Below are 56737 nucleotides of genomic sequence, written 5' to 3' on the forward strand. Positions count from 1 at the left end.
GGAAGCACGGTAACGTGTGGAGGTGACCGGTACTAATAGGCCGAGGGCTTGTCCTCAGTTGCTCGCGTCCACTGTGTTAGTTCTGAGGCAACGACCGTTGCCGGCTTAGAGCAGAACGCATAACAGAAAAGTGTGCTTGTTCGCTCGAAACCATTAGGGTTTCGGTGGTCATAGCGTGAGGGAAACGCCCGGTTACATTTCGAACCCGGAAGCTAAGCCTTACAGCGCCGATGGTACTGCAGGGGGGACCCTGTGGGAGAGTAGGACACCGCCGAACAATCTTTGGAAGGACCCCTGGTCCCAGCGTTCAGCTGGGACCAGGGGTCCTTTCGTTTTTACAATGCTTGTGTACCGAAGACAGGAGTCACCGATGTCCACCAACTCTCCCGACGACCGACCGGAGCGCGACCAGCGGCGACGGGACAGTGGGGACCGCGGCGATCGCGGCGGATACCGCGGGGACCGCGATCGCGGAGACCGGCCGGCGTTCCGTCGCGATGACAACCGTGGTGGCGGTGGCGGTGGTTACGGCCGCCGTGACGACCGTCGGGACGACCGGCGAGGCGATGACCGTGGCGGGTTCCGTCGTGACGACAACCGTGGTGGGCACGGTCGGCGCGACGACCGTGGTGAGGGCGATCGTGGTCCCCGTCCTGCCTTCCAGCGTGACGACCGCCCGCGTGACGACCGCGGGCCGCGTCGGGACGACCGGGACCGTGGGGACCGCGGCGGCTTCCGCCGGGACGACCGCGGAGACCGGCCGGCGTTCCGCCGCGATGACAACCGTGGTGGCGGTGGCGGTGGTTACGGCCGGCGCGATGACCGTCGGGACGACCGACGTGACGATCGTGACCGCGGTGACCGCGGTGGATTCCGGCGTGACGACCGGCGGGACGACCGGGGCGACCGCCCGGCCTTCCGGCGGGATGACAACCGCGGCGGGTTCCGCCGTGACGACCGGCGTGACGACCGGCGAGGCGACGACCGTGGTGGATACCGCGGCGACGACCGCGGGTTCCGGCGGGACGATCGGCGTGACGACCGCGGCGACCAACGACCTCCCTTCCGTCGCGACGACCGCCGTGACGACCGCCGTGACGACCGCGGTGACCACCGGCCTCCCTTCCGTCGCGACGACCGTCGGGACGACCGGCCTCCCTTCCGTCGGGACGACCGGCCGGGCGATGACCGTGGCGGGTTCCGTCGTGACGACAACCGTGGTGGGCACGGTCGGCGCGACGACCGTCGTGAGGGCGATCGTGGTCCCCGTCCTGCCTTCCAGCGTGACGACCGCGGGCCGCGTCGGGACGACCGGGACCGTGGGGACCGCGGCGGCTTCCGCCGGGACGACCGCGGAGACCGGCCGGCGTTCCGCCGCGACGACCGACGGGACGACCGTGGTGGTCGGGGCGGGTTCCGTCGTGACGACCGGGGCGGGCGGCCCGGTGGGTTCCGCGGGGACGACCGGCGTGACGACCGGCGTGACGACCGTGGCGGGTACCGCGGCGACGACCGGCGCGGTGGTGGCCGGTTCCGTGACGAGCGGGACCGGGACCGGGAGCCGATCAAGCGGCTGCCGATCCCGGAGGACGTCACCGGCGAGGAGATCGACAAGGACGTACGGCAGGAGCTGCAGAGCCTGCCCAAGACGCTCGCCGAAGACGTCGCGAAGAACCTGGTGATGGTCGCGCGGCTGATCGACGAGGACCCCGAGGGTGCCTACGGATACAGCAGGGTGGCGCTGCGGCTGGCATCGCGGGTCGCTGCCGTACGCGAGGCCGCCGGGTTCGCCGCCTACGCGACCCAGAAGTACTCCGAGGCGCTGGCCGAGTTCCGGGCGGCGCGGCGGATGACCGGCTCGGTGGAGCTGTGGCCCGTCATGGCCGACTGCGAGCGTGGGCTCGGGCGGCCGGAGAAGGCGCTGGACATGGCCGGTGCTCCCGAGGTGCACAAGCTCGACAAGGCCGGCCAGGTGGAGATGCGGCTCGTCGCCGCGGGAGCCCGGCGTGACATGGACCAGCTGGACGCGGCCATCGTGACGCTGCAGAGCCCCGAGCTGGCCTCCAACTCCGTACAGCCGTGGACCGCGCGGCTGCGGTACGCCTACGCCGACGCGCTGCTGGCCGCCGGGCGTGAGGGCGAGGCGCGGGAGTGGTTCGCGAAGGCCGTCGAGGCCGACCGGGACGGCAGCACGGACGCCTCCGACCGGCTCGCCGAACTGGAGGGGGTGGAGTTCGTCGACGCGCTGGACGAGACCGACGCCGAGTCGGCGAACGACGACCAGGACGACCAGGGCGACGACCAGGGCGACCAGGGCGACCAGGAGGACGACGACAAGGACGACGTCGAGGACTGACGTCGGCAGCAGACAAGGGGCGGGTCCGGGCGGAAGCCGGGGCCCGCCCCTTCTTGCGTTCTCAGGTTCCCGCGTTCAGAGGTCGAGGGCGCGCAGGACCAGGCCGGAGGCCGGTTTGGGACCGAAGGACGTGGACTTGCGGGGCATCGTGACGCCCTGGCGGGCGAGGTCGCGGACGACCTCCTCGCGGACGGGATGCAGGAGGACCGCCGTGGCGCCGCTGCGTTCGGCCTTACGCACGGTGGCGGCCGTGTCGTGGATGTAGGCGATGCGGGTGGGGTCGTCCTCGGGGATGTGCCACACATGGCCGAGGAGCGTGGCGTGCAGGACCGTGGCGTCCAGGGTGCGCCAGGCCGGCGGACGGTCCGTGGGGACCGTACGGTCGAGGAGCGCCTGGTCCGGGCGGTCGAGGAGGTGGAAGGCGCCGTCGCCGGCCAGCAGGAACGCGTTGCCGTCGCAGGCCGCGTCCGCCAGAGCCTCCAGGGCCTCGGGGAGGGGGACCGACAGGTGCCGGACGCGGAAGGCGCCGTCGACCGCGGCGAGGGCCTCTGCCACCGGCAGGCCGTGCAGGAGACGGTGGATGGCGCGGACCCGCAGGGGGTAACGGGCCGTGTCGACCAGGAGGACCAGACCGTGGTCCCAGGGGCTGGGGGAGGGGTGTTCGGCGCGGAGCCGGAGGTAGGTGGCCCAGCGGTGGTGGCCGTCGGCGATCAGGGCCTGGTGGTGGGCCAGGTCCGCCTGGACGCGGGTCAGGTCGGCGGGGTCGGTGATCGCCCAGAGGCGGTGGCCGTAGCCGTCCTCGGTGGTGGTGGCGAGGAGCGGGGTGCCCTCGGCGGTGCGGTCCACGATCTCCGCCGCGGTGCCGTTGCCCCGGTAGGTGAGGAGGAGCGGTTCGAGGTTGGCGTATGTGGCGCGCATGAGGGCCGCGCGTTCCGCCACCACGGGCGGTATGACGTCCTCGTGGGGGAGGACGACTCCCTCCGACGGCTCGGAGACGCGCAGGGCGCCGATCAGGCCGCGCTGGAGCATGCCGTCCGCGTGCCGCTGTTCGTAGACGTACAGGGCGGGTTCGGGGTCGACCGTGAGGACGCCCTCGGCGAGCCAGCGGCGCAGGGCGTCGGCGGCCTGTTCCGTGCGGGCGCTGGGGGTGGTGGCCTGAGGGAGGATCAGCCGGACGATGTTGTGCGGGTCCGAGTCCTGGAGCTGGTGCAGGCCGTCGGGGCGGACGACGACGTCGTACGGCGGGGAGGTGACGGCGGCGAGGCTGCCGACCCGGTCGGGGTCGTAGCGCAGGCCTCGGAACGGGGTGAGTTCCAGGCCTCGGGGCGCCGTTGCCTCAGAGTGACCTGCAGTGTTCATCCCGGCATCGTACGGGGCGCAGGTGTGGACGTCCCGGTGTCAGTGGCATGCGCGATGATCGGGGGAAAGCGGATCGAGCGAGGAGCGATGCGGAATGAGCCGGAGCTTCAGGACGAGGCCCGAGGGCAGTGGGCAGGCCCTGAGCGACGCGTACGACACGGCGCTGCTCGACCTGGACGGCGTGGTGTACGCGGGCGGGAACGCGATCGTGCACGCCGTCGAGTCGCTGGGCACGGCCCGTGCGGGCGGGATGCACCTCGCGTACGTGACCAACAACGCGCTGCGGACGCCGGACACCGTGGCCGGGCACCTGACGGAGCTGGGGATCCCCACGAGCGCGGATGACGTCATCACCTCGGCCCAGGCGGTCGCGCGGCTGATCAGCGAGCAGGTTCCGGCGGGCGCGCGGGTGCTGGTGATCGGCGGGGAGGGGCTGCGGGTCGCGCTGCGGGAGCGGGGTCTCACACCGGTGGAGTCCGCGGACGACGACCCGGCGGCCGTGGTGCAGGGGTTCGGCGGGCCCGACCTGCCGTGGGGGAGGTTCGCCGAGGCTTCGTACGCCGTCGCGCGTGGAGTGCCGTGGTTCGCGTCCAACACCGACCTGACGATTCCGAGCGGCCGGGGGATCGCGCCGGGCAACGGCGCGGCGGTGGAAGTGGTGCGGATAGCCACGGGGGCCGAGCCGCAGGTGGCGGGCAAGCCGCTGCCGCCGATGCACCGGGAGACGATCCTGCGGACGGGCGCGGAGCGGCCGTTGGTGGTCGGCGACCGGCTGGACACCGACATCGAGGGGGCGTTCAACGGGGAGGTGGACTCACTGCTCGTCCTCACCGGTGTCACCGACGGCGCGCAGCTGCTCGCCGCGCCGCCGCAGCACCGGCCGACGTATGTGGACGCCGATCTGCGCGGGCTGCTCACCGGACAGCCGGAGGTGAGCGAGGCCGGGGAGGGGTTCCGGTGCGGTGGCTGGACCGCGACCGCCGGTGAGGAGCGGCTGGAGCTGGCGGGCGACGGTGAGGCGCTGGACGGGCTGCGGGCGCTGTGTGCGGCGGCCTGGACGGCGGCCGGGGAGGGGAGTTGCGAGCTGGACGGGGGGAAGGCGCTGGCACGGCTGGGGCTGTGAGGCCCTGACCAGGGATCAAAGTTCCAGAGAGGGTAGGCTAACCTAACTGGGTGTTGGTCGACAGTGTTCCCGGACAGCGCGCGGAGAGCGCCTCCGCGCCCCCAGCCCGCCGGGCGATCCGTTCGCTCGGACTGTTCGTCGCCGTGGCGGTGCTCGCGCTGGTGGCGGTGGCGAGCATCGCCGTCGGGGCGAAGGAACTGTCCGTCGCCCAGGTGTGGCACGGGCTGTTCGCGGATTCGGGGACGTATGCGGACGTCGTCGTCGACGAGCGGCTGTCGCGGACCGTGCTCGGCCTGCTCGTCGGTGCCGCGCTGGGGTTGTCCGGAGCCGTGCTCCAGGCGCTGACGCGCAACCCGCTCGCAGATCCGGGGCTGCTCGGCATCAACGCCGGTGCCTCGGCCGCCGTCGTCACCGCGATCACGTTCCTCGGGGTGACGAGCCTGAGCGGGTATGTGTGGTTCGCGTTCCTGGGGGCGGCCGCGGTCGGCGCGCTGGTCTGGTTCCTGGGCGGCAGCCGGGCGGCCACACCCGTACGGCTCGCGCTCGCCGGCACCGCGATCAGTGCCGCGCTCTACGGCTACCTCCAGGCCGTGATGATCTTGGATGACGCGGCGCTCGCCAGGATGCGGTTCTGGACGGTCGGTTCGTTGTCCTCGGCGACCGACGAGACGATCTGGCAGGTGCTGCCGTTCCTCGTCGCGGGCACGCTCCTCGCCCTCGCTCTGGCCCGGCCGCTGAACGCCGTGGAGATGGGCGACGACACGGCCAGGGCGCTGGGCGCGAACCTCAACCGGACCCGGGCGCTGGCCATGCTCGCCGCCACCGTGCTGTGCGGGTCCGCGACCGCCGCCTGTGGGCCGATCGTGTTCGTCGGGCTGATGGTCCCGCACATCGTGCGCTCCTTCACCGGCCCCGACCTGCGCTGGATCATGCCGTACGCGGCGGTCCTGTCGCCGGTGCTGCTGCTCGGCTCCGATGTGATCGGCCGGGTCGTCGCCCGGCCGTCGGAGGTCCAGGTCGGCATCATCACCGCGATCATCGGCGGCCCGGTCTTCATCTTTCTCGTACGACGCCGGAGGACGGCCCAGCTGTGAGGACCACCAAGGGTGTGAGGACCACCAAGGCTGTGAGGATCGCAAAGGCCGGCGGGCTGTCGGTCCGGCTGGACGTACGGGCGCTGGTCGTCGTCGTGACGCTGCTGGGCGCCGCGTTCGCCGCGAGCGTCGTGCTGATCGGCACCGGCGACTTCCCGATCTCGGCGGGGGACGTACTGAAGACGCTGTTCGGCGAGGGCAACCCCGGTCAGGAGCTCGTCGTCAACGACCTGCGGCTGCCGCGGGTCCTCGTCGGGCTGCTGGTCGGTGCCTCGCTCGGCCTGGGCGGCGCGTTGTTCCAGGCCGTCTCGCGCAACCCGCTGGGCAGCCCGGACGTGCTCGGCCTCGGGCAGGGGGCGACGGCCGGGGCGCTCGTGATGATCGTGCTGTTCTCCGGGAGCACCACCCAGGTCACCGTCGGGGCCCTGGTGGGCGGGCTGGTGACCGGGGCCGCGATCCATCTGCTGGCGTGGAAGCAGGGTGTGCACGGTTATCGGCTGGTGCTGGTCGGCATCGGTCTGTCGGCCGTCGCGACGGCGGTCAACGGCTATCTGATCACCAAGGCCGACTTCGTGGACACGGCCCGGGCCGTCGTCTGGATGACCGGGACCCTCGACGGGCGGGACTGGAAGCAGGTCTGGCCGCTGCTCGTCCTGGTCTGCGTGCTCGTACCGCTGGTCCTCGGCAACGCGCGCGGGCTGCGGATGATGGAGATGGGCGACGACGTCTCCCAGGCGCTCGGGGTGCGGGTGGAGCGCGTACGGCTGGTGCTGATGGTGTCGGCCGTCCTGCTCACCGCGGCCGCCACCGCCGCCGCGGGCCCCGTCAGTTTCGTGGCGCTCACCGCGCCGCAGCTCGCCCGGCGGCTCACCCGGTCGCCCGGGCCGAACCTCGTGCCGTCCCTGTGCATGGGCGCGGCCCTGCTGGTCACCGCCGACTGGGCCTCGCAGCGGCTCTTCGGCGACGGACAGCTGCCCGTGGGCGTGGTGACCGGCGTGCTGGGCGGGGTCTACCTGCTGTGGCTCCTCGTCACCGAGCGCAAGGCGGGCCGGATATGAGCGGCTCGGCCGACCAGAACAACCGAAGGAGCACCGTGAACCGCCTGTCCGCCGAGAACGTGACCCTCGCCTACGACCAGCGGGTCATCACCGAACAGTTGTCGGTGGAGATCCCCGACAACTCCTTCACGGTGATCGTCGGCCCCAACGCGTGCGGCAAGTCGACGCTGCTGCGGGCGCTGTCGCGGATGCTGAAGCCGTCCCGGGGGCGGGTGCTTCTCGACGGTCAGGTCATCCAGTCGATGCCCGCCAAGAAGGTCGCGCGCACGCTCGGTCTGCTGCCGCAGTCGTCGATCGCGCCGGACGGGATCACCGTCGCCGACCTGGTGGGCCGCGGCCGTTACCCGCACCAGGGGATCCTGCGGCAGTGGTCGGCAGAGGACGAGCGGGTCGTGCAGGAGGCGATGAGCCGGACGGGGGTCGCCGAGCTGGCCGAGCGCTACGTCGACGAGCTGTCCGGCGGCCAGCGGCAGCGTGTGTGGATCGCGATGGCCCTCGCCCAGCAGACCCCGCTGCTGCTGCTCGACGAGCCGACGACCTACCTCGACATCCAGCACCAGATCGACGTCCTCGACCTGTGTGCCGAACTGCACGAGGAGCAGGGCCGCACCCTTGTCGCCGTGCTGCACGACCTCAACCACGCGGCCCGGTACGCCAGCCATCTCATCGCGCTGAAGGGCGGCGAGATCGTCGCGCAGGGCGCGCCGGCCGACGTCGTCACGGCCGAACTGGTCGAGGAGGTCTTCGGACTGCGCTGCCAGATCATCGACGATCCGGAGACGGGGACACCGCTGGTGGTGCCGGCGGCCCGCCAGGCACGGGCGCGGGGCAGGCGGGCGGTCGCTACAGAAGCTTCCTGAGCTGGAACAGGTCCCTGAGGCCCGCCTCCAGTTTCACCCGGCCCGAACCCCACGCCTTCGCGAAGTTCAGCTCGCCGGCGACCAGCGCGACCAGGTCGTCGCCGGTCATGGTCAGCCTGATCTGGGCCTTCTCCCGGGGAGGGCCCTGCAGGGTGTCGTGCACCACGATCCGCCCGCCCGTCATACGGCCGGTGAACGTGATGTCCAGGTCGGTGATCCGGCAGCTCACCGAGCGGTCCAGGGACGTGGCGGTGCGGACGTCCCCTTCGGCGCGCTGCATGTTGTCCGAGAGCTTCTCGAGTGCCGCACGGCACTCCTCGATCGTGGCCATCGTGATCGACGGTACCCCAGGGGTTCGGGGTAGCGTCTGCCCATGAGCGACACAGTGCCGGAGCCGGAGAGCCCGGCGGAGGAACCGGAGTACGATCCCGCCGCCCCCGCGCCGCTCGCGGTCCCCCGCACACCCACCGGTGACGCCGGGGTCGACGCCCAGCTGGACCGGCTGGCCGACGCCGACCACCTCGCCACCGACGGGCACCTCGAGGTGTACGAGGATGTGCACCGGGGGCTGCGCGACGCGCTCACCGCGCTCGACGCCCGCCCGGGACCTCCGGCGCCCCCCTCGCCGTACAGCAGTAGGAGCTGAACCGAACGTGGCAGGAGTCGCACGTCGCCGTCTGGACGCGGAGCTGGTCCGCCGTAAGCTCGCGCGCTCGCGTGAGCATGCCGGGCAGCTGATCGCCGCGGGCCGGGTCACCGTGGGCAAGGCCGTGGCGACCAAGCCCGCCACCCAGGTGGAGACGGCCGCCGCGATCGTCGTCGCCGTCGACGACAACGACCCCGACTACGTGTCCCGGGGCGGCCACAAGCTCGCCGGGGCGCTCGAGGTCTTCGGGCCGTCGGGGCTCGTGGTGGCGGGGCGTCGGGCGCTGGACGCCGGGGCGTCGACCGGCGGTTTCACGGACGTGCTGCTGCGGGCGGGAGCCGCGCACGTCGTGGCCGTGGACGTCGGATACGGACAACTCGCCTGGTCTCTGCAGAGCGATGAACGCGTCACCGTCAAGGACCGTACGAACGTACGCGAGTTGACGCTTGAAGCGATCGATGGGGAGCCTGTGGATCTTGTCGTGGGGGACTTGTCCTTCATTCCGCTCGGGCTGGTGCTGCCGGCTCTGGCGCGGTGCACCAAGCCGGACGCGGATCTGGTGATGATGGTCAAGCCGCAGTTCGAGGTGGGGAAGGAACGGCTCGGCAGCGGGGGCGTCGTGCGCAGTCCCGAGCTGCGGGCCGAGGCGGTGCGCGGCGTCGCCGGGAAGGCGTGGGAGCTGGGGCTCGGGGTGCAGGGTGTCACCGCCAGTCCGCTGCCCGGGCCCTCGGGCAATGTCGAGTACTTTCTGTGGCTCCGGGCCGGGGCGCCTGCCCTGGACCCGGCCGACGTCGATCGTGCAGTTGCGGAGGGGCCGCGTTGACACCGAACCGAGCTCGTACTGTTTTCCTGCTCGCCCACACGGGCCGGCCCGCCGCGATCCGCAGTGCGGAACTGGTGGTGAAGGGCCTGCTGCGCGAGGGCATCGGGGTGCGTGTCCTGGAGTACGAGGCGTCCGACCTGCATGTGCCGGACGAGGTGGAGCTCGTCGCCGAGGCCACCCCGGACTGCCTGGAGGGGTGCGAGCTGCTCATCGTCCTCGGCGGTGACGGGACGCTGCTGCGCGGCGCGGAGTTCGCCCGCGCGTCCGGGGTGCCGATGCTCGGCGTCAACCTCGGGAGCGTCGGCTTCCTCGCCGAGGCCGAGCGCGACGACCTCGACAAGGTCGTCGACCGGGTCGTGTCGAAGTCGTACGAGGTCGAGGAGCGGATGACCGTCGATGTCGTCGTGCACCGCAACGGGGACATCGTGCACACGGACTGGGCGCTGAACGAGGCGGCGGTGCAGAAGGCCGGTGCCGAGAAACTGCTCGAAGTGGTGCTGGAGATCGACGGGCGGCCGGTGACCGGGTTCGGATGCGACGGGATCGTCCTGTCCACGCCCACCGGGTCCACCGCGTACGCGTTCTCCGCCGGCGGGCCGGTGGTGTGGCCCGAGGTCGAGGCGCTGTTGATGGTGCCGATCAGTGCGCACGCGCTGTTCGCGAAGCCGCTGGTGACCTCGCCGAACTCGGTGCTCGCCGTGGAGCTGCTGCCGCACATTCCGCCCGGGGTGCTGTGGTGCGACGGGCGGCGGACCTTCGATCTGCCCGCGGGGGCCCGGGTGGAGGTGCGGCGGGGGGCCGTTCCGGTACGGCTGGCCCGACTGCATCATGCTTCGTTCACCGACCGGCTGGTGGCGAAGTTCGCGCTGCCCGTTTCCGGGTGGCGGGGGGCTCGTCACTAGGGACGTCCACTCGCCCGGGTGACAGGGTGCCTCGCACTCGCCGCCCCGGACCTCGTAAGGTCTTGTCCGTGTTGGAGGAGATGCGGATACGGTCGCTCGGAGTCATCGACGACGCGGTGGTCGAGCTGTCGCCCGGCTTCACCGCCGTCACGGGTGAGACGGGCGCGGGCAAGACCATGGTCGTGACCAGCCTCGGGCTGCTGCTCGGCGGGCGGGCCGACCCCGCGCTCGTGCGGATCGGTGCCGAGCGGGCGGTCGTGGAGGGGCGGATCGCCCTGCCCTCGGGCGGCTCGGCTGCGGTACGGGCCGAGGAGGCCGGGGCGGAGCTCGACGACGGGGCGCTGCTCATCAGCCGTACCGTTTCCGCCGAGGGGCGGTCGCGGGCGCACGTCGGCGGGCGGAGCGTGCCCGTGGGCGTGCTGGCCGAGCTCGCCGACGAACTGGTCGCCGTGCACGGGCAGACCGACCAGCAGGGGCTGCTGAAGCTGTCCCGGCAGCGGCAGGCGCTCGACCGGTACGCCGGGGACGCCGTCGCCGTGCCGCTCGCCAAGTACGCGGAGGCGTACCGGCGGCTGCGGGCCGTGGCCGCGGAGCTGGACGACATCGTCACGCGCGCGCGTGAGCGGGCCCAGGAGGCCGACATGCTGCGCTACGGCCTCGACGAGGTGGCCGGCGTCGAGCCGCGCGCCGGGGAGGACGTGGAGCTGGCGGAGGAGGCGGAGCGGCTCGGGCACGCGGAGGCGCTGTCGTCGGCCGCCACGGCCGCGCACGCCGCGATGGCGGGCAATCCGGAGGATCCCGAGGGCATCGACGCCGCGACCCTGGTGGCGGGCGCCCAGCGGGCCCTGGAGGCCGTCCGGTCCTACGATCCCGCGCTGGCCGCGCTGGCCGACCGGATCGGGGAGATCGGGATCCTGCTCGGCGATGTGGCGGGCGAGCTCGCCGGATACGCCGACGACCTCGACGCCGATCCGCTGCGGCTGGCGGCGGTGGAGGAGCGGCGGGCCGCGCTGACCGCGCTCACCCGGAAGTACGGCCCTGACGTGAACGCCGTTCTGGCGTGGGCCGAGCAGAGCGCGGCCCGGCTGACCGAGCTGGACGGCGACGACGAGCGGCTCGACGAGCTGACCGCCGAGCGGGACGCGCTGCGTACCGAACTGGGCGGGCTCGCACAGGCCCTGACGGACGCGCGCACGGAGGCCGCCGAGCGGTTCGCCGCCGCGGTGACCGCCGAGCTGGCGTCGCTGGCGATGCCCCACGCGCGCGTGTCGTTCGCGATCCGGCAGACCGAGGACCCGGAGGGCGTGGAGGTCGGCGGACGCACCGTCGCCTACGGGCCGTCCGGTGCCGACGAGGTGGAGCTGCTGCTCGCGCCGCATCCGGGCGCGCCGCCCCGGCCCATCGCCAAGGGCGCGTCCGGTGGTGAGCTGTCGCGCGTGATGCTCGCCGTGGAGGTCGTGTTCGCGGGGACGGATCCGGTGCCGACGTACCTCTTCGACGAGGTCGACGCGGGTGTCGGCGGCAAGGCTGCGGTGGAGATCGGGCGGCGGCTCGCGAAGCTGGCGAAGTCCGCTCAGGTCGTGGTGGTCACCCATCTTCCGCAGGTCGCGGCCTTCGCCGACCGGCAGCTGCTGGTGGAGAAGACCGACGACGGGTCGGTGACCCGGTCCGGGGTGAAGGTGCTGGAGGGTGAGGAACGGATCCGGGAGCTGTCCCGGATGCTCGCCGGCCAGGAGGACTCCGAGACGGCCCGGGCGCACGCGGAGGAACTGCTGGCGACGGCCCGGGCGGACGGGTAGCGGCGGGCCGCTCCCTCGGGCCTCGACACTGCCGGGGTTCGGCTGGTTCGTGGCCACGGCGGCGGAGACCCCGGTCTGCGGCGAGGTCGCGAGGCCAGGACTCCGCCAATCGAACGGAACCCCGACTTCCTTCACCCGTGTGGGTGACGCATAGCGCCCTGCAGCCGGGTACCCGGGGACTCGGCGGCACGGAACACCCGTACGTGCTGGCATCCTTGGGTGCAGTACGTGAGGAACCCGGTGGTACACCCATCCATCCGGTCCTTCGGTACGTTTCCCCGTGACCGTCCGATGCCGAACCAGGAGCCCCGGCCACGTGAGCAGCCACTCACCGCACGGCCAGACGCCGCTGCGCACCGTGCAGGTGCTGGGCGGCGGCGACGCCGGCAGCAGCGCGCATGTGCGTTCGCTGGCCGCCGGGCTCGTCGCCCGGGGCGTGCGGGTGACGGTGTGCGCCCCTGGCGAGGCCGAGCGCCGCTACGACTTCGCGGGCGCCGGCGCCGAACACGTGCACGTGCCCCGCAGCAGCGACCCGGGCTCGGTGGCGGCCCTGCGCGCGGCCTGCACGGACGCCGACCTGGTCCACGCGCACGGCCTGCACGCCTCCTTCCGGGCCGTGCTCGCGCTCGGCGGACGCGATACCCCGCTGGTCGTCACCTGGCACAACCGTGCCCGCGCCGAAGGGGCCCGGGCCCATCTGCTGCGGCTGCTGGAGCGGCGGGTGGCGAAGGCTTCCGCCGTGGTGCTCGGGACCACCTCCGGCCTCGTCGACCGGGCGCGCCGGACGGGAGCCCGCGACGCCCGCCTCGCAGCCGTCGCGCTGCCCGCGCGCCGGCCCACGGACGATCCCGAGGACGCCGAGCCGCCGCACTCCAAGCTGCGGGCCGAACTCGGCGCGGTCGGCCGCCCGTTGCTCATGGCCGTCGGGTCACTGGACCGCCACCGGGGCTACGACCTGCTGCTGGACGCCGCGCATGTCTGGTGCCGTCTGGACCCCGTCCCGCTGGTCGTCGTCGCCGGGGAGGGGCCGCACCGGGCGGCACTCCAGCGCCGTATCGAGGACGAGGAACTGCCGGTACGGCTCCTGGGGCTCAGGGACGACGTCCCCGCCCTGCTCGCCGCCGCGGACCTCGCACTGCTGCCGGGCGGCGAGGAGTCCCGCTCGGTCCTGGCGCAGGAGGCCCTCCACGCGCGCGTCCCGCTCGTCGCCGTCCGCGCAGGCGGCGTCCGGGAACTCGTCGGGGACGCCGCCGAACTCGTCCCGCCCGACGATCCGCAGGCCTTCGCCGCCGCCGTCGTCCGCCTGCTCGACGACCAGGACCGGTGCGAGCGGCTGCGGGACGCGGGCACCCGGCAGACGTCCACCTGGCCCACCGAGGACGAGACGGTCGCCCAGGTCCTCAGCGTCTACGACGAGCTGACCCAGCCCCGGCCGATGATCTGAGCCGCCCTCACGGCACGTGCCGGCGGGCCCGCAGCGCCAGGCTCAGGGCCAGGACCGTCTGCGGGTCGTCCAGATCCGTGCCCAGCAACTCGCCGATGCGGGCGAGGCGGTTGTAGAGGGTCTGGCGGTTGAGGTGCAGCTCGCGGGCCGTCTCCGCCTTGCGGCCGGCGTGCGCCAGGTAGGACTCCAGGGTGGGCAGCAGGGGCGGTTTGTGGCGCTGGTCGTGGTCGCGGACGGGACCGATCGCGCGGTCCACGAAGGCCGCCAGGTCCGGGTGGTCGCGCAGCCGCCACAGCAGGAGGTCGATGTCGAGCCGGCGCGCGTCGTACCAGGGGCGGTCGGTCAGGCCCTGGGCGGCGGTCGCCGTCTCCGCCGCGTGCCTGAGGCCCGCCGAGGCCGCCGCCCAGCCGCCCGCCACCCCGACCACCACCACCGGCGGCGGGGCCCCCGGCCGCCGCATCCCGGCCCGCTCCACCCCTGCCCGCAGCGCCGCCGCGACCCGGTCCGCCACCGCCGCGCGCTCCGACCCCGACCGCAGACCGAGGAGCAGGGGGACCCGACCCTCCACGGGCCGGACACCCAGCAGCACCGGCACACCCACCGAGGCCAGCTCCTCCGCGACCGCCCGCGCCAGCACCGCCCAGCCCCCGCCGGGGACGAGGGCGTCGCCCAGCCGCATCACGACCGGCAGGAGCGGGCTCTCCCCGGGCTTGAAGCCGAGCACCCGCGCCTGCGCCGGGGCGTCCTCGGCGGCGACACGGCCCTCGGCGAGGTCGGTCAGGAAGTCGCCCCGGCCGCGCGCCGCCAACTCCTCCTCCTGGCGGGCCTGCATCAGCACCACGGCCAGGATCCCGGCCGCCCGCTCGGCGGCGATCCGGTGCACCGGGGAGAGCGGGGCGCGCACGGGCAGCAGCGCGAGCCGGGCGCGCACCGAACCCGTCCCCGGCCCGCCCCCGGGCACGTCCACCAGCACCGAACCGGCCGGCGGCGGCGCGTCCTTGTGCGGGCCGCGCAGCCCCTCCCACACCTGGAGCGGATCCGCGCCCTGAGGTCCTTCCCCGGCCGCGTACAGCAGCAGCCCGTCCGTCGTCTCCAGGAACACCGGATTGCCGCCGAAGTCCGCCAGGATGCCGAGGACCTGCGGGATCCCGCCGCCGCCGAGGACAGCCTCCGTGCAGCGGCGGTGCACCTCCTCCGCGCGCTGGAGCAGCGCGTAGTGGCCGTTGACGATCTCGGTGTGGATCTCCTCAGTGACCGTCACGAACGGCACCTCGCGGTGCAGTTGGACCAGCGGCAGACCGGTCGCCCTGGCGGTGTCCACCAGGGCCGCGGGGAGCCGGGCGAAGCGCGGTCCCAGCTCGATCACCAGGGCCGCGATGCCCCGCTCGGCCAGGGTGCGCACGAACGCCCGCTGCTCGGCCGGACGGGTGCCGAGGCCGTAGCCCGTGGTCAGCAGCAGCTCGCCGCCCTTGAGCAGGGAGGCGATGTGCGGGACCTCACCGGCGTGCACCCAGCGCACCGTCCGCCCCAGCCGCTCGGCGCCCGCGAGGACCTCCGGCAGCCCGCTGCGCAGGCCGGGCAGCTCCAGCGCGCGCTGGACGGTGATGCCGGCGCCCCTGCTGTCGAAACGGCGGTCCGTACTGCTGTCCATGCACCGGACGCTACCTGCGCGGACGGGCCGGCAACATCTCCTCCGGCGTGCGCGGGCGCCGGACGGGTAGCCGCCGGCCATGGACTTCAGTGTGGTCGCCGTTGCCCGTGAGGACGACAGTCCGGTCGAGGAGCCGCTCAGGGTGGCGGCGCTCGCCGACCGGCTCGGATACCGGGAGGTGTGGGCGGGGGAGGGGCCGACCTGGGACTCGTTCGTGCTGGCAGCCGCCCTCGGGCGGGTCACCGAACGCGCCGCGCTCACCGCCGGGCCCGTCCCGGTGTCGGTGCGCGACCCCCTGACCATCGCGCGGGGCGCCGCCTCGGTGGCCGCCGTCACCGGCAGGACGGTCGGCGTCGCGCTGGGCACCTCCAGCCGGCGGGTGGTGGAGGGAGTGCACGGGCGGGAGAGAGTGCGCCCCGCCGCCGTGCTCGCCGAGACCGCCGCGGCCGTACGAATCCTGCTGCGCGGCGCGCCGGGGGAGCCGGTCGTCCGCGGGAGCACCTTCCGGCGCCGCCTCCCGCCGCCCGGCGGGCCGCTCACCGTCGCCGCGTTCGGGGACCGTGCGGTCGCCGCGGCCGCCGCGCACGCGGACCGGATGCTGCTCGACGTGGTCTCGCCCGAACAGGTGCGCGTGCTGCGCGGCAGGCTGGGCACGGCGGCCGAGCGGGCGGGGCGCAGGCCGCCCGTCCTCGCCGCCTGGCTGCCTGCCGCCGTCGACCCGGCGCCGGAGTCGCTCACCCAGGTGCTGGGGAGCATCGCCGGGTATCTGACCGTGCCCGGGTACCGCGAGGTGTTCGCCGAAGCGGGGTTCGGGAAGGCCGTCGAGCTCGCCGCCACCGGTGCCGGCCGGGAGGCCCTGGTCCGTGCCCTGCCGCCGGAGGCAGCCGCCGTCGTGGGACTGGTGGGCGACCGGGCCACCGTACGACGACGGATCGACGCCTACGCCGAGGCCGGGCTCGACGAGATCGCCCTCGTCCCGGCCACGGACGGCGATCCGGCGGGGGAGCGGACGCTGACGGCGCTCAGGCCGGCCTGATGTTGTGGTTGAAGCGGAACACGTTGTCGGGGTCGTAGCGGCGCTTCACCTCGCCGAGACGGCGGGTGTTCTCGGTGCCCAGGCCCGCCACGACCCGGTCGGCGCCCTCGTCGCCGATGAAGTTCAGGTACACCGCGCCGGTGCTCCACGGCCGGGCGCCGGCGCGGACGTCCCGCACCCACCGGATGCAGCGCTCGTCGTCGGCCGGGTCCTCCCAGAGACCGAAGGGGTGCACGGCCCAGGGCGCGTCCCGGTAGGGCACGGGGTACTCGTGCGGGCCGGTGCCGATCGCGCCTCCTTGCGGGAACAGCGCGTGCAGGGTGCCGGTCGGCACGGGCAGGTTCTCCCCGCGGGAGCAGTAGACGTCCAGGAAGTCGTCGGGGGCGCCCGTCAGGTACTCCGCGGACCAGTAGTTCCGCATCCCCGGCGGATCGTCCAGCATGCACTGCACGTCGGCGTACGGCATGGCGCCCATGATCTCCGCCTCGTGCGGCAGCGCGAGCAGCGGCTCGGCCAGCTTGCGCAGGTCCTCCTCCGGGCCGGCGTACGTCAGCAGCGCCCCGCACAGCAGTGAGCCGACCAGGTGCGGCGGGATGAACTCCTCGGGCGGGCCGGTGAGATAGATGACCGCGCCGCTCGCCTCGTCCGGGCCCGCCGTGATCACGTCGCGGTAGGTGCGGGCGACCTCGCGGCCGAACTCCGGCTGGTACAGCAGCAGCGCGATGGAGAACCGGGGCAGCTCGTACAGCTTCAGCGTGAGCGAGGTGGCGATGCCGAAGTTGCCGCCGCCGCCGTGCAGCGCCCAGAACAGGTCGGGGTGTTCGTCGGCGCTCGCGTGGACCCGCTCGCCGTCGGCGGTGACCAGCTCCGCGCCGAGCAGGTTGTCGACGGCGAGGCCGAAGCAGCGGTCCAGCCAGCCGGTGCCGCCGCCCAGGACGAAGCCGCCGACGCCCGTCGTGGAGGCCCGGCCGCCGGTCGTGGCGAGGCCGTGCGGCTCGCAGGCACGGTCCAGGTCGCTCATCGTGGCGCCGCCCGCGATCCGTACGGCCTGGGCCGCCGGATCGACGGCGACCGCACGCATGTGCCGCAGATCGGCCACCACGGCCCCGTCGCCCAGCGCGCTGCCCGCCACGCTGTGCCCGCCGCCGCGCACCGCGACCGGCAGGTCCAGGTCACGGGCGAAGCGCACGGTCGTCACGACGTCGTCCGCGTCCACGCACTGGGCGATCACCGCCGGACGCCGGTCGATCATCGCGTTGAACACGGTCCGGGCCTCGTCGTAGCCCGCGTCCCCCGGGGCGAACACGTCGCCGACCAGACTTTCGCGCAGCGCGGAGAGGGCCGCGCCCGCTTTCGATGGGGAGGCCATGAGGCGCCCCCTTCCTGCAGGGGCTTGGACCTTCCCAGCCTAGGCGGGCCCGGCCGGGCCTTCCTGTTCAGCCTTCCCGTCAGCCGCCGTATGCTCCGGACGCCGTCAGGCGCAGGGCCGTGTCGATCAGCGGGACGTGGCTGAAGGCCTGCGGGAAGTTGCCGACCTGGCGCTTGAGGCGCGGGTCCCACTCCTCGGCGAGCAGACCGAGGTCGTTGCGCAGGGACAGCAGCTTCTCGAACAGCTTGCGGGCCTCGTCCACGCGGCCGATCATCGCGAGGTCGTCCGCCATCCAGAACGAGCAGGCCAGGAAGGCGCCCTCGTCACCGGGGAGGCCGTCCACGCCCTCGTCGCCGCCCGAGGTCGGGTAGCGCAGGATGAAGCCGTCCGGGGTGGACAGCTCGCGCTGGATCGCCTCGATGGTGCCGATCACCCGCTTGTCGTCCGGAGGCAGGAAGCCCATCTGCGGGATCAGCAGCAGCGACGCGTCCAGTTCCTTCGAGCCGTACGACTGCGTGAAGGTGTTGCGTTCCTTGTCGTAGCCCTTCTCGCACACGTCCCGGTGGATGTCGTCGCGCAGCTCGCGCCACCGCTCCAGCGGGCCGTCGGCGTCGCCGGACTCGATGAGCTTGATCGTGCGGTCGACGGCGACCCAGGCCATGACCTTGGAGTGCACGAAGTGGCGGCGCGGACCGCGCACCTCCCAGATGCCCTCGTCCGGCTCGTCCCAGTGCCGCTCCAGGTAGCGGATCAGCTTCAGCTGGAGGAGGGAGGCGTAGTCGTTGCGGGCCAGGCCCGTCATGTGGCCGAGGTGCAGGGCCTCGGTGACCTCGCCGTAGACGTCCAGCTGGAGCTGGTGCGCCGCGCCGTTGCCGACCCGGACCGGGGCGGAGTTCTCGTAGCCCGGCAGCCAGTCCAGCTCGGCCTCGCCGAGCTCGCGCTCGCCCGCGATGCCGTACATGATCTGCAGGTTCTCCGGGTCGCCGGCGACCGCCCGCAGCAGCCACTCGCGCCAGGCGCGGGCCTCCTCGCGGTAGCCGGTGCGCAGCAGCGAGGACAGGGTGATCGCCGCGTCACGCAGCCAGGTGTAGCGGTAGTCCCAGTTGCGGACGCCGCCGATGTCCTCGGGCAGCGAGGTGGTGGGGGCGGCGACGATGCCGCCGGTCGGGGCGTAGGTGAGGGCCTTGAGGGTGATCAGGGAGCGGATCACCGCCTCGCGGTAGGGGCCGTGGTACGTGCAGTGCTCGACCCACTCCCGCCAGAACTCCTCCGTCGCCTCCAGCGAGGCCTCCGGCTCCGGCAGCGGCGGCGGCTGCTTGTGCGAGGGCTCCCAGGAGACCGTGAACGCGATGCGGTCCCCGGGGGCGACCGTGAAGTCCGCGTACGTCGTCAGTGACTTCCCGTAGGTCTCGGCGGTCGTGTCGAACCACACCGAGTCCGGGCCCGCGACGGCGACCGTGCGCCCCTCGTGCTTGTGCACCCAGGGGACCACCCGGCCGTAGGAGAAGCGCATCCGCAGGGCGGAGCGCATCGGGACACGGCCCGAGACGCCCTCGACGATGCGGATCAGCTGCGGCGCGCCGTCGCGCGGGGGCATGAAGTCGGTCACCCGGACCGTGCCGCGCGGGGTGTCCCACTCGGACTCCAGGATCAGCGAGTCGCCGCGGTAGGTGCGCCGGGCCGCGGTCGGCGGCGGGGCGTCGGAGGCGTGCGCGGGGCCGAGGCGCCAGAACCCGTGTTCCTCTGTGCCGAGCAGGCCTGCGAAGATCGCGTGCGAGTCGAAGCGGGGCAGGCACAGCCAGTCCACTGTCCCGTCACGGCAGACCAGGGCAGCGGTCTGCATGTCTCCGATGAGTGCGTAGTCTTCGATGCGCCCGGCCACGTGCAACTCCAGTCGAACGGCCACGTCACCCCCACGCGAACGGGGGGCTGTCGCTAGTGCGGTCAAGGGGTCTTTGTCATGCGTCGTTGAGCGATAAAGCAAAGCAGTCGCTCCGCCGGATGGGCAAAACGCCAATTGTTGCTCAACGAACTGACGAGCTCTCGTTGTTCCGGTGGGATACGGGCTGGGGTGTGCCGTCTTGCCGGCCGGGCTCGGCAGCGAGTGTCCGAGCAGGATACGACGCACGTAGATGATCTGTGTGTCGCTCCGGGCAACGCGGGTACGCCGAACGGGTGAGCCACTGGTGAGAAGCCCGTAAGAGCAGTCTGCCCGGTGCGCGCGGATGGTGCGCGCCGGTGTCGGTGTGTGCGCGGAGCGTGGCCGGGAGCCATCCCCGTGAGGCGCTGATACCCTGGTAGCCCGTGGACCGGTGGGCTCGAAACCCCCGAACCGCAGCGACGGCACCTCCGGGAGATCCGGACCGGCGGCCGCACCGCACCCCAGACCGCGACCACGGGAGCCCCCTCTTGGCCATGCCGCCCGCTGCTTTCCGAAACAGCAAAGCCACGACGACCAAGCACATCTTCGTCACCGGGGGTGTCGCCTCCTCGCTCGGCAAGGGCCTGACGGCCTCCAGCCTCGGCATGCTGCTCAAGGCCCGGGGCCTGCGCGTCGTGATGCAGAAGCTCGACCCGTACCTGAACGTCGACCCGGGCACGATGAACCCCTTCCAGCACGGTGAGGTGTTCGTCACCAACGACGGTGCCGAGACCGACCTCGACATCGGACACTACGAGCGCTTCCTCGACCGTGACTTGGACGGCAGCGCCAACGTCACCACGGGCCAGATCTACTCGACGGTGATCGCCAAGGAGCGGCGCGGCGAGTACCTGGGCGACACCGTGCAGGTCATCCCGCACATCACCAACGAGATCAAGCACCGCATCCGCCGGATGGCGACCGACGAGGTCGACGTGGTGATCACCGAGGTCGGCGGCACGGTCGGCGACATCGAGTCGCTGCCCTTCCTGGAGACCGTCCGCCAGGTCCGGCACGAGGTCGGCCGGGACAACGTCTTCGTGGTGCACATCTCGCTCCTGCCCTACATCGGCCCCTCCGGCGAGCTGAAGACCAAGCCCACCCAGCACTCCGTGGCCGCCCTGCGGAACATCGGTATCCAGCCGGACGCGATCGTGCTGCGCTGCGACCGCGAGGTGCCGACCGCGATCAAGCGCAAGATCTCGCTGATGTGCGACGTCGACGAGGCCGCCGTGGTGGCCTGCCCGGACGCGCGCTCCATCTACGACATCCCGAAGACCGTGCACGGCGAGGGCCTGGACGCCTACGTGGTCCGCAAGCTGGACCTGCCCTTCCGCGATGTGGACTGGACCACCTGGGACGACCTGCTCGACCGGGTCCACAACCCCGACCACGAGATCACCCTCGCCCTGGTCGGCAAGTACATCGACCTGCCCGACGCCTACCTCTCGGTCACCGAGGCGCTGCGCGCCGGCGGCTTCGCCAACAAGGCCCGCGTGAAGATCAAGTGGGTCACCTCCGACGACTGCAAGACCCCGGCGGGCGCCAGGGCGCAGCTCGAGGACGTGGACGGCATCTGCATCCCGGGCGGCTTCGGCGACCGCGGGGTGCTCGGCAAGGTCGGCGCGATCCGCTACGCCCGTGAGAACAGGATCCCGCTCCTCGGTCTCTGCCTGGGGCTGCAGTGCATCGTGATCGAGGCGGCCCGCAACCTCGCCGACATCGGCGACGCGAACTCCACCGAGTTCGACCCGGCCACCGGCCACCCCGTGATCTCCACCATGGCCGAGCAGCTCGACATCGTGGCGGGCGAGGGCGACATGGGAGGAACGATGCGCCTGGGCATGTATCCGGCCAAGCTGGCGGAGGGCTCCATCGTCCGCGAGGTGTACGACGGCAAGGAATACGTCGAGGAGCGGCACCGTCACCGGTACGAGGTGAACAACGCCTACCGCGCCGAGCTGGAGAAGAAGGCGGGCATCCTGTTCTCCGGCACCTCGCCGGACGGCAAGCTCGTCGAGTACGTCGAGTACCCGCGTGACGTCCACCCCTACCTGGTCGCCACGCAGGCCCACCCGGAGCTGCGCTCGCGGCCGACGCGTCCGCACCCGCTGTTCGCGGGCCTGGTGGAGGCCTCCGTCGAGCGTCAGCGGGCGGCGGACGCGCAGAAGAATTCCGAGTGACACACCCGTTGTTACGGTGGCCGGGGTGCAAACCTTCAACGGAGCGCACCCCGGCTTTCGTACGTGTGGAAGGACAGGGCATGACGATCAAGGACACCCCCGAGGCGTGGGAGATCCGGTCCACGGAGACCCCGTTCGTGGGCAACAAGACCTCCGTCCGCACGGATGAGGTGGTCATGCCCGACGGGAGCGTCGTCCGCCGCGACTACCAGGTCCACCCCGGATCGGTCGCCGTCCTCGCCCTCGACGACGAGGACCGGGTCCTGCTCATCAAGCAGTACCGCCACCCCGTGCGGCACAAGCTGTGGGAGATCCCGGCCGGTCTGCTCGACGTGCCCGGCGAGAACCCGCTGCACGCCGCGCAGCGCGAGCTGTACGAGGAGGCGCACGTCAAGGCCGAGGACTGGCGGGTGCTGACCGACGTGTACACGACCCCCGGCGGCTGCGACGAGGCCGTACGGGTCTTCCTCGCGCGGGGGCTGTCCGAGGCGGACGGGCAGCGCTTCGAGGTGGAGGACGAGGAGGCGGACATGGAGCACACGCGCGTGCCCGTCGACGAACTCGTCCGGGCCGTCCTGGGCGGCGCGGTGCACAACACCTGCCTCGTCGTGGGCGTGCTGTCGCTGGTCGCCGCGCGCGCCGGGGACGGCGTCGACGCGCTGCGTCCGGCTCAGGCGCCGTGGCCGGCGCGACCGTTCGAGATCTGAGCCCACTCGGGGACGTCTGCGGTGTGACGATCGCCTGATCCGATCGGGGGACGTCCCGGCCATGCCCGCCGTGCTCCGCCCGGAACGTCGCAGAGCGTGAACTAGGCTCTGGAATCGCCCGATCCGGAGTCCCGGCGGGCCGGCGTGTGCGTGGGACGGGAGTGTGGCCCGTGGCGGATCAGGCAGTGGACACAGGCGGCGTGCAGGTGTCGTCGGACGCTGCGACACCGGGCCGTTTCCTGGGCCGTACCCGGGAGTTGAAGGAACTGCGCGCCGACATCGAACGCACCGGCCTCGACACCCTGACCGGGAAGAAGGCCCCCCGCGCGCGCGTGCTGCTGATCGCCGGCCGGCCCGGCTCCGGGCGTACGGCGCTCGCCGAGGAGCTCGTACGGCAGGTCGCCGGCCGCTACCGCGACGGTGTGCTGCGCGCCCGCCTCGGCGAGAGCGACGGCACCCCCGTCCCCGTCGAGCACGCCGCCCGCGAACTGCTCACCGCCCTGGACGTACCGGCCCCGGCCGGCGCCGGCGAGGACGACCTCTCGGCCACCCTGCGCGAGGCGCTCGCCGGCCGGCGAGCGCTGATCCTGCTGGACGACGCGGCCAGCGCCGAGCAGGTCGACGCGCTGCTGCCGGACACCCCCGAGTGCCTGCTCGTCGCCGTCTCCGCGGGCCCCCTCACCGGCATCTCGGACGTCCGCCCCTGCACCCTGGGCGGACTGGACACCAAGTCCGCCCTCGAACTGCTGACCCGCTACACCGGCTCGGTCCGCATCACCGTCGACCCGCGCGCCGCGGAGGGCCTCGTCGAGGCCTGCCAGGGCCAGCCTGCCGCGCTGGTGCTGGCGGGCGGCTGGCTCGCCGCCCGCCCGCAGGCGGCCGTCTCCGACCTCGCCAAACAGCTCCACACGGAGAGCGTCGAGGACACCGCGGGAACCCCGCTCGGCCGCGTCTTCCGGCTCGCCCACGCCGCGCTGCCCGCCCCCGCCGCCCGCACCCTGCGCCTGCTCTCCCTCGCCCCCGCCGGACTGGTCGACCCGCACACCGCGTCCGCCCTGGCGGGCTGCTCGCTCGGCGCCGCCCGCACCGCCCTGGACGACCTCACCGCCCTCGGCCTGCTGCGGGCGTCGGACTCCCCGCTGCCCCAGTACGAGGTCCCCGGCTGCCTCCACCCCCTGCTGCGCGCCGCCGCAGAGGCCCATGAGCGCCCCGCCGAACTGCAACTGGCCCGCGCACGCATGCTGGAGCGGACGGTACGGCTGCTGCAGTCCTGCCGGGCCGTCGCCGAACGGGACAACCCCCAGGCCCGCGAGAAGCTCCAGAGCACCCCCCGCGCCCTGCGCTTCGCCGACGAGCGCGCCGCCGCCGACTGGCTGCGCGCCCGCCGCCCCGCCCTGCTCGCCGCCGCCCGGGCGGCCGTCGCCGACGGCGAGCTGGACACGCTGGCCCGTCGGCTGATGTCCCAGCTGGTGCGGGCGATGGTCGCGCACTTCGGCACCCAGGAGGCCGCCCCCGACCTGTACGGCGTCCATCAGCTGGTCCTCGACGTCGCCGAACGCCGGGACCTGCCCCGGGAGAGGGCCGCCGCGCTGCTGAACCTGGCCGACGTCGACGCCAGGACCGGGCGCACCGCCGAGGCTCTGGTGCGCTACCGGGCCGCGCTGGACGCCGGACGCGAGGCGAACGACCCGTACGCCACCGGCCGCGCGATGGAATCCGTAGGCGGTGCGCACCTGGAGCTCGGGGACTACGACCGGGCGGCCGACTGGTTCGGCCGGGCCCTCGCCCAGCGCCTGGCACGCGACGAGCGCGCGGACGCCGCCCGGCTGTACGGCCGTATCGCCGGCGCGCACACCTACGCGGGCCGCTACGGCGAGGCGCAGCGGGCCTGGCGGGCGGCGGCCGCGGGGCATCGCAAGAACGGTGATGTGGCCGCCCACGCACGGGCGTTGAGCGAGCTGGCACGGGTCCAGGAGTACGCGGGCCGGCCCGAGGAGTCGCTGCGGACCTGCGAGGAGGCGATGGAGTGGGCGCGGCGCGCCGGGGACGTCCGGCTGCAGGCCGCGGTCCGGCTGCGGCTGGCCGACACGCTGGACCGCCTCGGTGACCCGGTGGCCGCCCAACTGCACCGAGGCGAGGCCGAACGCCTCCTGGCGGAGAGCCCGGCGGACGGGGACCGGGAGCGGGATCCGGACCGGGAAACGACTGGAACACAGACCTAACACCTGCGAAATCCGCAGTGCATCCGCTGAAGATTGATGCATTGAAAGGCTAGACAGCGGGAACACCTTCATTAGACTGGCTCTGCCGCACCTTCTCCCGCGGTGTATCCCGGTGTACCCCTTGTATCCGGGTATGTATTGCTGTGCCCACACCCTCTGAGCCAAGGACCGTGATCGACGTGAAGGTCGGCATCCCCCGCGAGGTCAAGAACAACGAGTTCCGGGTGGCCATCACCCCCGCCGGCGTGCACGAGTTGGTGCGCCATGGCCACCAGGTCGTCGTCGAACGAAACGCCGGTGTCGGCTCGTCCATCACGGACGCCGAGTACGTGGCCGCGGGGGCGCGCATCCTGGACACGGCCGACGAGGTGTGGGCCACCGCCGACCTGCTGCTGAAGGTCAAGGAGCCCATCGCCGAGGAGTACCACCGCCTCCGCAAGGACCAGACGCTCTTCACCTACCTGCACCTGGCCGCGTCCAAGGAGTGCACGGACGCCCTCCTGGAGTCCGGCACCACGGCGATCGCATACGAGACCGTCGAGCTCCCGAGCCGCGCGCTGCCGCTGCTCGCGCCCATGTCCGAGGTCGCGGGCCGGCTCGCCCCGCAGGTCGGCGCCTACCACCTGATGCGGGCGGGCGGCGGCCGCGGAGTGCTGCCCGGCGGTGTCCCGGGCGTACCGGCCGGGAAGGCGGTCGTCATCGGCGGCGGCGTCTCCGGCTGGAACGCGGCGCAGATCGCCATCGGCATGGGCTTCCACGTGACCCTGCTCGACAAGGACATCAACAAGCTCAAGGAAGCCGACAAGATCTTCGGTACGAAGATCCAGACCGTCGTCTCCAACGCCTTCGAGCTGGAGAAGGCCTGCCTCGAGGCCGATCTCGTCATCGGCGCCGTCCTCATCCCCGGCGCCAAGGCGCCGAAGCTGGTCACCAATGAGCTGGTGTCCCGCATGAAGCCCGGAAGTGTCCTTGTCGACATCGCGATCGACCAGGGCGGCTGCTTCGAGGACTCCCGCCCGACCACCCACGCCGAACCGACCTTCCCGGTCCACGGCTCGGTCTTCTACTGCGTCGCCAACATGCCCGGCGCGGTCCCCAACACCTCCACGTACGCGCTCACCAACGCCACGCTGCCCTACATCGTCGAACTCGCCGACCGGGGCTGGGTGGAGGCGCTGCGCCGGGACGCCGCGCTCGCGCAGGGGCTCAACACCCATGACGGCAAGGTGGTTTACCGCGAGGTGGCGGAGGCACACGGCCTGGAGCACGTGGAGCTCGCCACACTCCTCGACTGAGCCTCCCGGACGACACGCGGTCGCCTCCCCGCTAAGTCACCTTTTCGTAAAGGCGATACGTCAACTTGGCGCGTCAATGGCGCGCGACCGGCCGGATCTTGCCCCACAAGGTCCGGCCGGATGTGTGTATGGTCACTTTGCGCCTCTCGGTCAACTCGCCTCGAACGTAACCCTTCGACCGATTCGCACACCGGTTGAACCTGCCGTGCGACGCCCGTACGCCCTTGACAGCGACATGTTTCATTGCCGACACATCGGGCCGGGTCCGGCGGATTGTGTTGCTGCGGACGCCCGACACGCCATAGAGTCGCCAACCGTCGGCATGGTGCCACGCTGACCTTGTCTAGAAGTTTCCTGGTCACCAAGGAGGTAAGACGACTTGTGAATGAGTCGACATTTGCTCCCGGGGGTGGTCAACCAGGAACGGCAACGCGGGGCCCGGGCTCCGCGGGGCTCGAGGCTGTCGGCTCCGTCGCTGTCCGAACCTTCGCAGCCCACCAGAGCCAGACCAGCCCCCGCACGGCTCTGTCAGCACACCAGAGCATGGACGGTCATCACGTGAACGCCATGGCCGGCGACGGGAGTGGCGCGCCCCACAACCACTTCGCCGACTACGACGAACTGCCCGACGGGCACTTCTACGACCCCGACGCCGAATACGAGCCCGACCCCGAGTACGCGGCCACCCTCGCGCCCGACGCTGCCCGCCAGCGCCGGGAGCGTGTCGGCCCGACCGGACGCCCGCTGCCGTACTTCCCGATCCCGGGACCGCTGACCAACCACGGTCCCGCGACGATCATCGCGATGTGCAACCAGAAGGGCGGCGTCGGCAAGACCACGTCGACCATCAACCTGGGTGCCGCGCTCGCGGAGTACGGACGCCGGGTGCTGCTCGTGGACTTCGACCCGCAGGGCGCGCTGTCGGTCGGTCTCGGTGTCAACCCGATGGAGCTCGACCTCACGGTCTACAACCTGCTCATGGAGCGGGGCATGTCGGCCGACGAGGTGCTCCTGAAGACCGCGGTCCCCAACATGGACCTGCTGCCGAGCAACATCGACCTGTCGGCCGCCGAGGTCCAGCTGGTCTCCGAGGTCGCGCGCGAGTCGACGCTCCAGCGGGCGCTGAAGCCGCTGATGGACGACTACGACTACATCGTCATCGACTGTCAGCCCTCGCTCGGCCTGCTCACGGTCAACGCCCTGACCGCCGCGCACAAGGTGATCGTGCCGCTGGAGTGCGAGTTCTTCGCCCTGCGCGGTGTGGCCCTGCTGACCGAGACCATCGAGAAGGTCCAGGAGCGGCTCAACCCGGACCTGGAGCTCGACGGGATCCTCGCGACCATGTACGACTCGCGCACCGTGCACAGCCGCGAGGTGCTCGCGCGCGTCGTCGAGGCCTTCGACGACCACGTCTACCACACGGTCATCGGGCGCACGGTCCGCTTCCCGGAGACCACCGTCGCCGGTGAGCCGATCACCACCTACGCCTCCAACTCCGTCGGCGCCGCCGCCTACCGCCAGCTCGCCAGGGAGGTGCTCGCCCGGTGTCACGCCGAGTGAGTCTGCCGGGGGCCGACGAACTCTTCCGTACGACAGGGGGAATGGCGCTTCAGCCGTCCGCACCCCGGCGCCAGGCCAACGGCGAACCCCGGGTGCCCGCACCCGCCGGGGAGAGCGACCAGGCGGCGGCCGGCGCGGGCGAGGACGCGCCGCAGGCCGTGCCCGTCCAGGGCGGGGACGGCGAGGGCGCCGAGCATGTGGCGGCCGACGCCGAGCAGACCGACACGGGCGAGTCCCGCAGTCGGGCCGCCGCCGCGGAGCGTTCCGCGCGGCAGCAGGGGGCACCGCCGCAGGAAGGTTCTGCCACCGCCCCCGGCTCCGGCGAGGCGGCCTCGCGCAAGCGCGGGCGGGCCGCGTCCCGCCGGCCCAGCGGGCGCGAGCGGCACGACGAGAAGATCACCGTGTACGTCTCCGCCGAGGAGTTGATGGACCTGGAGCACGCCCGTCTGGTGCTCCGGGGCGAGCACGGGCTGGCCGTGGACCGGGGGCGGATCGTCCGGGAGGCCGTGGCCGTGGTCCTGGCCGACCTGGAGAGCCGTGGGGACGCGAGCATCCTCGTACGACGGTTGCGCGGGCGGTAGCGGTAGCCTGCGGGGGCTATGACCTCGAACGACGTTCCCGTCCCCGGTGCACCTGGCGGTCGTCGGCGTGCCCTGGGACGGGGGCCGGGCGCTCCGGGGACACAGCCGGGGACGTCTGTGGAGGCGCCGGTCTCCCAAGAGGCACCGGTTCCCCGAGACGTGCCGATCCTCGATGAGGTGCCCGTTGCCGAAGAGGTGCCGGTTGCCGAAGAGGTGCCCGTTGCCGAAGAGGCGCCGGTTCCGCTGGAAGTGCCGGTTCCGCCTGAGGCGCCGGTCGTCGAAGAGGCGCCGCCCGAGACTCCCGACGGTGTCTTCAAGGTGCGGCTCGCCAACTTCGAGGGGCCCTTCGACCTGCTGCTCCAGCTGATCTCCCGGCACAAGCTGGACGTCACCGAGGTCGCGCTGTCCAGGGTGACCGACGAGTTCATGGCGCACATCCGGGCCATGGGACCGGACTGGGACCTGGACCAGACGACCGAGTTCCTCGTCGTCGCGGCCACCCTGCTCGACCTGAAGGCCGCCCGGCTGCTGCCCGCCGCCGAGGTCGAGGACGAGGCCGACCTCGCGCTGCTGGAGGCCCGGGACCTGCTGTTCGCCCGGCTGCTGCAGTACCGCGCGTACAAACAGGTCGCCGACATCTTCACCGGGCGGCTGGAGGACGAGGCCCGCCGCTACCCCCGTACCGTCGGACTCGAACCGCACCACGCGGAGCTGCTGCCCGAGGTGGTCATCAGCATCGGGGCGGAAGGATTCGCCAGGCTCGCCGTGAAGGCGATGCAGCCCAGGCCCAAGCCGCAGGTGTACGTCGACCACATCCACGCGCCGCTGGTCAGCGTGCAGGAGCAGGCCGGGATCGTCGTCGCGCGGCTGCGGGAGCTCGGGGAGGCCAGCTTCCGGGTGCTCGTCGAGGACACCGACGACACCCTGACCGTCGTGGCCCGCTTCCTGGCCCTGCTGGAGCTGTACCGGGAGAAGGCCGTCGCCCTCGACCAGGAGACCGCGCTCGGGGAGCTGCTGGTGCGCTGGACCGGCGGGGACGGGGACGAGACGCCGACGGTCACCGACGAGTTCGACCGGCCGCCCGAGGAGCCCGAGAAGGAGAGGAAACCGTGAGTGAGGAGACCGTCGCCGCACTCGACCTCAAGGGCGCCCTGGAGGCCGTCCTGATGGTCGTGGACGAGCCCGCCACCGAGGAGCACCTCGCGAAGATCGTGGAGCGGCCCCGGCGGCAGGTCGCGGACGCGCTGCGCGAGCTGGCCGACGAGTACACCGTGCAGGGGCGGGGCTTCGAGCTCCGGTACGTCGCGGGCGGCTGGCGGTTCTACACCCGCGCCGAGTACGCCCCGGCCGTCGAGCGGTTCGTGCTGGACGGGCAGCAGGCGCGGCTCACCCAGGCCGCGCTGGAGACCCTGGCCGTGGTCGCCTACCGGCAGCCGGTCAGCCGCAGCCGGGTCTCCGCGGTCCGCGGGGTCAACTGCGACGGTGTGATGCGCACCCTCCTGCAACGCGGTCTGGTCGAGGAGGCGGGCACGGAACCCGAAACAGGTGCGATCCTGTATGCGACGACGAACTACTTCCTGGAGCGGATGGGCCTGCGTGGTCTGGACGAGCTCCCGGAGCTCGCGCCCTTTCTCCCGGAGGCGGACGCGATCGAGGCCGAGACCCAGGAAGCCGTACCGTCGTTCGACCCGGACGCGCCCGATGCGCCCGGCGCGAAGGACGCAGACGACTAAGACGGAACTTTGATGCGAAGCAGTGGCAGCGGTAGCGGCAAGAGCGGCGGGCGCGGTAACCACCGCGGGGCCGGCAACAACAGGGACCAGAAGCAGGGCGGTCAGGGCCAGGGCCGTCCCCGCAAGCCCCGTCCCGAGGAGCGCCGTTACGACGTGGGCCCCTCCGCGTCCCCGGACGGCCCCAAGTCCGGGCGCGGCGGGTCCGCGCGCGGCGGCGCCAAGGGCGGGCCGAAGCAGTCCCAGCAGGGCAGCGGGCGCGGCCGTACCGCGCCCGGCACCTCGCGCGAGTACGACGCGCGCGCGGAGGAGCGCAACCGCGAGCGGTACGCCGGGAAGAAGGAGGTCAAGCTCCCCAAGACCTTCCCGGGTGCCGAGCAGGAGGGCGAGCGTCTGCAGAAGGTCCTCGCGCGCGCGGGCTACGGCTCCCGGCGGGCCTGCGAGGAGCTGATCGAGCAGGCCAGGGTCGAGGTCAACGGCGAGATCGTCCTCGAGCAGGGCAAGCGGGTCGACCCGGAGAAGGACGAGGTCAAGGTCGACGGCCTGACGGTCGCGACGCAGTCGTACCAGTTCTTCTCGCTGAACAAGCCCGCCGGTGTCGTCTCCACGATGGAGGACCCCGAGGGGCGCCAGTGTCTCGGTGACTACGTCACCAACCGTGAGACCCGGCTCTTCCACGTCGGCCGGCTCGACACCGAGACCGAGGGCGTCATCCTGCTCACCAACCACGGCGAGCTCGCGCACCGGCTGACCCACCCCAAGTACGGCGTGCGGAAGACCTACCTCGCGCACATCGTGGGCCCGATCCCGCGCGACCTGGGCAAGAAGCTCAAGGACGGCATCCAGCTGGAGGACGGGTACGCGCGCGCGGACCACTTCCGGGTCGTCGAGCAGACCGGCAAGAACTACCTCGTCGAGGTCACCCTGCACGAGGGGCGCAAGCACATCGTGCGGCGCATGCTCGCCGAGGCGGGCTTCCCGGTCGACAAGCTGGTGCGGGTCGCCTTCGGGCCGATCACCCTGGGCGACCAGAAGTCGGGCTGGCTGCGCCGGCTGTCCAACACCGAGGTCGGGATGCTGATGCAGGAGGTCGACCTCTAGGACGGTCCTGAGTGCGGTTGTGGCGGCCGATGCCGGACTTTCCGGTGTCGGCCGCTTCTGTTCGCGCGGAAGGCGCTCACAGCGGCGCCAGGGGCTTGTGCCGGCCGACGGCACTCTTTATAGTCGTAACGACCATTAGTCATACTGACCATAAAGGGGGTGGCGGGCGTGCCGGGCTACGACAAGTACGCCTACGAGCCCTTCGCCGTCACCGTCGACCTCGCCGTTCTCACGCTCCGCGAGGGCGCGCTGCACGTGCTGCTGGTCGAGCGGGGGCAGGAGCCCTACGCCGGACGGTGGGCGCTGCCCGGGGGCTTCGTACTGCCGGAGGAGTCCGCAGAGACGGCCGCCCGGCGCGAACTCGCCGAGGAGACCGGCCTGCGGGACGTCTCCGGGTTGCACCTGGAGCAGCTGCGCACCTACAGCGAGCCCGGCCGCGACCCCCGGATGCGGGTCGTCTCCGTCGCCTTCGCCGCACTGCTGCCGGACGCGCCCGAGCCGCACGGCGGCGGTGACGCCGCCCAGGCCCGCTGGCTGCCGTACGACGGCGCGGGCCCACTGGCCTTCGACCACGACCGGATCCTGTCCGACGCCCAGGTCCGCATCGGCGCCAAGCTCGAGTACACCTGCCTCGCGACCGCCTTCTGCCCGCCCGAGTTCACCCTCGGGGAGCTGCAGGGCGTCTACGAGACGGTGTGGGGGACGGCGCTCGACCGTCCCAACTTCCGCCGCAAGGTGCTGGCCACGCCGGGATTCGTCGAACCCGTGCCAGGGGCCGCGCGCCTGACCGGCGGTCGCGGCAAACCGGCCGCGCTCTACCGCGCGGGTACCGCCACCGCGCTCCACCCGCCCCTGCTGCGACCGCCCCGGGAAGGACGATCCGCATGACCACGACCACCGTCAAGAAGCGCGCCGCCACCGGATCCCTGCTGGGGCTCGCCCTCGGCGACGCCCTCGGCTTTCCGACCGAGTTCAACGACGTGCCGTCGATCCTCGCCAAGTGCGGGCCCTGGCGCGGGATGGAGCTGCCCGGGCGGGCCTTCGTCTCCGACGACACGCAGATGACACTGGCCGTGGCGCGGGCCCTGCGCACCGCGATGGACCGCGGGCTGCTCGTGCCGGCCCGGCTGGAGCGGCCGCTGCGCGAGGAGTTCGTGGACTGGTACCAGTCGCCCGACAACAACCGCGCCCCGGGCACGACCTGCCTGACCGCCTGCAACCTGCTCAAGGACGAACAGCGGCTGTGGCAGGACGCCAGCCGGATCGGCTCCAAGGGCTGCGGCGCCAACATGCGCGTCGCGCCGGTCGGGCTCGCTCCCGGACTGAGCGACGAGCAGCGGGCCGGGGCCGCGCAGTTCCAGTCGGCCCTCACCCACGGCCACCCCACCGCCCTCGCCGCCTCCGACCTCACCGCGTACGCCGTACGGCTCCTCGCCCAGGGCGCCGGGCCGGCCGGTCTGGTCGGGCGCCTGCGCGCCTACGCCGTGGACAACCGCACCCACTACCACCACCGCTGGCTCGACGACCTGTGGACCCGCAGCCAGGACCCCAGCCCGGAGCACTTCATCGCGCGCGGCTGGGACGAGTGCCTGGGCGTGCTGGAGCGGCTCGAGGAGGCACTGCGCGCCCCCGAGCCGGAGAGCGACCCCTGCCTGGCCACCGGGGCGGGCTGGATCGCCGAGGAGGCCATGGCGACCGGCCTGCTGTGCTTCCTGCTCTTCCCCGACGAGCCGGTCACCGCGCTGCGCCGGGCCGCCTGCTCCTCGGGCGACTCCGACTCCATCGCCTGTCTCACGGGCGCCTTCGCCGGCGCGTACGCCGGGGCCGGGGCCTGGCCGACGGCGTGGGCGGACCGGATCGAGTACCAGGGGGAGCTGGTGACGCTCGGGGCGCTGTGGGATCAGTGACCGGGCCGGCGTGATCAGGCCAGCGTGATGCTGCCGCCCTTCACCGTGATCTGCTTCGCGGGCAGCGGCCTGGGCGCCGGACCCGATGCCACCGAGCCGTCCGCGATCCGGAACTCGCTCTTGTGGCAGGGGCAGTTGATGGTGCCGTCCGCGACGGTGGCGACAGTGCACCCCTGATGGGTGCAGATGGCCGAGAAGGCCTTGAAGTCGTCCTTCGTGGGCTGGGTGACGACGACCTTCTGGTCCGCGAAGATCTTGCCGCCGCCTTCGGGGATGTCGGCGGTCTTCGCCAGAGTCGTGCCCGCGGCGGCGCCGGAGGACTTCTCGGCGGAGCCGCCGTCGCCGTAGTTGCTGCAGGCCGCCGTGAGCGCCGCTGCCGCGCCGCCTGTCGCGACCAGAACCGTGCGACGCGTCGGGGAGAAGGTCATGTCGTCACTCCGAAGGTGCGGAAGAACCAGAGGGCGGAGGTCAGCCAGATGATCGTGAGCACGGTGAAGACGAGTCCGCCGACGATCGGCAGCAGCCAGGCCGGGAGTCGCTCCGAACGGAGCAGCAGCATCTTGGCACTGAATGCTCCGAAGAAGAAGCAACCCAGGAGGGAGTGCCAGAAAACTCGCGCTTCATATGTTTGATATCCCAAAGCGTACAGACAGTGCACCGCGACCGGGACCGCCAGCAGGAAGGCGGCGCGGCCCGACCAGCGGTGCAGGGCGCCCGACCAGGCCGGCCCCGGCAGCTTGCCGTACAGCATCAGCGCCGACAGGACCTGGACGAGCGCGAAGAACACCGCCGCCGTCGCCAGCCACGACTTCACCGCGCCGGTACTGCTGAAGCCGGCCAGGTTGAAGGCGGTGCCGGCCGGGTCGTGGGCCTTGCCGTACACCCCCAGGGCGACCGCCACCGCCGCCCCCACCAGGGCCGGGACCAGAAAGCGGGCGGGCTGCGGGCGGGGGGTCTCCGGCGAGGGGAATCCCTGGGTGGCGGCGTTCGGGTCGACGGTCATGGTCGGCTCCCTGGGGACGGGGTCAGGGGGTGGCGGGGCGGGCCGTGAGCTGCTGTCCGTCGACCGTCACCGCACCGGTCGCCGGGTCGATCGCGGGTGCGGCGGACGGCTTGCCGTCGCGGGTGACGATGCCGACCTGGGTGCCGTCCTTCAGCACGATCCAGCCGGCGTCGATCTTCGCCGAGCGCACGGTGGCCGTCGCGCGCCACAGCCCCGAGGGCTTCTCCGCCTTGTCCGCCGTGAAGGCCTGGTGCGTGCTCCCGACGTCCACCGTGCCGCGGATCCGTCTGCCGTCCTGGAGAGTGCCGTCCAGCTTCGCGCCGTGCCCACCTGTGAGGTGGAGCGTGCCGTCGTCCTCGAGATCGCCCTTCAGCCAGGACTCCCGGGTGCGGCCGTCGCAGAAGTAGGCGATCGCCTTTCCGTCGCGCAGGGAGACGGCCACGGCCGCGGAGTCGTCGGCCGTGCGGCCCGCGTAGTCGGCGTCCGGGGGCGGGGTGCGCGACGGAGTGGGAGAGGCGCTGCTCCGGACGGGGGCCGGGCTCCGCGACGGCTCCTGGTAGGACGACGAGGCGGTCTTCGTGCCGGTCGTCGCGTCGAGCGTCAGCAGGAACAGGCCGAGTACCAGTCCCGCGAGAAGGGTGAGCAGAGGTCCTGGACGCTTCATGTCGGGCCTTCCCCGAGCCGTGGGTCCTGCTGTCGGACTGCCGTCAGAGTGCCATGAGAGCGCAGGACGCACCCGGCGTAAAGGGCGTACGGGGGTGTATCCGGCCCCTGTGGGTGCCTGCGTCCCGGTTGACTAGTGCCGCGGCAGGCGACGTTCGCCCGTCGAGGAGCGGCGTCCGGCGCGTGCTCTCGGCGTGCCGGGTGCAAGCCCTCGTACTGGATGTACTTGGGCTTGTGCCGGGTGCGCCGAGAGTGCGTGCCGGGCGTCGCGACGGGGCGAACGTTGCCTGCCGCGGCACTAGGCTGGATGCGCCAAGAGCCGTATATCAGCACATCAGCGAGGAGCAGCGCCGTGGCGGTACGAGCGGTCCGGGGAGCCGTCCAGTTGGAACGGGACGAGGCCGGGCACATGGACGAGCAGGTCGGGGCTCTGCTCACCGCCGTCCTGGAGCGGAACTCCCTCCGCGTGGACGACCTGATCAGCATCTGGTTCACGGCCACGCCCGACCTGCACAGCGACTTCCCGGCCGCGGCCGCCCGCAAGCTCGGCATCGTCGACGTGCCCCTGATCTGCGCCCAGGAACTCGACATCGAGGGTGCCATGCCGCGGGTCGTGCGGGTCCTCGCCCACGTCGAGTCCGACCGGCCCCGCACCGAGATCAGCCACGTCTACCTCGGTGCCGCCGCCGCCCTGCGCAAGGACATCGCCCAGTGAGGACCGCGCTCGTCATCGGGACCGGGCTCATCGGTACGTCCGCCGCCCTGGCCCTCGCCCAGCGGGGCGTCGTCGTCCACCTGGAGGACCACGACCCCGGACAGGCCCGTACGGCGGCAGCGCTCGGCGCCGGCACCGACGAGGCGCCCGAGGGACCGGTCGACCTCGCCGTCGTCGCCGCCCCGCCCGCCCATGTGGCCGCCGTCCTCGCCGACGCGATGCGCCGGGGCGCGGCCCGCGGCTATCTCGACGTGGCCAGCGTCAAGGGCGGTCCGCGCCGTGAGCTGGAGGCGCTCGGCCTGGACCTGTCGGCCTACATCGGCACGCACCCCATGTCCGGCCGGGAGAAGTCCGGCCCGCTGGCCGCGACCGGCGACCTGTTCGAGGGCCGCCCCTGGGTGCTGACCCCGACCCGGGACACCGACACCGAGGTGCTCAACCTCGCGCTCGAACTGGTCTCGCACTGCCGGGCCGTCCCGGTGGTGATGGACGCGGACGCCCACGACCGCGCCGTGGCGCTGGTCTCCCACATGCCCCACCTGGTGTCCAGCATGGTCGCCGCGCGCCTGGAGCACGCCGAGGAGGCCGCCGTACGGCTGTGCGGGCAGGGCATCCGCGACGTCACCCGGATCGCCGCCTCCGACCCCCGGATGTGGATCGACATCCTCTCCGCGAACCCCGCACCGGTCGCCGACCTGCTCAGCGACGTCGCCGCCGACCTGGAGGAGACGGTGCGGGCGCTGCGTGCACTGCAGTCCGCCGACGACGTCAAGCGCCGCGAGGGCGTGGGCGGCATCGAGGACGTGCTGCGGCGGGGCAACGCGGGGCAGGTCCGCGTCCCGGGCAAGCACGGTGCCGCGCCGCGGGTGTACGAGGTCGTGGCGGTCCTCATCGACGACCAGCCGGGCCAGCTGGCCCGCATCTTCGCGGACGCCGGACAGGCGGGCGTCAACATCGAGGACGTGCGCATCGAGCACGCGACGGGGCAGCAGGCGGGGCTGGTGCAGCTGATGGTCGAGCCCAAGTCCGCGACGGTTCTCTCGGCGGCGCTGAGGGAGAGGGGCTGGGCGATCCGGCAGTGACCGTGCGGCCGGACGAGTGACGCGTGCCCGGTAACCTTGTGCGGGGCACAGTCGCGCCCCGCACATCCACCACCTCGCACCAGGAAGGTGTCCACCCGTGGAAAACGGCGCCGCCCAGCCCGTGATTGTCGCCATCGACGGCCCCTCCGGCACGGGCAAGTCGAGCACGTCCAAGGCCGTGGCCGCACAGCTCGGGCTGAGCTACCTGGACACCGGCGCCCAGTACCGGGCGATCACGTGGTGGATGGTGAGCAACGGGATCGACATCGACGACCCCACGGCGATCGCCGCCGTCGCCGGCAAGCCGGAGATCCTCTCCGGTACCGACCCGTCGGCCCCCACCATCACGGTCGACGGCACCGACGTGGCCGGCCCGATCCGCACCCAGGACGTCACCTCCAAGGTCAGCGCGGTCAGCGCCGTACCGGAGGTGCGGGCCCGCATCACCGAACTGCAGCGGTCGCTGGCCGCCGCCGCCGAGAAGGGCATCGTCGTCGAGGGGCGCGACATCGGTACGACCGTGCTGCCCGACGCCGACCTCAAGGTCTTCCTCACCGCCTCCGCGGAGGCCCGCGCCGCCCGCCGCAGCGGTGAGCTGAAGGGTGTGGACGTGAAGTCCACCCGCGAGGCGCTGATCAAGCGGGACGCGGCCGACTCCTCCCGCAAGACGTCCCCGCTCGCCAAGGCGGACGACGCCGTAGAGGTGGACACCACCGAGCTGACGCTGTCGCAGGTCATCGAGTGCGTCGTCACCCTCGTCGAGGAGAAGCGGGCCGCGAAGTGAGCGAACTGCCCTCCGAGAAGGGTGCCGAGATCGGGCGGCGGATCGGCGTCGGCCTGATGTACGGGCTGTGGAGGCCGCGCGTGCTGGGCTCCTGGAAGGTGCCCGCGAGCGGTCCGGTGATCTTCGCGCCCAACCACTCCCACAACCTCGACGGTCCGATGGTCATCGGCGTGGCGCCCCGGGCGTCGCACTTCCTCGTGAAGAAGGAGGCGTTCGTCGGCCCGGTCGGCACGTTCATGGTCCGCACCGGCCAGATCGCCGTCGACCGTGCGTCCACCGACCGCACGGCCATCGCTCGCGCGCTCGGCGTCCTGGAGAACGGCGGTGTCCTCGGTATCTTCCCGGAGGGCACGCGGGGCGAGGGCGACTTCGCCTCCCTGCGCGCCGGGCTGGCCTACTTCGCCGTCCGCAGCGGGGCGCCGATCGTGCCCATCGCCGTGCTGGGAAGTTCCGAGCGGCGCGGGCGGTTGATAAAGGGGCTGCCTCCGCTGCGCTCCCGCGTCGACGTCGTCTTCGGCGACCCGTTCGAGGCGGGCGACGGCAGCGGCCGGCGGACCCGCAAGGCGCTGGACGAGGCGACCGAGCGCATCCAGAAGCAGCTGGCCGCGCATCTGGAGCACGCCAGACGGCTCACCGGCCGCCGGACGGCAGAGGGATGAAAGCCGGGCGCCCGCTCGGGCGCCTGGCGACACCGAGTAGTGGATCAGCCGGGGAAACCGGACGGTCCACCGACCACCACGAATGAACGACGAGGTACGGACTTCATGAACGACCACATCCAGCCCGGCGGCTCGGACGCCTACGAGCACGACCACGGGGCGCTCGGCGACGCCGAGTACGCGGAGTTCATGGAGCTCGCCGCCGAGGAGGGCTTCGACCTCGAGGCCGTCGAGGGTGCCATCGAGGAGGCCGGGCACGGCCCGCTGCCCGTCCTCGCCGTCGTCGGCCGTCCGAACGTCGGCAAGTCGACCCTCGTCAACCGGATCATCGGCCGGCGCGAGGCGGTCGTCGAGGACAAGCCCGGCGTCACCCGTGACCGCGTCACCTACGAGGCCGAGTGGGCGGGCCGACGCTTCAAGGTCGTCGACACCGGCGGCTGGGAGCAGGACGTCCTCGGCATCGACGCGTCCGTGGCCGCCCAGGCGGAGTACGCGATCGAGGCCGCCGACGCCGTCGTGTTCGTCGTCGACGCCAAGGTCGGCGCCACCGACACCGACGAGGCGGTGGTACGGCTGCTGCGCAAGGCCGGCAAGCCGGTCGTGCTGGCCGCCAACAAGGTCGACGGTCCGAGCGGCGAGGCCGACGCGGCCTATCTGTGGTCCCTCGGCCTCGGCGAACCGCACCCGGTCTCCGCGCTGCACGGCCGCGGCACCGGCGACATGCTGGACGCCGTCCTGGACGTGCTGCCGGAGGCGCCCGCACAGACCTTCGGCGCCGCGATCGGCGGTCCGCGCCGTATCGCCCTCATCGGCCGCCCGAACGTCGGCAAGTCCTCGCTGCTGAACAAGGTGGCGGGCGAGGAGCGCGTCGTCGTCAACGAGATCGCCGGAACCACTCGCGACCCGGTCGACGAGCTGATCGAACTCGGCGGCGTCACCTGGAAGTTCGTCGACACCGCCGGCATCCGCAAGCGGGTCCACCTCCAGCAGGGCGCCGACTACTACGCCTCGCTGCGCACCGCCGCCGCCGTGGAGAAGGCCGAGGTCGCGGTCATCCTGATCGACGCCGCCGAGTCCATCTCGGTCCAGGACCAGCGGATCGTGACCATGGCCGTCGAGGCCGGGCGCGCGATGGTCATCGCGTACAACAAGTGGGACACGCTCGACGAGGAGCGCCGCTACTACCTGGAGCGGGAGATCGAGACCGAGTTCGGCCAGGTCGCCTGGGCGCCCCGGGTCAATGTCTCGGCGCGCACCGGGCGGCACATGGAGAAGCTGGTGCCGGCGATCGAGACCGCGCTCGCGGGGTGGGAGACCCGCGTGCCGACGGGCCGCCTCAACGCCTTCCTCGGCGAACTGGTCGCCGCCCACCCGCACCCGATCCGGGGCGGCAAGCAGCCGCGCATCCTCTTCGGCACCCAGGCCGGCACCAAGCCGCCGCGGTTCGTGCTGTTCGCCTCCGGCTTCATCGAGGCGGGCTACCGGCGCTTCGTCGAACGCCGTCTGCGCGAGGAGTTCGGCTTCGAGGGCACCCCGATCCACATCTCGGTGCGGGTGCGCGAGAAGCGCGGCAAGAAGAAGTGACGAGCAAGGGGGCCGCCCGGGTCGGGTGGCCCCCTTGCTCAGTAACTCCTGCGCGTTCCGGGCGGCAGCGCCGCCGGGACGGGCACCATCGGGGTGTGCGCCTGCTGCTGGCCCACCTGGCCGACCCGCTGCCACTGCGACTGCTGCCGGGCGGTCTGCGCGCCCGCGCTGTAGGCGCTGTAGGAGTGACTGAACGAGCCCGGCCGGTGTCCGCCGGCCGAGCCCGTGCTGTGCGGGAGGTTCCCGAAAGCGGTGAACCCCAACTCGTCCTCGCCGCTGCGGTCACCCGGCAGCGAGCGGAACGTCTTGACGTACTCGGCGTAGAGCGCGTCGTAGATCGGCGTGGCCGATGGGCCGCTCTGGGAGTCCTGAGCCGGTCGCGCGGACGGGATCGACGGGGACACGGAGCGGCGGGGAACGTCGTAGGTGTGCACGTATGTCAAAACGAGGACGCTCTTCAAGAGATGCGGCCGGACGACGTGCCCTCACCGGAGCCCGGAGCGGCTCAGGTCCCCGCGAGGGGCAGCGCGGCGCCCACCAGCTTGCCGTTCGCGGCCGCCTTGTCCAGCGCGTCCCGCAGCAGGTCCTCCCGCGGCTGACGCCCGATCGAGCCCACCGGCGCGGCGAACATCAGGACCTGCTGGTGCTTGTTGGCGGCGGCCCGCCATCCCTCCGTCACCTGCAGCGGCTGGTGCGCCTGCCACCAGGCGACCGGCTGTCCGCCGTGCGCCGAGGGCTGCAGCACGGCGTGCAGCTGACCCATCGCCAGCAGCACGGACCAGCCGTGCTGCACCGGCGGCACCTCGGACAGCTCGGTCAGCGGCATGAAGCCCTGCTCGATGAGGAGCGGGAGGAAGTCGTCGCCCGCGCCGGTGGTACCGGGGCGCACGATGGGCGCGGTGGGCTCGACGACCAGCGCCGGATGCAACTCCCCGGCGATCAGGACGAGTCCGCTGGTCACACCGAGCACGGCCTGCTCCGGGACGACCCTGCCCGGGTCCAGGTCGACGGTGTCGCCGTTGATGGAGCGGACCGCTCCCTGGAGCTGCTCCTCGGTGACCTGGACGACCTGCGAGGGCAGGCAGGTGGCGTGGGCGAAGGCGAGGACGGCGGTCTCGTCCCCGATGAACAGGACGGTGCTGGTGCGTTCGTGCGCGGAGTCGCCCGGGGTGCGGCAGGACGTGCAGTCGTAACTGCCCGGGGTGTTCTCTCCGGCGAGCAGCCGGTCGGCTTCATCGTCGCCGATCTCGGCGCGTACCTCGTCGCTGACGTCGAGCATGCGCGGCACGGGTGACTCCCTCGGAAGGCGGTGCGGTGGCGGGCCGGGAGGGTCCCCGGCTCATGCAGAGACAACGGGCGATCTGTGGCGGGAGTCACGCTGTACGTCGCACGGAATCGAACCGCCGAGCGCGGACGGTCACTTTAAGTACGGAATCGGACACTCTTTGTCAAGTAACGGGAAGGTTACGGAGGTTGGTTCCGTGAGCTGACTCACAGGCTGTCCGGGGTGCTGGTCGACAAATCATGAAATGAGTGGAAAAAACAGGTGACCGGAATTCGCCGCTACTGGCGGTAACGGTCAACTGGCCTGCGGAAACGGGGAGTTGGTTGATAACGGCTCGTCAGGCTCCCTAGATTGCTCCGCCGTGTGCAGCGAGCACCGCTCGGGTACGTCCACCGGCCGCGCAGAGCCAGACAAACGCGCAGCGACACCGCCGGCGGACGGGGCGGAGCGCCACACCCGCGTCGACACGCGGGAGGCGCCCGTCTTGGGGGAGGCCCGGGTCCGTAGAGAGGGAACTTCATGTCCGAATGTGCCGATAACCACACCCGCAAGTCGCACAAGACGGCGGTCCTCGCCGGGGCGGCACTGCTCGCCCCCCTCGGACTGCTGGCGGCGACCGGCAACGCCGCGGCGGCCGACAGCGGGGTGTGGGACCGCATCGCCCAGTGCGAGAGCGGAGGCAACTGGCACATCAACACCGGCAACGGCTACTACGGCGGACTGCAGTTCTCCGCCAGCACCTGGCGCGCCTACGGCGGCACGGCCTACGCGGCCACCGCCGACCAGGCGAGCCGGGAAGCGCAGATCGCCGTCGCCGGCAAGGTCCAGAAGTCCCAGGGGTGGGGTGCCTGGCCGGTCTGCTCGGCCCGCGCCGGAGCGACCGGCAGCGCACCGTCGAACTCCGGCTCGTCCACCGAGTCGAGCTACAAGTCGTCGAACTCCGGCAAGTCCACCAAGTCCACCAAGTCGACCAGGTCGTCCAAGTCGACCACCAGGTCGGGTACGTCCGCAGCGCCCGAGCGCACGACGAACAGCACCTCCCGTGGCACCACCCGCGGCAACTACACCGTCCACGTGGGAGACACCCTCAGCACCATCGCCGCCGCGCACAACACCACCTGGCAGCGGATCTACGCGAACAACAAGGCCGTCATCGGCGGCGACGCCGACCTGATCCTGCCGGGTCAGCGCCTCGCGATCTGAGCCGGACGCCCCGCGGGACATCCGCCCGCGGGGCCACGCGGCCCCGTCCGGCTCACCCGCCGGACGGGGCCGCGCCGCTTCCGGACCGCCGCGCCCACTCGTCCGCCTCGCCCCCGAACACGACGGCCCCGCGCCGCAGTTCGTACACGAGGGCCCCGCGGCCGCGCAGCGCGGGCGGCAGCCGCTGCTCGGCGAGCACCACACACGCCCCGAGCGAGGCGAGCAGGGCGTAGGTGCGGGCCGCGACCGGCGGGGACATGCCCTGCGTCGGCTCGTCGACGAGGACCACGCGCGCGTGGCCCGACAGAGCGCGGCACAGCGCCACCATGCGCTGCTCGCCACCGGAGAGGGTGCCCGCCCGGCGCGCGAGCAGGGGCGCCAGCTGCGGAAAGCGGGTGTGGTCGGCCCCGGCGAGCTCCAGGTTCTCCCGCACCGTCAGCGAGCCGAACACCGCCCGCCGCTGCGGCACCAGACACAGCCCGCGCCGCGCCCGCTGATACGCGGGCATCCCGGTCACGTCCGCCCCGTCCCACACCACGGCGCCCCGCGTCAGGGGCACGGTCCCGGCCAGCGCCCGCAGCACCGTCGTACGGCCGGAACCGTTGCGGCCCAGCAGGACGGTGAGGCCCGGGGCGGGGGCGCAGAGGGTGACGTCGTGCAGGGCCTCCAGGGGGCCGTAGCGCACGCGCGCGTGCCGCAGGGAGATCACGGGGCCGCCTCCAGGGCGTGCAGGACGCGGCCGGGCGGGCCCGAGGCGACGATCCGGCCGGCCGCCATCACGTGCACGACGTCGGCGAGACCGGCGACCAGGTCGAGGTCGTGCTCCACGACGAGGAGGGCGGTCCCGTCGGCGGCCAGCGCGCCCAGGATCCGGGCGAGCGCGGTCACCTCGGCGGTGTCGAGTCCGGCGGCGGGCTCGTCCAGCAGCAGCACGCGCGGGCTGCCCGCGAAGGCGCGGGCCAGTTCGACGCGGCGCAGGGTGCCGGTGGGCAGCCCGGCGGCGGGCAGTGCCCGCACCGGCCCGTCCAGCCCGAACAGCGCGAGCGCCCGCTCCACGGCCCGGGGATCGGCGACCCGACCCTGTTCGGCGCCCACCCGGACGTTCTCCGCCACGGTCAGCGAGGGGAACACGGCCAGCTGCTGGAAGGTGCGCGCGACACCGAGCCGGGTGCGGGCGTGCGCCGGCAGCCGGGTGATGTCCCGGCCCCCGAACAGCACCTCCCCGCGCGCGGGGCGCAGGGTCCCGGCGAGACAGTGGAACAGCGTGCTCTTCCCGGCCCCGTTGGGGCCCACGACGGCGGTGACCCGGCCGGGAGGGACGACCAGGTCGACCCCGTCGAGAGCGGTGAAGCCGTCGTAGCGGGCCCGGAGGCGACGGGCGGTGAGGACGGCCGGTGCCGGGCGGGTCCCGGTCCGTCCGGTACGCGGCTCCCGCATCACCGGCACCGTGGGCACCACCGCAAGCGCAGGCACCACCGGTTCGGCAGGCGCCACCCCTCCGCCCGCGCCCGTCCTCGCCCGCACCCTCACCCCCAACGGCGTCAGCACCCCCTTGCGGCGCCGCACGCGTTCCCGCAGCGCCTCGTACGGGCCGTTCGGGAAGCGGCCGGTCAGCACCGCCAGCACCCCCACCAGCGCCGCCGCCACACCGCCGCGGGTCCCCGCGTCCAGGCCCACCAGCAGGGTGGCCGCGGCCAACGCGCCCAGGGTGTTGTCGGCGCCCAGCACCGCCACCGCCGCGAACCACAGCAGGCTGCGCACGGGGTCGTAGGCCCCGGCGTCGAAGGCCCGCAGGCCCATGCCGAGCAGGGCGCCGCCCAGGGCGGCCAGCGCGGCGCCCGCGACGAAGGCCAGCAGCTTGACGGAGGGTACGGGGACCCCCGCCGCCGACGCGCCCCGCTCGTGGTCCCGCATCGCCGCCAGCGCCCGACCGGTGCGGCCCCGGCGCAGCGCCCGCGTCACCAGCAGGGCGGCCGCCAGGAGGACCAGCTCCAGGACGTAGTAGGCGCGGTCGTCGTCGAAGCCCGCCGGGCGGCCCGGCGACAGTCCCGACGTGGCGTACGGCTGGTCGAAGACGAAGCGGCTCACCCCGACGCCGAACGCGAAGGTCGCGAGGGCCAGGGCGAGGCCGTGACGGCGGATCGCGGGCCGGCCGGTCAGCAGGCCCAGCGGGGCCACGAGGAGGACCGCCACGGCCACCGCGGCCAGTTCGGGGAGGCGGGGCAGACCCGGGAACCGGCCGGCGGCCAGCAGGGCCGTGAACAGGGCGCCCAGGCCCGCGTACGCCGCCTGCCCGAGGGAGATCTGCCCGCCCCGGCCGGTGACGACCACCAGGGACAGCAGGATCACGCCCAGCGCCGGCACCTGGACCGCGGTGTGCAGGTCCGAGCCCGCGAAGCCGAGGGGCAGCAGGAACAGCACCGCCGCCACGATCCACGCGCCCGGCGGGTTGCGCACCCGCGCCCCCACCGCCCCCGGCGGCGCCTCGCGCGTGCCCACCCCCGGCAGCACCAGCGCGGCGACCAGCAGGGCGACCACGAACAGGTTCGCGCCGACCGACTGCAGCAGCGGTGCGCCCCAGCCCGACGGGTGCAGCCGGGTCAGCTGGCTCTGCGCGACGCCGATGCCCAGCGCCACCGCCACCGCGACCGGCAGACTGCGCATCCGGGCCGCCACCGCGACCGCCACCACCTCCATCACGAGCAGCGGCAGCCCGTACGGGTCCAGGCGGACGTACGGCGCCAGCAGCACGCCCGTCAGACCGGCCGTGAACGCGCCGAACGCCCAGCCCGCCGCGGCCACCCGGTCCGCGTCGATCCCACCCAGCACGGCCAGCTCGCGGTCGTCGACGACGGCCCGCAGCTCCCGTCCGAACCGCGTCCACCGGACGACGAGGCCCACACCGGCCGCCAGGAGCAGCACCATCGCCGTCTGTCCCCAGGGGTCCGTCGGCACCAGTTCCGGCGCGTCGTCCCTGGCCCCCGGCCCCCACACCAGCGCCGCCCCGCCCACCAGCAGCACGAACACTCCGATGGACGCCATCAAGGTCCGCGCCGGATCGCCGCCCAGGACCGCGAGCGGACGGAAGACGAATCGTTCCAGCACCACGCCGATCGCGGGCGCGAGGAACAGCAGGGTCACCGCGGCGGCGAGCCAGACGGGCCAGTTCCACTCCACCACGAGACTTCGCAGCACATACGCGCAGACCATGGCGATCGCCCCGTGCGCGAAGTTGAGCACGCCGGTCGCCCGGTAGGTGACGACGAGGCCGATCCCGGTGAGCGCGGCGGCGCTGCCGACGGACAGCCCGGCCAGTGTGAGGTCGTACGTGAGGGAGGACATCAGGAGTCCGCCGCGTCCGGCTCGCAGATCGGGCAGGGGACGAGATCGCCGCTCGCCAGCAGCCGGCCGTCCACCGGCACCGCCTCCCGCTTCCCCGCGACCAGCGGGCAGTCCGCGCGGTGCCAGAGGGTGCCGCCGGGAACCATCCGCAGCTCACCGCTGACCGCGACGGGCACGGCCGGCCGCGACTGCTCCCGTCCGTCCGGTTCCCCCGCGGTCACCAGGAGGCCGTACAGCTCCTCCACGCGCGCGAAGGCGGCGTGTTCGCGGCCGTGCGTCAGCAGCACCGCCCCGGCCACGATCAGCGCGGCGCCCGGGATCGTGCAGGAGGCGAGATAGGGCAGCTGCCGTTCGGCGAAGCGCTCACCGGAGACGCCGTACCAGCCGGCCACGCACAGCGCCGCGCCGGCGGCCAGTGCCGCCCAGCCGGCCCACAACACGGGGTGCGCGGTCCGCAGTCGCCCTGTCTGCCTCTCCGCCATCTCCGGCTCCCACTGTCGCCAATGGCTTGCACTATGCCTTCTGCAAGCTGACCCTGAAAGGACCGGGCGCGCACGCCCGGACGACACCCGGTGGTGAGCCAGATGGTTCTCGGGAGCGACCTCAGGCGGAGACGGGCACGGGGACGGGCCACGGCGTCGGCGGCCGCCCTCCTGCTCCTGACCGGCGCGGGCGTCGCGGCCTGCGGCGACGGCGACGGCGGCAAGACCGGCACGGCCCCCATCACGATCAGCGCGTCGGCCACCCCCAGCGCGCCCACCGCCTCCGCGCCCGCCGACCGGGCCGCGGCCGAGCGGCAGGTCCGGCAGAACTGGGCGAGGTTCTTCGACCCGGCCACCTCCGCCCGGGACCGGCAGGCCGTCCTGGAGAACGGCGAGCGGATGGGCCCGGTGCTCCAGGCCTTCAGCGGGGACCGGCGCGGCGGGCAGGTGGCGGCGCAGGTGAAGAAGGTCGAGTTCACCGGGCCGACCCGGGCGACCGTGACGTACAGCCTCACTCTCGACGGCGCGACGGCCCTGCCGGACGCCTCCGGAACGGCCGTCCTGCAGGGCGGCACCTGGAAGGTGTCCGTCAGCACGCTCTGCGCACTGGTCCGGCTGAGCGGCGATGGCTCGTCGTCGGTCCCGGGCTGCTGAGACGGCCGGCGCCGCGCTGCTGCTCCTGCTGAGCGCGGCCTGCGGCAGCCGGCTCCCCGAGAGCGACTTCTCCCGCTCGCCCGCGCCCACGGCCGCCCGGGCGCAGCCCATCCGCGTCGGCATCATCAGCAGCGCCACCAGCCCCGTCGGCGGCGGCGCCTTCACCGGTCCGCGTGACGGCGCCAAGGCCTGGTTCGACCGGCTCAACGTGCGCGGGGGCATCGGCGGCCGCCGGGTGGAGGTGCGCCTGTGCGACGACGGCGGCAGCGGCGTCGGCAACAACACCTGTGTCCACCGGCTGATCGACGAGGACAAGGTGGTCGCCCTGGTCGCCACCACCGCCCTGGACTACGCGGGCGCCTCCCGCGTCTCCCGCGCGCGCGTCCCCGACATCGGCGGCCAGCCCATCGGCCCCGCCTACGACACCTGGCCGCACCTGTACGGCATCTACGGCAGCCTCGCGCCCCGCGACGGCCGCCCGGGCTGGGACGGGCGGCTGTACGGCGGCACGGAGGTCTACCGTTACTTCGCGCGCGAGCACGGCGCCCGGACGGCGGCCGTCGTCTCCTACAACCAGTCCGCGTCCGCCGCCTACGCCCGGCTCGTCGAGCGGGGGCTGAAGACAGAGGGGTACAAGGTGGTGAGCGAACAGGTCGACTTCGCGCTGCCCGATTTCCGTGCCGCCGCGGCCGACCTGAAGGCGGAGGGCGCCGACCTGGTCTTCGACGCCCTCGACACGCACGGCAACGCGCGGCTGTGCGAGGCGATGGACGAGGTCGGCGCACGGGTCACCGCCAAGGTCACCAACGTGCAGAACTGGACGTCCACCGTCCCCGACGACTACAAGAACGCCCCGGTCTGCCGGGGCGCCCTGTGGGCCACCGGATCCAGCCGCGACTACGAGGACGTGGCGCGGCCGGCCGTACGGGAGTTCCGGAAGGCCACCGAGGGCCTGGAGACGCACTCCCAGTGGCAGCTGGAGGGGTGGGCGGCCGCGATGTGGTTCACCGCGGCCGCGAGGTCGTGCGCGGGGAGCGGGGTCACGCGCGCGTGCGTCGACGGCTACATGGACCGCAGCCAGGGCTACGACGCCGACGGGCTGCTGCTGCCCGTACGGTTCGAGCGGCTCGCCGCACCGCCCGCGACCCGGCGGACGTGTCTGTCGGTGGCGCGCTGGCGGGACGGCAGGGGGTGGGTCGCCCAGGGCGACATGAACCGCACCTGCTTCGTCGTGCCACAGCTCGCGTACACACCGTGACCAGGGGGCGTGCGCCGTCGCGCGCTCCGGCCGAGGGGGTGCGGAGGTTGTGTGGGGGAGCGGTGCATTTCCTATGAGGTGCCGGCTCGGGCGAACCCGTGCCGAATCGGAATGGCGCGGGGTTCCGCGGGCGGTTCTCCGGGCACTTTCCACCGGGTTATTCAAGGAGATGCGACACCACACGGGAATTACGTTCGAATGCGGACGGAAGGCCTGCGGAAGGGCGCCGGAACCGCTCGCACGGCTGACCGAGTTCGACCGAAACGTGTGTCGTGATCCTGTGACAGAAGCGTGACCGGAGTGATCCATATCCCGGTTACGGGGTTCCCGCGAGAGCGGCCCGAGGCCTAGCGTGGGCCGTATGGCACCGAATCCCACACCGCGTCCCACGCCTCCCGAAGAGCCTCAGGACAGTCCGGACGGATACGTCGGCCTCGACGCCGAGCGGGCCGAGCGGCTCGCGCGGGAACGGGGGTGGTCGACCGTGCGTTCATTGGCGCCGGGGACGATCGTGACCATGGAGTACCGCTTCGGGCGGCTGAACTTCGAAGTGGAGGGCGGCCGCGTGGCGCGGGCCTGGAAGGGCTGAGAACGACTGACCGTGCGATACGGCGGGGCCTGGTTGTGCGTACCGGTGGTCCCGCCGTATCGGTCGGTCAGCCTCCGGTGAGCGGGCGGGCCGTCGAGGCGGTCGCGCCGCGGGGGAGGCGGTCGGAGTGCGGGGGTCTGCGGCTTCCGACGGGGGTGACGGGAGTGCGCTCCGAGCGGGCCGAGTGCGGGCCGGGGGCCAGGTAGACCGGGGCTCGTGGCGCACGCGCGGGCGCCTGTCCAGGGGCCGGGGCGGTCTCGTCCTGCGCCGTGGTGCGCCGCTTGAAGGAGACCGGCACGGCGACGGGGGCGGCCGGAGCCGGGGCCGGGGCCGGGGCCGGTGCGGTGCGGCGCTCGCGCAGGCGGTCGCGCTGGTCGAGGAGCCACACCTCGGCGCGGGCGATCAGCGGCTCGCACCAGGGCAGCGCCAGCAGGATCAGCAGGCCGGCGGCCCAGCCGAGCACGACGTCGCTCAGCCAGTGCGTACCGAGGTAGACGGTGGTGAGGCCGACGCCGAGCGAGACCACCGCGGAGATGGCCGACAGCCAGCGGCGGGCTCTGGGCGTGGAGGCCAGATACGCCAGGATTCCCCAGGTCACGACCGCGTTGGCGGTGTGGCCGCTGGGGAATATGTCGCCGCCCAGGCCCATCTCGTTGGAGCCGATGGTGGTCGCGTAGTGCGGTCCCAGCCGGCCCATGCCGAGCTTGGCGGCGCCCACGGTGATGTTCAGCAGCAGCAGGGAGGCGCCCAGGGTCAGCAGCGGGCGCAGGGTGTGCTGGCGCCAGGACCTCCAGCCGAGCCAGGCGGCCACCATCACGGCGGTCGGGCCACGCTGGCCGAGGACCACGTAGTAGTCCAGGAAGGCGTGGATCTCCGGCCACTGCTGATACGGCCGGAAGAACATCACCTGCCAGTCGAGGCGGACCAGCCACGAGGTGACCACCACGAGCCACACGATCGCGAGATAGAAGGCCAGGGTCGCGCCGAGCAGCGCGATCCTGTGCCTGCTCATCTTCGGCACGTCGATGTGGGCCGGTCGTTCCGGCTCGCGGTCCAGTCTTGCGAACACCCGGTCCAGACGGGTGAGGTTTCGTTCGGTACGCACCTAAACGACGTTACAGCGGGCGAGCTCGGAAGCCTGCCGATTCCGCCGCTTTGTGATGAGGGCGTGATGTGGGATTGCTCTCAGGAGGCAGGTTTATTCCTACGGAATCGCTAATCGTCGAACACTGGTCCCTTCAATTCCTTTGATCAATGTCGAGGATAGTTTTAAGGAAATTATGAATGAGTTCACCTGAAACTCACGGAGGGCCGGTGCCGTTCAGCCACCACGCTCCGTACACTGCCGACCCCAGCGCGAAGCCGGCCGCGATCAGCGCCGATCTGGACGTCCGCAGCCGGGCGAGGGCCAGGGCCAGGGGGAACAGCAGCGGGAAGGCCGGCAGCAGCAGACGGGGCTTCGAGCCGAAGTAGCTCGAGGCGCACAGCGCGAGCGCGAGCACCGCACCCCCGTAGACCAGCAGCGGAAGCGGCTGGCGCTGTCGCAGGCAGACGACGTACAGCCGGATCAGCAGGGCCACGCCGACGACCAGCCCGAGGCCGGCCAGGGCGGACGGGAACGACGTGAACTTGTCGGCGACGAAGCGGGCGAAGGCCAGGCCGCCGTCGAAGCCGTTGCGCCAGCCCGCCTGGACGTCCAGATAGCCGAGGGGACCGCCGCCCGTACGGTGCCCCACCCACAGGACGTACCCGGCGGTGCCGAGCGGCGCGAGAAGCATGCCCAGGGCGCGCGCCGCCGGGCGGGCGCCCTCGGCCGCCGATTCGCGCGGGATACGGGCTTCGGCGGACGGGTGGGGGGCGTGCGCGGGGACGGACGCGCCGGGCTCGGGCGCCACGCTGCGACTGTGCCCGAACGAGAGCCCGGGGCCGGCACCCCGCTCCCGCAGGAAGCACGCCAGGCCGGCCGCCCAGACCGCCGCGACCACGGCCAGCCCCACCGGGCGGGTCAGGCCGGACAGCGCGGCGAGAACGCCCGCGGTCACCCACCGGCCCGTGAGCACCGCGTACAGCGACCAGGCGGCCAGCGCCGTGAACAGTGACTCGCTGTACGCCATCGACTGCACGATCCCGACCGGCAGCAGGGCCCAGACGAGGACCGCGCACACCCCGGCCCGCCGCCCGTACACGTGATCGGCGACCGCGAAGATCCCCCAGGCGGCGGCGAACGAGGCGAGCAGGGAGACGGTGAAACCGGCGTCGGCGTACGACAGGGGCGCCGCCGCGTGCAGGAGCCTTTCCAGCCAGGGCAGCAGCGGGAAGAAGGCGAGGTTGGAGTGGACGTCGCCGTTCGGCAGCCGGACCTCGTAGCCGTAGCCCAGTTCGGCCACCCTCGTGTACCAGAGGGCGTCCCAGCGGGCCGTCAGCAGGGTGTACGCGCTCTTGTCGCGGGCGGCGCTCCACAGGGCGAGAACGAGCAGGCCGAGGGTCCGTACGGCCGCGTACCCCAGCAGGGCGGGGGCCGCGCGCCGCAGGGCCGGCGCCACGCGCGTCTCAAGATCGGTCACGGGCTCGATTATCGACGGGGGCGCGGGGAGGCGGGCGGGACCGGTCACGTATGAGTGGTGTACGCCACATGGGTTCGCTGTGAAGTGTGAGAGGTCCGCCACGTGGCCCTGGCGCGAACTCGCGTACGCTGCGTTCCACTCGTGTTCGTTTGCGCGGGCCGGAGACCACCGCTCCTCTCCGGCCAAGGCGCGGGGAGTCCCCACCCCGTGCGCCCGCCGGACCGAGGGATCACCTGGGAGGTACGTACATGTCCGGGACGACCACGGCCGCCGCTGGGCTGCGCCGTAGGGCGGCCGGGGCCGGTGCCAACCGCTGGGTCGTCCTGGTGGTGTTGTGCGTCAGCCTGCTCCTGGTCGCCGTCGACGCGACCGTGCTGCACGTCGCGGTGCCCGCCGTCACCGAGGACCTCAGGCCCGGCGCGATCGAGCTGCTCTGGATCGTCGACACCTATCCCCTGGTCTGCGCGTCGCTGCTGATCCTGTTCGGCACGCTCGGCGACAAGGTGGGCCGTCGGCGGGTGCTGCTGCTCGGATACGCCCTCTTCGGCGTCGCCTCCGCGCTGGCGGCGTTCGCCGGGAGCGCCGAGGTGCTGATCGCGGCGCGGGCGCTGCTCGGCGTCGGCGGCGCGATGATCATGCCGGCCACGCTGTCGATCCTGCGGCAGGTCTTCCCGGACCGGCGGGAGCGGGCGCTCGCGATCGGCATCTGGAGCGCGGTCGCCGCGGTCGGCGCGGCGGTCGGCCCGCTGCTGGGCGGCTTCCTCCTCGAGCACTTCTGGTGGGGTTCCGTCTTCCTCGTCAATATCCCGCTGATGCTGGTCAGCCTCCCGGTGGGACGGCTGCTGCTGCCCGAGTCGCGGGGCACGGGGGACGGTCCGTGGGACGTGGCCGGCGCGCTGATGGCGGCGGCCGGGCTGTTCGCGCTGGTCCTGGGCGTGAAGCGGCTGGGCGGCGGAGAGCTCGGCGTGTTCACCGTGGCACCGCTCGCGGTCGGCGCGGTGCTGCTCCTGCTGTTCGTACGGCGTCAGCGGCGCTGCGTCCATCCGCTGGTGGACCTGCGGATGTTCTCACGGCCGGCGTTCAGCACGTCGGTGGGCTGCATCGTGCTGGCGATGCTGGCGCTGGTCGGGCTGGAGCTGATCGCGGCGCAGTACCTGCAGCTGGTGCTGGGTCTTTCCCCGCTGGAGACGGGCCTGCGACTGCTGCCGCTGACCTTCGCCGCGATGGCGGCGGGGCTGGCCGGGGCGCGGCTGCTGCGGGGGTTCGGGCCGCGCAAGATGGTGTGCGGGGGCTTCGTCCTCACCGCCACCGCGGTGCTGATGCTGACCGCGATGGGCGGGGCGGACAACGCGGGACTGCTGCTGTTCGGCTTTCTGCTGCTCGGCTTCGGCCTGGAGACGACCCTGTTCGGGGCGTACGAGTCGATGCTGAGCGAGGCTCCCGCCGAGCGGGCGGGCGGCGCCGCGGCGATCGGCGAGACCTCCTACCAGCTGGGGGCGGGGATCGGCATCGCCCTGCTGGGAAGCGTGATGAACGCGGCGTACGCGCCCGGGCTGTCCTCCGTGCCCGGGGTGCCGGCCCCGGCGTCGGCTGCGGCAGGGCATTCGCTGGGCGAGGCCTACGACGTGGCGGGCCGGCTGGGCGGGCCGGCCGGCGCCTCGCTGCGACGGGTCGCCCGGGAGAGCTTCGTGCACGGGCTGCATGTCACGCTGCTGGTCAGCGCGGGGTTGCTGCTGCTGGGGGCGGTGATGGCGCTGCGGTTGCCGCGGGCCATGCAGTGCGAGGTGCCCGCGGCGGAGGTGGAGCTCCCCGCGCCCCGGGAGGTCGCGGAGCCCCGCGTCTCGGTGTGAGTCTCCCCGGTGGGGGTCTTTGGTACCGTCGGCTGGACATCGTGACTAGCGGTGCTAGTTTTCGTGCTTCCGGAGGCTGTCGTATGTCTGCGTCCCCGAAGTTGCCCCCGTTCGACCCGGCCGATCCGCTCGGTCTCGACGAGCTGCTCGATCCCGAGGACCTCGCCATCCGTGACACCGTGCGCGGCTGGGCCGCCGACCGGGTGCTGCCGTATGTCGCCGAGTGGTACGAGCAGGGGGAGCTGCCGGGCATCCGGGAGCTGGCGCGGGAGCTCGGCGGGATCGGCGCGCTGGGGATGTCGCTCAGCGGGTACGGGTGCGCCGGGGCGAGCGCCGTGCAGTACGGGCTGGCCTGTCTGGAGCTGGAGGCCGCCGACTCCGGGATCCGGTCCCTCGTGTCCGTGCAGGGATCGCTGGCCATGTACGCGATCCACCGGTTCGGCAGTGAGGAGCAGAAGCAGGAGTGGCTGCCCCGGATGGCCGCCGGTGAGGTCATCGGGTGCTTCGGGCTCACCGAACCCGACCACGGGTCCGACCCCGCCGGCATGCGGACATACGCCAAGCGGGACGGTTCGGACTGGGTGATCGACGGACGCAAGATGTGGATCACCAACGGCTCCGTGGCGGGCGTCGCCGTGGTGTGGGCGCAGACCGAGGGGGGCGTCCGGGGGTTCGTGGTGCCCACCGACACCCCCGGGTTCTCCGCGCCCGAGATCAGGCACAAGTGGTCGCTGCGGGCCAGTGTGACCAGTGAACTGGTGCTCGACGACGTGCGGTTGCCCGCCGATTCCGTGCTGCCCGGGGTCACCGGCTTGCGGGGGCCGCTGAGTTGTCTGTCCCACGCGCGGTACGGGATCGTCTGGGGGGCCATGGGAGCGGCGCGCGCCTGCTTCGAGACCGCCGTCGACTACGCGCGGACGCGGGAGCAGTTCGGGCGGCCCATCGGGGGGTTCCAGCTCACTCAGGCCAAACTCGCCGACATGGCGGTCGAACTGCACAAGGGGATTCTGCTCGCCCATCATCTCGGGCGGCGGATGGACGCCGGCCGCCTGCGTCCCGAGCAGGTCAGCTTCGGCAAGCTCAACAACGTACGAGAGGCCATCGAGATCTGCCGTACGGCCCGGACGATCCTCGGTGCCAACGGGATCTCGCTCGAATACCCCGTGATGCGGCACGCGACCAACCTGGAGTCGGTGCTGACGTACGAGGGCACCGTCGAGATGCACCAGCTCGTGCTGGGCAAGGCGCTCACCGGGCTCGACGCCTTCCGCTGACCCCCGAGGGGGCAGGGCCGGTGAGCGGCCCTGCCTCAGCTCTGGTTGAAGAAACCGTCCGTCCGGTGCGTGGCCGGATCGCCGTTCACGATCTCCGTGTTGGACGGGGTCAGCAGGAACACGCGGGTGGAGACCCGCTCGATCGAACCACGCAGGCCGAAGATCAGCCCGGCCGCGAAGTCGACCACGCGCTTGGCGTCGCCGGCCTCCATGGCCGTGAGGTTCACGATGACCGGCACGCCCTCGCGGAACAGCTCGCCGATCAGCCGCGCGTCCCGGAAGCTGTCCGGGGTGACCGTGCCGATCCGGCGGCCCTTCTCCTCGGCCGTGTCCGAAGCGACCTGCACGCGCGGGTCGGTGACCCAGGCGTCCTGCGAGTCGGTCCCCTCGGAGTAGTCGTCGTCGTAGTAACGCTCGTCATCGTTGTCGTCGACGAGGCCAAGCCAGGCACTCGCCTTGCGCACCGATCCCATGGACGCCTCCTCTCACAGCGGTCTTTACGTCCTTCCGCATTCCCATGGTCGACCATGATGCGGATGTCGCGCCAAGTGGATAGACGCCGCGCGGGGGGTTTGTGACGGTACTGGTGCACAGCGAATCCGTCGAGAGCCCGCGTCTCCCAAGGGTCCTACCGTGCACGGCTGCTGACTGAGAGTGAAATATGACTGTTCGCGCCGTACGGGTGATACACAGTGCGTACGGGTGAACAGGCCGGAGCGTTCAACGGCGATTATCGGCCGATACCATGCGGCAGCTCAACGTTTTTCGGACACGGAAACGCGGACACGCACACTCGGACACGGAAACGCGGACACAGGACGCGGATACGGAACGCGGACTACTGACTACGGGGGTCGTCATGTTCGGAATCGTCAGGCCGTGCAGTCACCGGCTCGGTGAGCGGCTCAAGACCCAGTGGATGGCGCACCTGTGCGGGCTGTGCCTCGCGCTGCGCGGCGACCACGGCCAGTTCGCGCGGGTCGTCACCAACTACGACGGCCTGCTCATCTCGGTTCTGACGGAGGCTCAGGCGGGGCTCGCCACCGGAGGCCGGCGCACGGCGGGACCCTGCCCGCTCCGCGGGATGCGTACCGCCTCCGTCGCCCAGGGGGAGGGTGCCCGGCTCGCGGCGGCCGTCTCGCTGGTGCTGGCCTCGGCCAAGGTGCACGACCATGTCGCCGACGGCGACGGACTGCTGGCGCGGCGGCCGGTCGCCGTCGCCGCCCGCCGGGTCGCGCGCGGCTGGGGGAAGGCGGGGGAGCGGAGCGGGGCCGCGGTCGGCTTCGACACGGCGGTGCTGGTGGACGCAGTGGACCGGCAGGTCGGGATCGAGGCGCTCGCCGGACCGGGCACCTCGCTGCTGACCGTCACCGAACCGACCGAGACCGCCACCGCCGCCGCGTTCGCGCACACCGCGGTCCTGGCGGGCCGGCCCGGCAACGCCGCACCGCTCGCCGAGGCCGGGCGCCTGTTCGGGCGCCTAGCGCATCTGCTGGACGCCGTCGAGGACCAGGCGGCCGACGCCGCGTCCGGCGCGTGGAACCCGCTGACGGCCACCCGGACCCCGCTCACCGAGGCCCGGCGGCTCGCCGACGACGCACTGCACGGCATCCGGCTGGCGCTCGAGGACGTGGAGTTCGACGACGGGAAGCTGGCGCACCTGCTGCTCGCCCACGAGCTGGGGCGGTCGGTGGACCGGGCGTTCGGCACACAGCCGTGCGGGCACGCGCACGCGGCGGAGGGCGCCTTCGGGCCGCCGACCGGACCGTACGCCCCACAGGGCCCGGCGGACCCGAACGCGCCCGGCAATCCGTACGGCAACCCCTTCGGCGGTGAGCCGCCGCGCCCGGACAAGCGGGGCTTCTGGGCGGGGTGCGCGGTCGCGCTCGGTCTGTGCTGCACCTGCAAGGCGTGCTGCGCCGACGAGTTCGAAGGGCCCTGGTCGCGCAAGAAGCGGGAAGGCTGGTGCATCGACGGCTGCAACTGCGACGGCTGCGACTGCTGCTGCGACGGGTGCGACTGCTGTGAATGCTGCGGGTGCTGCGACTGTTCTTGCTGACGCAGCGTCACCCTACCGCCGCGTCGCGCTCTGTGAGGGGCGTCACGGTGAGTAGTTGGCCTCTCCGGGCCGTATCTCTGGGCAACCCGGGAGCCCCCGCACCCGGTGCCCGAAAGGACCAGAACCATGCCCGGGAGCTCTGACCACACCGTTCCGCTCGCCGTGAAGATCGTGGTGAGCGGGGGGCTCGGAGTCGGCAAGACCACCTTCATCGGCGCCGTCTCGGAGATCGAGCCGCTCGACACGGAGGCGGCGATCACCCAGGTGTCGGTGGGGGTCGACTCGCTGGAGGGCGTGGAGTCCAAGACGACGACCACCGTCGCGCTCGACTTCGGACGCATCACGCTCGACGCGTCCATCGCGCTGTACTTGTTCGGCACACCCGGGCAGAACCGTTTCTCGTTCCTGTGGGACGACCTGGTGGAGGGCGCGTTGGGCACGGTGGTCCTCGCGGACACCCGGCGGATCACGGAGTGCTTCCCCGCGGTCGACTACTTCGAGGCGCGCCGAGCGCCGTTCGTGCTCGCGGTGAACCGCTTCGACGGGGCCGAGCGGGTCGAACTCGACGAGGTCCGTGAGGCGTTGGGGCTCAGCACGGATGTGCCCGTGCTGGAGTGCGACGCCCGGGACCGAGGGTCCGTGCGGGATGTGCTGGGTGCCTTGATGGACCGGGTGATCGGGGTTCGGGACGTGCCCGGACCCCGGGCGGTGGTGGCGCGGGGTGAGGGGAGGGTGCGCGTGTGAAGGCGGGGGAGTGGAAAGGGGAACGGCAGGCAGTGGGTCGGCTCAACAGGAACAGGACCACACTCGACCGAAGTCGATGTGGGAGCGCTTGACCAGCCACTGCTGCGGATGCATGGGCCAAGTGGAACAGGTCCCCGGTTCGGCGTCAACCGAGATGAGACGTACGGCTCACAGTCCGGACACCCTTGACAGTGCGGGGAATCACCCGCGTACTCT

The 56737-nt window shown here is 72.5% G+C and carries 52 protein-coding genes and 1 rRNA gene; 36 read left to right on the plus strand and 17 right to left on the minus strand.

Features of this window, described 5'->3' with window-relative positions; genetic code table 11:
- Positions 1-160: 160 nt before the first annotated feature.
- A 5S ribosomal RNA gene (gene rrf, locus ABT057_RS43535) occupies positions 161-277 on the plus strand.
- An 87-nt stretch (positions 278-364) separates the two neighbouring features.
- Here the strand turns inward: rrf and ABT057_RS43540 are convergent.
- Positions 365-1228 (minus strand): hypothetical protein, encoded by an 864-nt coding sequence (locus ABT057_RS43540; protein WP_352350007.1) that lies wholly within the window; start codon positions 1226-1228, stop codon positions 365-367.
- A 345-nt stretch (positions 1229-1573) separates the two neighbouring features.
- Between ABT057_RS43540 and ABT057_RS43545 the strand changes: the two genes are divergently transcribed.
- Positions 1574-2356 carry a hypothetical protein gene (locus ABT057_RS43545; protein ID WP_352349994.1) on the plus strand — a complete coding sequence of 261 codons (783 nt, stop codon included), beginning with the start codon at positions 1574-1576 and terminating at the stop codon, positions 2354-2356.
- 75 nt (positions 2357-2431) lie between these two features.
- Here ABT057_RS43545 and ABT057_RS43550 read toward each other — a convergent pair whose 3' ends face one another.
- Positions 2432-3715, minus strand: a complete 1284-nt coding sequence (locus ABT057_RS43550) for a DUF1015 domain-containing protein (protein WP_352349889.1) — start codon at positions 3713-3715, stop codon at positions 2432-2434.
- Positions 3716-3809: 94 nt separating this feature from the next.
- Here ABT057_RS43550 and ABT057_RS43555 point away from each other — a divergent pair, with 94 nt between their 5' ends.
- The 4 genes from ABT057_RS43555 to ABT057_RS43570 are packed head-to-tail and all read left to right on the plus strand — an operon-like array spanning position 3810 to position 7850.
- Positions 3810-4838, plus strand: coding sequence for an HAD hydrolase-like protein (locus ABT057_RS43555; protein ID WP_352349891.1), 1029 nt, complete (start codon positions 3810-3812; stop codon positions 4836-4838).
- Positions 4839-4888: 50 nt separating this feature from the next.
- On the plus strand, positions 4889-5932 hold the full coding sequence (locus tag ABT057_RS43560) for a FecCD family ABC transporter permease (protein WP_352349892.1): 1044 nt from the start codon (positions 4889-4891) through the stop codon (positions 5930-5932).
- A 14-nt stretch (positions 5933-5946) separates the two neighbouring features.
- Positions 5947-6990 carry a FecCD family ABC transporter permease gene (locus ABT057_RS43565; protein ID WP_352349996.1) on the plus strand — a complete coding sequence of 348 codons (1044 nt, stop codon included), beginning with the start codon at positions 5947-5949 and terminating at the stop codon, positions 6988-6990.
- On the plus strand, positions 6987-7850 hold the full coding sequence (locus ABT057_RS43570) for an ABC transporter ATP-binding protein (RefSeq protein WP_352349894.1): 864 nt from the start codon (positions 6987-6989) through the stop codon (positions 7848-7850). The genes ABT057_RS43565 and ABT057_RS43570 overlap by 4 nt, the downstream gene beginning before the upstream one ends.
- On the opposite strand, the gene ABT057_RS43575 is transcribed toward ABT057_RS43570, so the two are convergent.
- Complete coding sequence (locus ABT057_RS43575) at positions 7834-8181, minus strand: SCP2 sterol-binding domain-containing protein (protein WP_352349896.1); 348 nt, start codon at positions 8179-8181, stop codon at positions 7834-7836. The two genes, ABT057_RS43570 and ABT057_RS43575, sit on opposite strands and share 17 nt — an antisense overlap.
- Positions 8182-8223: 42 nt before the next feature.
- On the opposite strand from ABT057_RS43575, the gene ABT057_RS43580 reads away from it, so the two are divergent.
- The 5 genes from ABT057_RS43580 to ABT057_RS43600 all read left to right on the plus strand — a co-directional run bounded on the left by ABT057_RS43580 (position 8224) and on the right by ABT057_RS43600 (position 13464).
- Positions 8224-8496, plus strand: coding sequence for a hypothetical protein (locus ABT057_RS43580; protein WP_352349898.1), 273 nt, complete (start codon positions 8224-8226; stop codon positions 8494-8496).
- A 7-nt stretch (positions 8497-8503) separates the two neighbouring features.
- Positions 8504-9319: a TlyA family RNA methyltransferase gene (locus ABT057_RS43585; protein ID WP_352349900.1), complete on the plus strand. Its 816-nt coding sequence runs from the start codon at positions 8504-8506 to the stop codon at positions 9317-9319.
- Complete coding sequence (locus tag ABT057_RS43590) at positions 9316-10221, plus strand: NAD kinase (RefSeq protein ID WP_352349902.1); 906 nt, start codon at positions 9316-9318, stop codon at positions 10219-10221. Before ABT057_RS43585 ends, ABT057_RS43590 begins: the two co-directional genes overlap by 4 nt.
- 80 nt (positions 10222-10301) lie before the next feature.
- Entirely contained in the window at positions 10302-12020 is a 1719-nt protein-coding gene (recN, locus tag ABT057_RS43595) for a DNA repair protein RecN (RefSeq protein ID WP_352349998.1), read from the plus strand.
- 316 nt (positions 12021-12336) lie between these two features.
- Positions 12337-13464 (plus strand): glycosyltransferase family 4 protein, encoded by a 1128-nt coding sequence (locus tag ABT057_RS43600; protein ID WP_352349904.1) that lies wholly within the window; start codon positions 12337-12339, stop codon positions 13462-13464.
- Between the two features lie 7 nt (positions 13465-13471).
- On the opposite strand, the gene ABT057_RS43605 is transcribed toward ABT057_RS43600, so the two are convergent.
- Positions 13472-15115: a PucR family transcriptional regulator gene (locus ABT057_RS43605; protein WP_352349906.1), complete on the minus strand. Its 1644-nt coding sequence runs from the start codon at positions 15113-15115 to the stop codon at positions 13472-13474.
- A 79-nt stretch (positions 15116-15194) separates the two neighbouring features.
- Here ABT057_RS43605 and ABT057_RS43610 point away from each other — a divergent pair, with 79 nt between their 5' ends.
- Positions 15195-16151: an LLM class F420-dependent oxidoreductase gene (locus ABT057_RS43610; protein ID WP_352349908.1), complete on the plus strand. Its 957-nt coding sequence runs from the start codon at positions 15195-15197 to the stop codon at positions 16149-16151.
- Here the strand turns inward: ABT057_RS43610 and ABT057_RS43615 are convergent.
- Together ABT057_RS43615 and ABT057_RS43620 are read right to left on the minus strand one after the other, a co-directional pair.
- A complete protein-coding gene (locus tag ABT057_RS43615) occupies positions 16138-17520 on the minus strand; it encodes an FAD-binding oxidoreductase (protein ID WP_352349910.1) in 1383 nt (460 codons plus the stop codon). The two genes, ABT057_RS43610 and ABT057_RS43615, sit on opposite strands and share 14 nt — an antisense overlap.
- 79 nt (positions 17521-17599) lie before the next feature.
- Complete coding sequence (locus ABT057_RS43620) at positions 17600-19402, minus strand: glycoside hydrolase family 15 protein (protein ID WP_352350000.1); 1803 nt, start codon at positions 19400-19402, stop codon at positions 17600-17602.
- A 533-nt stretch (positions 19403-19935) separates the two neighbouring features.
- Between ABT057_RS43620 and pyrG the strand changes: the two genes are divergently transcribed.
- From pyrG to ABT057_RS43675, 11 genes are all read left to right on the plus strand, one after another.
- Positions 19936-21624, plus strand: a complete 1689-nt coding sequence (gene pyrG / locus ABT057_RS43625; protein ID WP_352349912.1) for a CTP synthase — start codon at positions 19936-19938, stop codon at positions 21622-21624.
- Positions 21625-21704: 80 nt separating this feature from the next.
- Positions 21705-22331, plus strand: a complete 627-nt coding sequence (locus ABT057_RS43630) for an NUDIX domain-containing protein (protein WP_352349914.1) — start codon at positions 21705-21707, stop codon at positions 22329-22331.
- 170 nt (positions 22332-22501) lie between these two features.
- Complete coding sequence (locus ABT057_RS43635) at positions 22502-24553, plus strand: tetratricopeptide repeat protein (protein WP_352349916.1); 2052 nt, start codon at positions 22502-22504, stop codon at positions 24551-24553.
- 170 nt (positions 24554-24723) lie between these two features.
- The gene (ald, locus tag ABT057_RS43640) at positions 24724-25848 is read left to right on the plus strand and encodes an alanine dehydrogenase (RefSeq protein WP_352349918.1); all 1125 of its coding nucleotides are present in this window, start codon (positions 24724-24726) and stop codon (positions 25846-25848) included.
- Between the two features lie 567 nt (positions 25849-26415).
- A complete protein-coding gene (locus ABT057_RS43645) occupies positions 26416-27408 on the plus strand; it encodes a ParA family protein (RefSeq protein WP_502974065.1) in 993 nt (330 codons plus the stop codon).
- A complete protein-coding gene (locus tag ABT057_RS43650) occupies positions 27393-27989 on the plus strand; it encodes a hypothetical protein (RefSeq protein WP_352349922.1) in 597 nt (198 codons plus the stop codon). The genes ABT057_RS43645 and ABT057_RS43650 overlap by 16 nt, the downstream gene beginning before the upstream one ends.
- Before the next feature lie 18 nt (positions 27990-28007).
- Positions 28008-29102, plus strand: coding sequence for a segregation and condensation protein A (locus ABT057_RS43655; RefSeq protein WP_352349924.1), 1095 nt, complete (start codon positions 28008-28010; stop codon positions 29100-29102).
- Positions 29099-29722, plus strand: coding sequence for an SMC-Scp complex subunit ScpB (scpB, locus tag ABT057_RS43660; RefSeq protein WP_352349926.1), 624 nt, complete (start codon positions 29099-29101; stop codon positions 29720-29722). The genes ABT057_RS43655 and scpB overlap by 4 nt, the downstream gene beginning before the upstream one ends.
- A gap of 12 nt (positions 29723-29734) precedes the next feature.
- A complete protein-coding gene (locus ABT057_RS43665) occupies positions 29735-30820 on the plus strand; it encodes a pseudouridine synthase (protein ID WP_352349928.1) in 1086 nt (361 codons plus the stop codon).
- A 168-nt stretch (positions 30821-30988) separates the two neighbouring features.
- Complete coding sequence (locus ABT057_RS43670; protein ID WP_352350002.1) at positions 30989-31708, plus strand: NUDIX hydrolase; 720 nt, start codon at positions 30989-30991, stop codon at positions 31706-31708.
- Positions 31705-32727: an ADP-ribosylglycohydrolase family protein gene (locus ABT057_RS43675; protein WP_352349930.1), complete on the plus strand. Its 1023-nt coding sequence runs from the start codon at positions 31705-31707 to the stop codon at positions 32725-32727. The genes ABT057_RS43670 and ABT057_RS43675 overlap by 4 nt, the downstream gene beginning before the upstream one ends.
- A gap of 14 nt (positions 32728-32741) precedes the next feature.
- On the opposite strand, the gene ABT057_RS43680 is transcribed toward ABT057_RS43675, so the two are convergent.
- The 3 genes from ABT057_RS43680 to ABT057_RS43690 are packed head-to-tail and all read right to left on the minus strand — an operon-like array spanning position 32742 to position 34394.
- Positions 32742-33155: a Rieske (2Fe-2S) protein gene (locus tag ABT057_RS43680; RefSeq protein ID WP_352349932.1), complete on the minus strand. Its 414-nt coding sequence runs from the start codon at positions 33153-33155 to the stop codon at positions 32742-32744.
- On the minus strand, positions 33152-33730 hold the full coding sequence (locus ABT057_RS43685) for a DUF6529 family protein (RefSeq protein WP_352349933.1): 579 nt from the start codon (positions 33728-33730) through the stop codon (positions 33152-33154). Before ABT057_RS43685 ends, ABT057_RS43680 begins: the two co-directional genes overlap by 4 nt.
- 22 nt (positions 33731-33752) lie before the next feature.
- Positions 33753-34394 (minus strand): hypothetical protein, encoded by a 642-nt coding sequence (locus tag ABT057_RS43690; RefSeq protein WP_352349935.1) that lies wholly within the window; start codon positions 34392-34394, stop codon positions 33753-33755.
- Positions 34395-34745: 351 nt separating this feature from the next.
- Between ABT057_RS43690 and aroH the strand changes: the two genes are divergently transcribed.
- From aroH to der, 5 genes are all read left to right on the plus strand, one after another.
- Positions 34746-35108, plus strand: a complete 363-nt coding sequence (aroH, locus tag ABT057_RS43695) for a chorismate mutase (protein WP_352349937.1) — start codon at positions 34746-34748, stop codon at positions 35106-35108.
- Positions 35105-36190 (plus strand): prephenate dehydrogenase, encoded by a 1086-nt coding sequence (locus tag ABT057_RS43700; RefSeq protein ID WP_352349939.1) that lies wholly within the window; start codon positions 35105-35107, stop codon positions 36188-36190. The genes aroH and ABT057_RS43700 overlap by 4 nt, the downstream gene beginning before the upstream one ends.
- A gap of 97 nt (positions 36191-36287) precedes the next feature.
- On the plus strand, positions 36288-36974 hold the full coding sequence (gene cmk, locus ABT057_RS43705) for a (d)CMP kinase (RefSeq protein WP_352349941.1): 687 nt from the start codon (positions 36288-36290) through the stop codon (positions 36972-36974).
- The gene (locus ABT057_RS43710; RefSeq protein WP_352349943.1) at positions 36971-37633 is read left to right on the plus strand and encodes a lysophospholipid acyltransferase family protein; all 663 of its coding nucleotides are present in this window, start codon (positions 36971-36973) and stop codon (positions 37631-37633) included. The genes cmk and ABT057_RS43710 overlap by 4 nt, the downstream gene beginning before the upstream one ends.
- A 105-nt stretch (positions 37634-37738) precedes the next feature.
- A complete protein-coding gene (gene der / locus ABT057_RS43715) occupies positions 37739-39217 on the plus strand; it encodes a ribosome biogenesis GTPase Der (protein ID WP_352349945.1) in 1479 nt (492 codons plus the stop codon).
- Positions 39218-39255: 38 nt separating this feature from the next.
- Here der and ABT057_RS43720 read toward each other — a convergent pair whose 3' ends face one another.
- On the minus strand, positions 39256-39651 hold the full coding sequence (locus ABT057_RS43720; RefSeq protein WP_352350004.1) for a hypothetical protein: 396 nt from the start codon (positions 39649-39651) through the stop codon (positions 39256-39258).
- A gap of 71 nt (positions 39652-39722) precedes the next feature.
- A complete protein-coding gene (locus ABT057_RS43725) occupies positions 39723-40505 on the minus strand; it encodes a DUF8842 C-terminal domain-containing protein (protein ID WP_352349947.1) in 783 nt (260 codons plus the stop codon).
- A 516-nt stretch (positions 40506-41021) separates the two neighbouring features.
- Here ABT057_RS43725 and ABT057_RS43730 point away from each other — a divergent pair.
- A complete protein-coding gene (locus ABT057_RS43730) occupies positions 41022-41705 on the plus strand; it encodes a LysM peptidoglycan-binding domain-containing protein (RefSeq protein ID WP_352349949.1) in 684 nt (227 codons plus the stop codon).
- Between the two features lie 52 nt (positions 41706-41757).
- Here the strand turns inward: ABT057_RS43730 and ABT057_RS43735 are convergent, their stop codons facing one another.
- From ABT057_RS43735 to ABT057_RS43745, 3 genes are read right to left on the minus strand one after another with little or no spacing between them, the layout of a single operon-like run.
- Entirely contained in the window at positions 41758-42414 is a 657-nt protein-coding gene (locus tag ABT057_RS43735; RefSeq protein WP_352349951.1) for an ABC transporter ATP-binding protein, read from the minus strand.
- Positions 42411-45047 (minus strand): ABC transporter permease subunit, encoded by a 2637-nt coding sequence (locus ABT057_RS43740; protein WP_352349953.1) that lies wholly within the window; start codon positions 45045-45047, stop codon positions 42411-42413. Before ABT057_RS43740 ends, ABT057_RS43735 begins: the two co-directional genes overlap by 4 nt.
- Positions 45047-45529 carry a hypothetical protein gene (locus ABT057_RS43745; RefSeq protein WP_352349955.1) on the minus strand — a complete coding sequence of 161 codons (483 nt, stop codon included), beginning with the start codon at positions 45527-45529 and terminating at the stop codon, positions 45047-45049. The genes ABT057_RS43740 and ABT057_RS43745 overlap by 1 nt, the downstream gene beginning before the upstream one ends.
- A gap of 102 nt (positions 45530-45631) precedes the next feature.
- On the opposite strand from ABT057_RS43745, the gene ABT057_RS43750 reads away from it, so the two are divergent.
- From ABT057_RS43750 to ABT057_RS43760, 3 genes are all read left to right on the plus strand, one after another.
- Positions 45632-46183 (plus strand): MTB12 C-terminal domain-containing protein, encoded by a 552-nt coding sequence (locus ABT057_RS43750; RefSeq protein WP_352349957.1) that lies wholly within the window; start codon positions 45632-45634, stop codon positions 46181-46183.
- Complete coding sequence (locus ABT057_RS43755) at positions 46155-47441, plus strand: ABC transporter substrate-binding protein (RefSeq protein ID WP_352349959.1); 1287 nt, start codon at positions 46155-46157, stop codon at positions 47439-47441. The genes ABT057_RS43750 and ABT057_RS43755 overlap by 29 nt, the downstream gene beginning before the upstream one ends.
- 361 nt (positions 47442-47802) lie before the next feature.
- Positions 47803-48030: an I78 family peptidase inhibitor gene (locus ABT057_RS43760; RefSeq protein WP_352349961.1), complete on the plus strand. Its 228-nt coding sequence runs from the start codon at positions 47803-47805 to the stop codon at positions 48028-48030.
- A gap of 67 nt (positions 48031-48097) precedes the next feature.
- Here ABT057_RS43760 and ABT057_RS43765 read toward each other — a convergent pair whose 3' ends face one another.
- Complete coding sequence (locus ABT057_RS43765; RefSeq protein ID WP_352349963.1) at positions 48098-49135, minus strand: phosphatase PAP2 family protein; 1038 nt, start codon at positions 49133-49135, stop codon at positions 48098-48100.
- A gap of 196 nt (positions 49136-49331) precedes the next feature.
- Positions 49332-50594, minus strand: a complete 1263-nt coding sequence (locus ABT057_RS43770) for a mannosyltransferase family protein (RefSeq protein ID WP_352349965.1) — start codon at positions 50592-50594, stop codon at positions 49332-49334.
- A gap of 248 nt (positions 50595-50842) precedes the next feature.
- Between ABT057_RS43770 and ABT057_RS43775 the strand changes: the two genes are divergently transcribed.
- Together ABT057_RS43775 and ABT057_RS43780 are read left to right on the plus strand one after the other, a co-directional pair.
- The gene (locus ABT057_RS43775; protein ID WP_352349967.1) at positions 50843-52444 is read left to right on the plus strand and encodes an MFS transporter; all 1602 of its coding nucleotides are present in this window, start codon (positions 50843-50845) and stop codon (positions 52442-52444) included.
- Between the two features lie 83 nt (positions 52445-52527).
- Positions 52528-53718: an acyl-CoA dehydrogenase family protein gene (locus ABT057_RS43780; RefSeq protein WP_352349969.1), complete on the plus strand. Its 1191-nt coding sequence runs from the start codon at positions 52528-52530 to the stop codon at positions 53716-53718.
- A gap of 35 nt (positions 53719-53753) precedes the next feature.
- Here the strand turns inward: ABT057_RS43780 and ABT057_RS43785 are convergent, their stop codons facing one another.
- A complete protein-coding gene (locus tag ABT057_RS43785) occupies positions 53754-54191 on the minus strand; it encodes a cell division protein SepF (RefSeq protein WP_352349971.1) in 438 nt (145 codons plus the stop codon).
- A gap of 386 nt (positions 54192-54577) precedes the next feature.
- Between ABT057_RS43785 and ABT057_RS43790 the strand changes: the two genes are divergently transcribed.
- On the plus strand, positions 54578-55777 hold the full coding sequence (locus ABT057_RS43790) for a DUF5685 family protein (protein ID WP_352349973.1): 1200 nt from the start codon (positions 54578-54580) through the stop codon (positions 55775-55777).
- Positions 55778-55903: 126 nt separating this feature from the next.
- On the plus strand, positions 55904-56521 hold the full coding sequence (locus ABT057_RS43795) for a GTP-binding protein (RefSeq protein WP_352349975.1): 618 nt from the start codon (positions 55904-55906) through the stop codon (positions 56519-56521).
- Positions 56522-56737: the final 216 nt, after the last annotated feature.

Origin of the sequence: Streptomyces sp. NPDC002588 (assembly GCF_040295925.1) — a bacterium.
Taxonomy (GTDB): Bacteria; Actinomycetota; Actinomycetes; order Streptomycetales; family Streptomycetaceae; genus Streptomyces.

What these genes read in the sequence shown, in the direction of transcription:
- ABT057_RS43615 (WP_352349910.1), bottom strand. Translation starts at nt 17,520, where the DNA reads ATGGCCTCCCCATCGAAAGCGGGCGCGGCCCTCTCCGCGCTGCGCGAA.
- der (WP_352349945.1), top strand. Translation starts at nt 37,739, where the DNA reads ATGAACGACCACATCCAGCCCGGCGGCTCGGACGCCTACGAGCACGAC.
- ABT057_RS43665 (WP_352349928.1), top strand. Translation starts at nt 29,735, where the DNA reads ATGCGAAGCAGTGGCAGCGGTAGCGGCAAGAGCGGCGGGCGCGGTAAC.
- ABT057_RS43775 (WP_352349967.1), top strand. Translation starts at nt 50,843, where the DNA reads ATGTCCGGGACGACCACGGCCGCCGCTGGGCTGCGCCGTAGGGCGGCC.
- ABT057_RS43580 (WP_352349898.1), top strand. Translation starts at nt 8,224, where the DNA reads ATGAGCGACACAGTGCCGGAGCCGGAGAGCCCGGCGGAGGAACCGGAG.
- ABT057_RS43570 (WP_352349894.1), top strand. Translation starts at nt 6,987, where the DNA reads ATGAGCGGCTCGGCCGACCAGAACAACCGAAGGAGCACCGTGAACCGC.
- ABT057_RS43740 (WP_352349953.1), bottom strand. Translation starts at nt 45,047, where the DNA reads ATGTCCTCCCTCACGTACGACCTCACACTGGCCGGGCTGTCCGTCGGC.
- ABT057_RS43680 (WP_352349932.1), bottom strand. Translation starts at nt 33,155, where the DNA reads ATGACCTTCTCCCCGACGCGTCGCACGGTTCTGGTCGCGACAGGCGGC.
- ABT057_RS43630 (WP_352349914.1), top strand. Translation starts at nt 21,705, where the DNA reads ATGACGATCAAGGACACCCCCGAGGCGTGGGAGATCCGGTCCACGGAG.
- ABT057_RS43750 (WP_352349957.1), top strand. Translation starts at nt 45,632, where the DNA reads ATGGTTCTCGGGAGCGACCTCAGGCGGAGACGGGCACGGGGACGGGCC.
- ABT057_RS43760 (WP_352349961.1), top strand. Translation starts at nt 47,803, where the DNA reads ATGGCACCGAATCCCACACCGCGTCCCACGCCTCCCGAAGAGCCTCAG.
- ABT057_RS43795 (WP_352349975.1), top strand. Translation starts at nt 55,904, where the DNA reads ATGCCCGGGAGCTCTGACCACACCGTTCCGCTCGCCGTGAAGATCGTG.
- ABT057_RS43785 (WP_352349971.1), bottom strand. Translation starts at nt 54,191, where the DNA reads ATGGGATCGGTGCGCAAGGCGAGTGCCTGGCTTGGCCTCGTCGACGAC.
- ABT057_RS43550 (WP_352349889.1), bottom strand. Translation starts at nt 3,715, where the DNA reads ATGAACACTGCAGGTCACTCTGAGGCAACGGCGCCCCGAGGCCTGGAA.
- ABT057_RS43730 (WP_352349949.1), top strand. Translation starts at nt 41,022, where the DNA reads ATGTCCGAATGTGCCGATAACCACACCCGCAAGTCGCACAAGACGGCG.
- ABT057_RS43790 (WP_352349973.1), top strand. Translation starts at nt 54,578, where the DNA reads ATGTTCGGAATCGTCAGGCCGTGCAGTCACCGGCTCGGTGAGCGGCTC.
- ABT057_RS43605 (WP_352349906.1), bottom strand. Translation starts at nt 15,115, where the DNA reads ATGGACAGCAGTACGGACCGCCGTTTCGACAGCAGGGGCGCCGGCATC.
- ABT057_RS43690 (WP_352349935.1), bottom strand. Translation starts at nt 34,394, where the DNA reads ATGAAGCGTCCAGGACCTCTGCTCACCCTTCTCGCGGGACTGGTACTC.
- ABT057_RS43655 (WP_352349924.1), top strand. Translation starts at nt 28,008, where the DNA reads ATGACCTCGAACGACGTTCCCGTCCCCGGTGCACCTGGCGGTCGTCGG.
- ABT057_RS43645 (WP_502974065.1), top strand. Translation starts at nt 26,416, where the DNA reads ATGGCCGGCGACGGGAGTGGCGCGCCCCACAACCACTTCGCCGACTAC.
- ABT057_RS43555 (WP_352349891.1), top strand. Translation starts at nt 3,810, where the DNA reads ATGAGCCGGAGCTTCAGGACGAGGCCCGAGGGCAGTGGGCAGGCCCTG.
- ABT057_RS43780 (WP_352349969.1), top strand. Translation starts at nt 52,528, where the DNA reads ATGTCTGCGTCCCCGAAGTTGCCCCCGTTCGACCCGGCCGATCCGCTC.
- ABT057_RS43745 (WP_352349955.1), bottom strand. Translation starts at nt 45,529, where the DNA reads ATGGCGGAGAGGCAGACAGGGCGACTGCGGACCGCGCACCCCGTGTTG.
- pyrG (WP_352349912.1), top strand. Translation starts at nt 19,936, where the DNA reads ATGCCGCCCGCTGCTTTCCGAAACAGCAAAGCCACGACGACCAAGCAC.
- recN (WP_352349998.1), top strand. Translation starts at nt 10,302, where the DNA reads ATGCGGATACGGTCGCTCGGAGTCATCGACGACGCGGTGGTCGAGCTG.
- ABT057_RS43610 (WP_352349908.1), top strand. Translation starts at nt 15,195, where the DNA reads ATGGACTTCAGTGTGGTCGCCGTTGCCCGTGAGGACGACAGTCCGGTC.
- ABT057_RS43685 (WP_352349933.1), bottom strand. Translation starts at nt 33,730, where the DNA reads ATGACCGTCGACCCGAACGCCGCCACCCAGGGATTCCCCTCGCCGGAG.
- ABT057_RS43575 (WP_352349896.1), bottom strand. Translation starts at nt 8,181, where the DNA reads ATGGCCACGATCGAGGAGTGCCGTGCGGCACTCGAGAAGCTCTCGGAC.
- ABT057_RS43755 (WP_352349959.1), top strand. Translation starts at nt 46,155, where the DNA reads ATGGCTCGTCGTCGGTCCCGGGCTGCTGAGACGGCCGGCGCCGCGCTG.
- ABT057_RS43675 (WP_352349930.1), top strand. Translation starts at nt 31,705, where the DNA reads ATGACCACGACCACCGTCAAGAAGCGCGCCGCCACCGGATCCCTGCTG.